The sequence below is a fragment of the Pandoraea commovens genome (assembly GCF_902459615.1).
Taxonomy (GTDB): domain Bacteria; phylum Pseudomonadota; class Gammaproteobacteria; order Burkholderiales; family Burkholderiaceae; genus Pandoraea; species Pandoraea commovens.
Window position 1 is genome coordinate 280,730 of the sequence record NZ_CABPSA010000004.1, and the last position, 57,671, is coordinate 338,400.

46 protein-coding genes and 1 tRNA gene (2 of these 47 running past the window's edge) are annotated in these 57,671 nt (G+C 62.1%); 34 read left to right on the forward strand and 13 right to left on the reverse strand.

What is annotated here, in order from left to right; translation table 11 throughout:
* Window positions 1-1,200, reverse strand: partial view of a RodZ family helix-turn-helix domain-containing protein gene (locus PCO31010_RS14145; RefSeq protein ID WP_150664826.1) — the 5' portion only. It extends 261 nt beyond the left edge of the window; 1,200 of the gene's 1,461 nt are visible here — the first part of the coding sequence; its start codon is at window positions 1,198-1,200; its stop codon lies off the left edge, out of view.
* Window positions 1,201-1,222: 22 nt separating this feature from the next.
* A complete protein-coding gene (gene mutS / locus PCO31010_RS14150; protein WP_246184609.1) occupies window positions 1,223-3,937 on the reverse strand; it encodes a DNA mismatch repair protein MutS in 2,715 nt (904 codons plus the stop codon).
* Window positions 3,938-4,271: 334 nt separating this feature from the next.
* Between mutS and PCO31010_RS14155 the strand changes: the two genes are divergently transcribed.
* The 23 genes from PCO31010_RS14155 (at window position 4,272) to PCO31010_RS14265 (ending at window position 26,572) form a co-directional block, all read left to right on the forward strand.
* Window positions 4,272-6,245, forward strand: a complete 1,974-nt coding sequence (locus tag PCO31010_RS14155) for a sensor domain-containing diguanylate cyclase (protein ID WP_150664827.1) — start codon at window positions 4,272-4,274, stop codon at window positions 6,243-6,245.
* A gap of 299 nt (window positions 6,246-6,544) precedes the next feature.
* Window positions 6,545-6,943 carry a LuxR C-terminal-related transcriptional regulator gene (locus PCO31010_RS14160; protein ID WP_174984739.1) on the forward strand — a complete coding sequence of 133 codons (399 nt, stop codon included), beginning with the start codon at window positions 6,545-6,547 and terminating at the stop codon, window positions 6,941-6,943.
* Between the two features lie 434 nt (window positions 6,944-7,377).
* Complete coding sequence (locus tag PCO31010_RS14165) at window positions 7,378-8,391, forward strand: NAD(P)H-quinone oxidoreductase (protein WP_150664829.1); 1,014 nt, start codon at window positions 7,378-7,380, stop codon at window positions 8,389-8,391.
* 191 nt (window positions 8,392-8,582) lie between these two features.
* The gene (gene tpiA, locus PCO31010_RS14170; protein ID WP_150660734.1) at window positions 8,583-9,350 is read left to right on the forward strand and encodes a triose-phosphate isomerase; all 768 of its coding nucleotides are present in this window, start codon (window positions 8,583-8,585) and stop codon (window positions 9,348-9,350) included.
* 100 nt (window positions 9,351-9,450) lie between these two features.
* The gene (gene secG / locus PCO31010_RS14175) at window positions 9,451-9,819 is read left to right on the forward strand and encodes a preprotein translocase subunit SecG (RefSeq protein ID WP_150664830.1); all 369 of its coding nucleotides are present in this window, start codon (window positions 9,451-9,453) and stop codon (window positions 9,817-9,819) included.
* 142 nt (window positions 9,820-9,961) lie between these two features.
* Window positions 9,962-10,046, forward strand: a tRNA-Leu gene (locus tag PCO31010_RS14180).
* 130 nt (window positions 10,047-10,176) lie between these two features.
* Window positions 10,177-10,536, forward strand: a complete 360-nt coding sequence (locus PCO31010_RS14185) for an NADH-quinone oxidoreductase subunit A (protein ID WP_150576756.1) — start codon at window positions 10,177-10,179, stop codon at window positions 10,534-10,536.
* A 48-nt stretch (window positions 10,537-10,584) separates the two neighbouring features.
* Window positions 10,585-11,064 (forward strand): NuoB/complex I 20 kDa subunit family protein, encoded by a 480-nt coding sequence (locus PCO31010_RS14190; protein WP_010807413.1) that lies wholly within the window; start codon window positions 10,585-10,587, stop codon window positions 11,062-11,064.
* Between the two features lie 12 nt (window positions 11,065-11,076).
* A complete protein-coding gene (locus tag PCO31010_RS14195; RefSeq protein ID WP_150576757.1) occupies window positions 11,077-11,676 on the forward strand; it encodes an NADH-quinone oxidoreductase subunit C in 600 nt (199 codons plus the stop codon).
* A 9-nt stretch (window positions 11,677-11,685) separates the two neighbouring features.
* Window positions 11,686-12,939 (forward strand): NADH-quinone oxidoreductase subunit D, encoded by a 1,254-nt coding sequence (locus PCO31010_RS14200; RefSeq protein WP_150664831.1) that lies wholly within the window; start codon window positions 11,686-11,688, stop codon window positions 12,937-12,939.
* A 171-nt stretch (window positions 12,940-13,110) separates the two neighbouring features.
* Window positions 13,111-13,611 (forward strand): NADH-quinone oxidoreductase subunit NuoE, encoded by a 501-nt coding sequence (gene nuoE / locus PCO31010_RS14205; protein ID WP_150664832.1) that lies wholly within the window; start codon window positions 13,111-13,113, stop codon window positions 13,609-13,611.
* On the forward strand, window positions 13,608-14,900 hold the full coding sequence (gene nuoF / locus PCO31010_RS14210; protein ID WP_150664833.1) for an NADH-quinone oxidoreductase subunit NuoF: 1,293 nt from the start codon (window positions 13,608-13,610) through the stop codon (window positions 14,898-14,900). The genes nuoE and nuoF overlap by 4 nt, the downstream gene beginning before the upstream one ends.
* A 29-nt stretch (window positions 14,901-14,929) precedes the next feature.
* Window positions 14,930-17,242 carry an NADH-quinone oxidoreductase subunit NuoG gene (nuoG, locus tag PCO31010_RS14215; RefSeq protein ID WP_150664834.1) on the forward strand — a complete coding sequence of 771 codons (2,313 nt, stop codon included), beginning with the start codon at window positions 14,930-14,932 and terminating at the stop codon, window positions 17,240-17,242.
* A complete protein-coding gene (nuoH, locus tag PCO31010_RS14220) occupies window positions 17,243-18,307 on the forward strand; it encodes an NADH-quinone oxidoreductase subunit NuoH (RefSeq protein WP_039399237.1) in 1,065 nt (354 codons plus the stop codon).
* 23 nt (window positions 18,308-18,330) lie between these two features.
* Window positions 18,331-18,822 carry an NADH-quinone oxidoreductase subunit NuoI gene (gene nuoI / locus PCO31010_RS14225; protein ID WP_039399235.1) on the forward strand — a complete coding sequence of 164 codons (492 nt, stop codon included), beginning with the start codon at window positions 18,331-18,333 and terminating at the stop codon, window positions 18,820-18,822.
* A gap of 80 nt (window positions 18,823-18,902) precedes the next feature.
* A complete protein-coding gene (locus PCO31010_RS14230; protein ID WP_039399233.1) occupies window positions 18,903-19,538 on the forward strand; it encodes an NADH-quinone oxidoreductase subunit J in 636 nt (211 codons plus the stop codon).
* 9 nt (window positions 19,539-19,547) lie between these two features.
* Window positions 19,548-19,859, forward strand: coding sequence for an NADH-quinone oxidoreductase subunit NuoK (gene nuoK / locus PCO31010_RS14235; RefSeq protein ID WP_023596640.1), 312 nt, complete (start codon window positions 19,548-19,550; stop codon window positions 19,857-19,859).
* Window positions 19,860-19,872: 13 nt separating this feature from the next.
* Window positions 19,873-21,924, forward strand: a complete 2,052-nt coding sequence (nuoL, locus tag PCO31010_RS14240; protein ID WP_150664835.1) for an NADH-quinone oxidoreductase subunit L — start codon at window positions 19,873-19,875, stop codon at window positions 21,922-21,924.
* A gap of 18 nt (window positions 21,925-21,942) precedes the next feature.
* Window positions 21,943-23,424, forward strand: coding sequence for an NADH-quinone oxidoreductase subunit M (locus PCO31010_RS14245; protein WP_150664836.1), 1,482 nt, complete (start codon window positions 21,943-21,945; stop codon window positions 23,422-23,424).
* A 20-nt stretch (window positions 23,425-23,444) separates the two neighbouring features.
* Window positions 23,445-24,914, forward strand: coding sequence for an NADH-quinone oxidoreductase subunit NuoN (gene nuoN, locus PCO31010_RS14250; RefSeq protein ID WP_150664837.1), 1,470 nt, complete (start codon window positions 23,445-23,447; stop codon window positions 24,912-24,914).
* Window positions 24,915-25,024: 110 nt separating this feature from the next.
* Entirely contained in the window at window positions 25,025-25,336 is a 312-nt protein-coding gene (locus PCO31010_RS14255; RefSeq protein WP_039403639.1) for a DUF2818 family protein, read from the forward strand.
* Between the two features lie 79 nt (window positions 25,337-25,415).
* Window positions 25,416-26,006: an NUDIX domain-containing protein gene (locus PCO31010_RS14260; RefSeq protein WP_150664838.1), complete on the forward strand. Its 591-nt coding sequence runs from the start codon at window positions 25,416-25,418 to the stop codon at window positions 26,004-26,006.
* A gap of 80 nt (window positions 26,007-26,086) precedes the next feature.
* Window positions 26,087-26,572 carry a DUF1178 family protein gene (locus PCO31010_RS14265; protein WP_150664839.1) on the forward strand — a complete coding sequence of 162 codons (486 nt, stop codon included), beginning with the start codon at window positions 26,087-26,089 and terminating at the stop codon, window positions 26,570-26,572.
* Between the two features lie 45 nt (window positions 26,573-26,617).
* On the opposite strand, the gene PCO31010_RS14270 is transcribed toward PCO31010_RS14265, so the two are convergent.
* Window positions 26,618-30,454: a dermonecrotic toxin domain-containing protein gene (locus tag PCO31010_RS14270; protein ID WP_150664840.1), complete on the reverse strand. Its 3,837-nt coding sequence runs from the start codon at window positions 30,452-30,454 to the stop codon at window positions 26,618-26,620.
* Between the two features lie 1,155 nt (window positions 30,455-31,609).
* On the opposite strand from PCO31010_RS14270, the gene PCO31010_RS14275 reads away from it, so the two are divergent.
* The 6 genes from PCO31010_RS14275 (at window position 31,610) to PCO31010_RS14300 (ending at window position 41,665) form a co-directional block, all read left to right on the forward strand.
* Entirely contained in the window at window positions 31,610-32,065 is a 456-nt protein-coding gene (locus PCO31010_RS14275; protein ID WP_150664841.1) for a MaoC family dehydratase, read from the forward strand.
* Window positions 32,066-32,254: 189 nt separating this feature from the next.
* Window positions 32,255-33,187: a hypothetical protein gene (locus tag PCO31010_RS14280; RefSeq protein WP_150664842.1), complete on the forward strand. Its 933-nt coding sequence runs from the start codon at window positions 32,255-32,257 to the stop codon at window positions 33,185-33,187.
* Between the two features lie 88 nt (window positions 33,188-33,275).
* Window positions 33,276-38,282: an RHS repeat domain-containing protein gene (locus PCO31010_RS14285; protein WP_150664843.1), complete on the forward strand. Its 5,007-nt coding sequence runs from the start codon at window positions 33,276-33,278 to the stop codon at window positions 38,280-38,282.
* 94 nt (window positions 38,283-38,376) lie between these two features.
* Entirely contained in the window at window positions 38,377-39,483 is a 1,107-nt protein-coding gene (locus PCO31010_RS14290; protein WP_150664844.1) for a hypothetical protein, read from the forward strand.
* Between the two features lie 52 nt (window positions 39,484-39,535).
* Window positions 39,536-40,528, forward strand: a complete 993-nt coding sequence (locus tag PCO31010_RS14295; protein WP_150664845.1) for a hypothetical protein — start codon at window positions 39,536-39,538, stop codon at window positions 40,526-40,528.
* 129 nt (window positions 40,529-40,657) lie between these two features.
* The gene (locus PCO31010_RS14300) at window positions 40,658-41,665 is read left to right on the forward strand and encodes a hypothetical protein (RefSeq protein WP_150664846.1); all 1,008 of its coding nucleotides are present in this window, start codon (window positions 40,658-40,660) and stop codon (window positions 41,663-41,665) included.
* A 166-nt stretch (window positions 41,666-41,831) separates the two neighbouring features.
* On the opposite strand, the gene PCO31010_RS14305 is transcribed toward PCO31010_RS14300, so the two are convergent.
* The 7 genes from PCO31010_RS14305 to PCO31010_RS14335 all read right to left on the reverse strand — a co-directional run bounded on the left by PCO31010_RS14305 (window position 41,832) and on the right by PCO31010_RS14335 (window position 49,081).
* Window positions 41,832-42,167, reverse strand: a complete 336-nt coding sequence (locus PCO31010_RS14305) for a YegP family protein (protein WP_039399211.1) — start codon at window positions 42,165-42,167, stop codon at window positions 41,832-41,834.
* 206 nt (window positions 42,168-42,373) lie between these two features.
* Window positions 42,374-43,066: a glutathione binding-like protein gene (locus tag PCO31010_RS14310; protein WP_150664847.1), complete on the reverse strand. Its 693-nt coding sequence runs from the start codon at window positions 43,064-43,066 to the stop codon at window positions 42,374-42,376.
* A 231-nt stretch (window positions 43,067-43,297) separates the two neighbouring features.
* Window positions 43,298-44,527, reverse strand: a complete 1,230-nt coding sequence (locus tag PCO31010_RS14315; protein ID WP_150664848.1) for an acyl-CoA dehydrogenase family protein — start codon at window positions 44,525-44,527, stop codon at window positions 43,298-43,300.
* 51 nt (window positions 44,528-44,578) lie between these two features.
* Window positions 44,579-45,697 (reverse strand): phosphotransferase, encoded by a 1,119-nt coding sequence (locus PCO31010_RS14320; RefSeq protein WP_150664849.1) that lies wholly within the window; start codon window positions 45,695-45,697, stop codon window positions 44,579-44,581.
* Between the two features lie 136 nt (window positions 45,698-45,833).
* Window positions 45,834-46,550, reverse strand: a complete 717-nt coding sequence (locus tag PCO31010_RS14325) for a histidine phosphatase family protein (RefSeq protein WP_373275398.1) — start codon at window positions 46,548-46,550, stop codon at window positions 45,834-45,836.
* 170 nt (window positions 46,551-46,720) lie between these two features.
* Entirely contained in the window at window positions 46,721-47,500 is a 780-nt protein-coding gene (locus PCO31010_RS14330) for an oxepin-CoA hydrolase, alternative type (protein WP_150664851.1), read from the reverse strand.
* A 15-nt stretch (window positions 47,501-47,515) separates the two neighbouring features.
* Window positions 47,516-49,081: a 3-hydroxyacyl-CoA dehydrogenase gene (locus tag PCO31010_RS14335; RefSeq protein WP_150664852.1), complete on the reverse strand. Its 1,566-nt coding sequence runs from the start codon at window positions 49,079-49,081 to the stop codon at window positions 47,516-47,518.
* Window positions 49,082-49,489: 408 nt separating this feature from the next.
* Here PCO31010_RS14335 and PCO31010_RS14340 point away from each other — a divergent pair, with 408 nt between their 5' ends.
* A complete protein-coding gene (locus tag PCO31010_RS14340; protein WP_039399200.1) occupies window positions 49,490-50,137 on the forward strand; it encodes a glutathione S-transferase family protein in 648 nt (215 codons plus the stop codon).
* A 95-nt stretch (window positions 50,138-50,232) separates the two neighbouring features.
* Here PCO31010_RS14340 and PCO31010_RS14345 read toward each other — a convergent pair whose 3' ends face one another.
* Both PCO31010_RS14345 and PCO31010_RS14350 read right to left on the reverse strand, forming a co-directional pair.
* The gene (locus tag PCO31010_RS14345; RefSeq protein WP_150664853.1) at window positions 50,233-51,420 is read right to left on the reverse strand and encodes a pyridoxal phosphate-dependent aminotransferase; all 1,188 of its coding nucleotides are present in this window, start codon (window positions 51,418-51,420) and stop codon (window positions 50,233-50,235) included.
* Between the two features lie 84 nt (window positions 51,421-51,504).
* A complete protein-coding gene (locus PCO31010_RS14350; protein WP_150664854.1) occupies window positions 51,505-52,017 on the reverse strand; it encodes a putative toxin-antitoxin system toxin component, PIN family in 513 nt (170 codons plus the stop codon).
* 58 nt (window positions 52,018-52,075) lie between these two features.
* Between PCO31010_RS14350 and yaaA the strand changes: the two genes are divergently transcribed.
* The 3 genes from yaaA (at window position 52,076) to PCO31010_RS14365 (ending at window position 55,990) form a co-directional block, all read left to right on the forward strand.
* On the forward strand, window positions 52,076-52,855 hold the full coding sequence (gene yaaA, locus PCO31010_RS14355; protein WP_150664855.1) for a peroxide stress protein YaaA: 780 nt from the start codon (window positions 52,076-52,078) through the stop codon (window positions 52,853-52,855).
* Window positions 52,856-52,920: 65 nt separating this feature from the next.
* Complete coding sequence (locus PCO31010_RS14360; RefSeq protein ID WP_150664856.1) at window positions 52,921-54,069, forward strand: M14 family metallopeptidase; 1,149 nt, start codon at window positions 52,921-52,923, stop codon at window positions 54,067-54,069.
* Window positions 54,070-54,187: 118 nt separating this feature from the next.
* On the forward strand, window positions 54,188-55,990 hold the full coding sequence (locus PCO31010_RS14365) for a hypothetical protein (RefSeq protein WP_150664857.1): 1,803 nt from the start codon (window positions 54,188-54,190) through the stop codon (window positions 55,988-55,990).
* Between the two features lie 133 nt (window positions 55,991-56,123).
* Here the strand turns inward: PCO31010_RS14365 and PCO31010_RS14370 are convergent, their stop codons facing one another.
* Window positions 56,124-56,756 (reverse strand): BspC domain-containing protein, encoded by a 633-nt coding sequence (locus PCO31010_RS14370; RefSeq protein WP_150664858.1) that lies wholly within the window; start codon window positions 56,754-56,756, stop codon window positions 56,124-56,126.
* Window positions 56,757-57,257: 501 nt separating this feature from the next.
* Here PCO31010_RS14370 and trmB point away from each other — a divergent pair.
* On the forward strand, window positions 57,258-57,671 hold the 5' portion of the coding sequence (gene trmB, locus PCO31010_RS14375; protein ID WP_150664859.1) for a tRNA (guanine(46)-N(7))-methyltransferase TrmB. It continues 273 nt past the right edge of the window; the window shows 414 of its 687 coding nt (coding positions 1-414); the start codon lies at window positions 57,258-57,260; its stop codon lies beyond the right edge, outside the window.

The window sequence follows — 57,671 nt, forward strand, 5'->3', positions numbered from 1 at the left end:
CGCCCTTGCCGTGTCCGTCCCCGAGGCGGCACCTTGTGCTGCTGTCGCGCCGCTACTGCGCTGACTGCTGGCCGTTGGTGCGGCCGTGCTGTTCGGCGGCAGGAGTGCGCTCTCGAAGCGGAATAGCTGAGACGTCCGGGGATCGACGTGTACGCGCACCCATCGATTGCTCGTGGGGGACCCGAAGGTGCTGAGCTGCGTGAACGTCTTCACCGGTGCACCATGAGCGTCGTGCAAGGGTTGCGAGTGATGCATGGTTTTGCCGCTATCGATCAGCAGAATCGGCCCTTTGAAGCGCGCTGCCAGGCGTTGCAACTGCGTGCGGAAATCCTTGTAGCCGTCGACGCCGCGACGTCCCGCACGATCCGAGAAGATGCCACCCAGCCCGCCGCGACGCGTGGGCTCGAACTCGGGGTCGGCCTGCGCGATGACGACCATGCCGAGCGCGTCCTTCTGCTGCGCGTAGACGAGCGCGTGTTGCAGCCAGACGCGCGTCGCGATCACCCGATCCTCATACTCGCCATTCCGTCCGCCTGCCGAGCGATAGTTATTGTTGTTGCCCGGAAGATTCACGCCGACAAAAACCACGCCGCGATAAAACCACCGCACGTTCTCGTGATACTGCCGAAAGCGCGCCATGTCGCTCTGACGTGTGAGGTCGAATTGTGCGTAGCCGACAGGGCCGGGACCCAGTAGCGCGTCGTCGTCGAAGGCGTGATCGCGCAGGAAGTCGAGCCGCTCCACCGGGTTGTAGCTGCCGTCCGTTGCACGTTCGCAATCGGCCCAGTCGTTCGCGCCGGGCACGTAGATCATCGGCTTGGGAGAACTGGCCAGCAGGCTCAGACGCTGCGTGACGAGGTCGTCGCGGCACGACTCCGAAACGCTTTTGAGATTGCCTGCGTGTACGACGAACGCGGCCGGGGTGTCGCCGATGCTCGCCAGCACACTGCGCGTGACGGGCACCTCGGTGTTATTAAATGGCGTATTGCCGAGCACCGCGAACTCGAACGGAGGCGGCTTGGCCGGTGCTTTCGGTTGTGTCTTCGCCGCGGTACGGGGCGACGCCTTCGCACTGCCGGACGTCGCTGTCGCCGCCGTCGTCGATATCGGGCCAAGCGCCAGCGCCAACGTCACAAGACACGCGGCCAGCAGGCCGGTGCAGGTGTCATGCGTGACATGTGGGCGACGAAGGCTCGACATATGGGCGGGGGCGGGGGCGGCGTCAGTCGTGCGTGCGGCCGCGCATCAGGCCTCGCAGTTCATACAACAGATCGAGCGCTTCGCGCGGACGCAGATCGTCCGGATCGATTTCCGCCAGACGTGCCAGAGCCGCTTCCGATGCAGGGTCGAGGGCAGGGGCGCTGTGCGCTCCTGCGCCGTTTGCGCCCGGTGCGATGGCATCGTCGTCCGCATCCTCTCCGATAGGCTCGACGGCCGCGCGCGGCGCAAACAGATCGAGTTGCGGCGCGGCGGGGTCGAGTGCCTGCTGCTCGAGCAGCGTGAGATGCTTGCGCGCCGCGCGAATGACCGGCATCGGTACGCCCGCGAGTTGCGCCACCTGCAAGCCGTAGCTCTGGCTTGCGGGGCCGTCCTGCACGGCGTGCAGGAATACGATCCCTTCGCCATGTTCTACCGCCGACAGGTGTACGTTCGCGCATTGCGGGAACTCGTCGGGCAATTGCGTCAGTTCGAAATAGTGCGTGGCGAAGAGGGTGTAGCAACGGTTGTGGCCGAGCAGGTGACGGGCGATGGCCCATGCGAGCGCGAGACCGTCGAAGGTCGACGTGCCGCGTCCGATTTCATCCATCAGCACCAGGCTTTGATCCGTCGCCGTATGCAAGATCGCCGCCGATTCGGTCATCTCGACCATGAACGTCGAGCGGCCGCCCGCAAGATCGTCCGACGCGCCGATACGCGTGAAGATCGCGTCGAGCGGCCCGAGTCGTACGGCTTCGGCAGGCACGTAGCAGCCGACGTACGCCAGCAGCGCGATCAATGCGGTCTGGCGCATGAACGTCGACTTACCGCCCATGTTCGGGCCGGTGATCAGCAGCAACCGACGCGGATCGCCCAGCGAGCAATCGTTCGCGATGAAACGCTCGACTTGCTGCTCGACGACAGGATGACGGCCCTGACGAATGTCGACCACACGGTCCTGTACCAGTTCAGGCTTCACCCAGCCGAGCGTTTCGGCGCGCTCGGCAAGCGACGCCAGCACGTCGAGCTGCGCGAGCGCCTGCGCAATGCGCTTGAACTCAGTGATATGCGGCAGCAGCGATTGCAGCAGCGCGTCGTAGAGCATCTTCTCGCGCGCGAGCGAGCGCTCCTGTGCCGACAGCGCCTTGTCCTCGAACGTCTTCAATTCCGGCGTGATGTAGCGCTCGGCGTTCTTGAGCGTCTGGCGACGGCGATAGTCGTCCGGCACCTTGTCAGTCTGACCGCGCGTGACTTCGATATAGAAGCCGTGCACCTTGTTGAACTCGACGCGCAGATTGTTGATGCCGGTGCGCGCGCGTTCGCGCGTTTCCAGATCGACGAGGAACTGGCCGCAGTTCTCGGAAATGTCGCGCAGCTCATCGAGATCGGCGTCGTGACCGCGCGCGATGACACCGCCGTCGCGCAGCATGGCCGCAGGCTCTTCGGCGACGGCGCTCGTCAGCAGCGCGAGCGCATCGTCCGGAATCGCGAGGTCTTCGTGAAGGATCGCCAGCAGCGGCGAGCGCGCTTCGACCGCGCGCAAGGTGGTGTGCAACTCGGGCAACCTGCGCAGTGCATCGCGCAGGCTCGACAGATCGCGCGGACGCGCCGTCAGCAACGCCAGACGCGCGGTAATTCGCTCGACGTCAGCGACGTGACGCAGTTCGCTGTTGAGGGCGCGCCAGGTGCCGGGGCCTTCGAGCAGCGTTGCAATCGCCAGTTGACGCGACTGCGGCACCTGCTGATCGCGCATCGGGTGGTGCAGCCAGTGGCGCATCAGGCGGCTGCCCATCGTTGTGCCGCAGGTGTCGAGCAGCGAGAGCAGGGTGGGCGATTCGGTGCCGCGCAGCGTCTCCGTGAGCTCCAGATTACGGCGTGTGGCGGCGTCGAGGCCAATATAGGCCGCTTCTCGCTCCACGTTCAGACTTTGCACATGTCGCAGCGATTGACCTTGTGTTGCGGCTGCGTACTGCAACAACGCACCTGCTGCGCCCAGCGCGGGATCGAGACCGTCGCAACCGAACGCCGTCAGGCTCGCAACACCCAGTTGGTCACGCAGTCGTTGCGTGCCTGCTGCGGTGTCGAAATGCCAGTCGGGCACGCGCGTCGTGGTGCCGAGCGAGAAGCTGCCGAAGGCTTCGACGGCGCTGTCGGGCACCAGCGTTTCCGCCGGACGGATGCGTTCGAGTTCGCGCGGCAGTTTGTCGGCGGCCACTTCCATCAGGCGCAATTCGCCGCTGGCCAGCGACAGCCATGCCAGACCGGCCATGCGTTCGCTGGCGCGTCTCGCGGGCGGCATCTGCACGGCGAGCAGGTATTGATCGACCTTGTCGCTGAGCAGGGCGGCATCCGTGAGCGTGCCGGGGGTGACGATGCGTACGACCTTGCGCTCGACCGGCCCCTTGGAGGTGGCCGGATCGCCGATCTGTTCGCAGATGGCGACGGATTCGCCGAGCTTGACCAGCTTGCCGAGGTATTGCTCGACGGCGTGGTGCGGCACGCCAGCCATGCGGATCGGCTGACCGCCGGATTGCCCACGGGCGGTGAGCGTGAGGTCGAGCAGACGCGCGGCCTTGGCGGCGTCGTCGTGGAAGAGTTCGTAGAAATCGCCCATGCGGTAGAACACCAGCATGTTCGGATGCTCGGCCTTGATGCGCGTGTACTGCTGCATCATCGGCGTCATGGCGGGTGTTGCAGTGGCTGCGGCCGGTGCCGCGGGAGTCGCTTGGGTGCTCGTCATGAATGAATTCGGGTCGGGCAAGTCGGGTCACGACGCGCGCCGGCGGGGATTTCCGCCCGGCGCATCTCTCGGTGAGTCGGCAGGACCAATTTCGTTTGTCCTGCCGATTTGCACCATCGTGGCGCGTTGGATGCGCAATTTTACGACGGGTTCGGGTTGCGCCGTTATCCATCCTCTATCGATGTCACGCATCGGCGCCGATGAGGATGTCGCGCGTAGGCGTCAATCCGGCGTCGAATATTTCTCAAGTTTCCCGAAAATGTGCCGTTTCGGGTGGTAATCTCTCGCAAAAATAAGCGAAAGCAAGACAAAAGCTACTCTCGTACGGGCCAGCATGGTGAAGTCGTTGAAGGGACGGGTCGCAGCGGCGACAGCACTCGTCTCGATGATATTGATCGTCGGATTGGCCGTCGGGATCGAGTTTTTCGTCTATGGAGAGTTACGAAGCTCGATGCAGGCGCAGCTCGACACGCACGTCAAGCTCGCGGCCGATCAGCTCGACGACAAGCTGCGCGCCAAGTTCATCGAACTGCACCGCATGGCGCGCAATATCGGCGACCCCGCCACCATGACGCCCGCGCAGTTCGAGACCTTCGTGGGTCTCTCGGTGTCGATGCCTGAGACGTTCAATACGATCTTCGTTGCCGCGCCCGACGGTCATCTGTTCTACGACTCCACCTTCGCCGCGACCCCCATCAATATCGCCGACCGCGACTATTTCCGGCAGCTGCTGGCGGGCGCGCCGCAATCGGCGTCCAGCGTGATTGCGGGCAAGATCACCGCCTCACCGGGTATTGTTCTCGCGGTGCCGGTGACGAACGCACAGGGCAAGGTGATCGCCGTCGTCGGCGGCGCAGTCAATCTGTTGCGCCAGAACTTCATCGTCGATCTCGCCAGCAACCGTGTCGGCGAGACAGGGCGCTATTGCCTGATCACGAACGAGAATCCGCCACGCTACGTCATTCAGGCGGACGTCACGAAGATTCTTACGCCCGTCGGCCCGGTGCAGACGATGTGCGGCGTGCGCGACCCCGGCTCGAACGACATCGTCCACATGCATCCGCTGGTGGCGCGTGCCCCGATGACGACAACCGGCTGGAACGTGGTGGCGGTGCTGCCCGGTGCGGAGGCATTCGATCCGATTTCTCGCGTTCGGCGTCAGGTGGTGTTGCTGGCCATCGCCGCGATCGGCCTCGCGGCGCTCGTGATGTGGTGGGTGGCGCGGCGCTTGCTGCGTCCCCTCGATACGTTGCGCGAGCTGGTCGAGCGTAGCGCCGGCGACATGCGCGCGGTGCAATCGCTGCCTGTGCAGCGTGCCGACGAAATCGGCGCGCTCGCGAACACGTTCCGCACCATGATGGAGCAACTGAGCGAACGCACGGAAGCGCTTGAGATCTCGCGTGAAGCGGCGCGCGCGAACGTGCGCCGGATGCAGGAGGTGGCGGACCGCGTGCCGTATCTCGTCGCGTTTCTGGATGGCGACGAACGGTTTGCCTTCGTGAACCGCGCATGCGAGGTGCGGCTGCGGCGTTCGCGAGACCGCATTCTTGGCGTGACGGCGCGCGAGTTGCTCGGGCCGTCGCTGTATCGCGAGTTCGCGCCACATCTCGCGCGCGCCTTCGCTGGCGAGGTGGCCACGTTTGTCTGGGACTTCGGTGAGGACTCGGCCTATCGATGCTTCGAAGTGAGCTATCAGCCGGAGTGGGCGACGCATAACGTGCTTGCCGGTGTTCATGTGTTCGTGCGTGATATCACCGTCGAGCGCTCGAACGAGCGGCGTTGGCGTCGCGAGTCGCATACGGACCATCTGACGGGCCTGCTCAATCGCAAGGGCTTCGATCAGGCGTTGTCGGGGGCGGTGCGTCGCGCACGCGAAGGGGCGGGCGCACAGGCGCTGCTATTCGTCGATCTGGATCGCTTCAAGCTGGTCAACGATACCTGGGGTCATTCGCTGGGCGACGAGTTGCTTCGGCGTCTCGCCAAGCGATTGCTCGCGAGCGTGCGCGAGGGGGATGTGATTGCCCGCTTCGGGGGCGACGAATTCGCCGTGATCATGCGCGACGTGCAGGACTTGCTCGACGTCGAGCGCGCGGCGATGGCCATTCTCGACGCAGCGTCGCGTCCGATGATGCTCTCGGTCGGCGAGGTGTCAGTGGGCGCTTGCGTCGGCGTGGCGATGGTCGCGCGCAACGAGGACAAGACACCCGTCATGCTGTTCGAAGCGGCCGATCGGGCCCTCTACGAAGCGAAGCACGGCGGTCGGGGGCGGTTCGTCCTCAGCCACGGCAACGCCGAACGCGCGCCATAAGCCGGTGCCATAGGCCGGTGCCATAGGTCGGCGCCTGGGTGGGGGCTGTAAGCGGGCGCTCACTGGGGGTGGCGCGTCGTTGCGTCGACCGTTTCCTTGCGTTAGGCGCAGGCAATCGAAACTGCGTCAGCGATCATCTTCCCTGAAGTTACGAGCGTCGATTGTCTGACGCACAATGAGCGACGCCCGTCGTCGGCGATGTGCTCGGTGGTTGTTCGCGCCGCCGCTGTCGGTCGGGTGTGAGGATGTCTTCAGGAGGTTTCGAAAGTCTTCGAAAATCTTCGTCAAAGGAGGCGAGCATGAAATTGGAAAGCGGACGAGGCCGTGCAGTCACGCGGGCGGCTTCCGACGCAGGGTGGCGCGACGCCGGCCGGACAGGCAAGGCGACTGGTGAGGGTGCGCGCCATGATCCGCCGCGGGCCTTGCATCGTAGACCACGAACGCGTTCGGAGTCCGACGCGCGGGACAACGATGCGAGACATTGCAGTCTGTCGGTTCGTGAAAACGAAGTGTTTCATATGCTGGTCGACGGCCTGGCCGTCAACGAGGTCGCCCACGCGCTGCATCTGAGCGAGCGGACGGTCGCATCACACGTCGCCCATATTCTGGATAAGCTCGCGCTCGGCGACAGCGCGGAATTGATCGGCTACGCCATCCGGCACGGTCTGATCGATGAGGGGGGCGAGGGCGTCGCCTGAGGCGTATTCGGTGCGAAGCAGGTCCTCACACGGCAAGTCAACCCGGCGCGTCGCGAACGGTCGTCATGAGCGTTGCGGCGCGCCCGTCAAATCGATGTCTGCGAAGTACTTCCCTTAGACCTTCCTTACGCTTTCGTTCCGCTTACGTTGGGCTCGCACCGCCTTCCGTTCGTTCGACATTACCTCCCACGTCCCGATTAATTCGGAATCCCTTTGCCGATACGCTGCGCGTGCATTCGCGGCCGACGCGATTGTGCAGTCGGTGATATGGTGCAGGCTCAACAAAATTTTCACGGAGGGTGCGTGTCATGACGGACGAGCCGCGCGCGAAGCGTCGGTCCGAATGTCTGCGCGTCACCGTCGACATCCCAACAAGAAGGGGGCGGCGCTTTGCTTGCGTGGCGAGACCGCTCCAGAAATCGAGGACAGACACGATGAAGGCCATCGAGATCACCCAGTACGGCGCACCGGAAGTGCTCAAGCTCACCGAGCGTGCTCGCCCCGAACTCAAGCCGGGTGAGGTGCTCATCAAGGTGAGCGCCTCGGGCGTAAACCGCCCGGACGTGCTTCAGCGCATCGGTCAGTACCCGGTGCCGCCGGGCGCATCCGACCTGCCGGGGCTGGAAGTGGCGGGCGAAATCGTAGAAGGCGCGCAAGGTGTGCTGGATGGCGCGGACAACCGCTGGGGCCTGAAGATCGGTTCGCGGGTGTGTGCGCTGGTACAGGGCGGTGGTTACGCCGAGTACTGCACCGCGCCGCTGGCGCAGGTGCTGCCGGTGCCCGATGGGTTGTCGGATGTCGAGGCGGCGTCGTTGCCCGAGACGTTCTTCACGGTCTGGAGCAATGTGTTCGATCGTGCGCGTCTTGGCGAGACCGAAGCCGGTGAGAAGGAAACGCTGCTGGTGCAGGGTGGGACGAGCGGGATCGGCGTGACGGCGATTCAACTGGCCGTCGCTCTCGGCCATCGCGTGTTCGCCACCGCAGGCTCCGAAGACAAGGCGCGAGCCTGCGAGACATTGGGTGCCGAGCGCGGCATCAATTACAAGACGGAAGACTTTGTCGCCGTGACGAAGGAGCTCACCAAGGACCGCGGCGTGGACGTCGTCCTCGATATGGTGGGCGGCGATTATCTGCCGCGCGAAGTGCAGGCGCTGGCCTTTGACGGACGTATCGCCATCATCGCGCTGCTGGGCGGCAGCAAGGCGACGCTGGATATGGGTGCGCTGCTGCGTCGCCGTCTCACCGTGACGGGCTCGACGCTGCGTCCGCGCTCGGTGGCCTTCAAGGCGGCCATTGCGAAGAACCTGCACGACAAGGTCTGGCCGCTGCTCGCTGCAGGCAAGATTCGTCCCGTGATTTATCAGACGTTTCCGGCCGATCAGGCGGACAAGGCCCATGCTTTGATGGAAACGAGCACGCACGTCGGCAAGATCGTGCTGACCTGGTAAGCGCGTTCTGCCCGATTCGCCAGGTCCAATGCTGTGAATCCGCGTGAATGTCCCATTTCATGCGGTTTCACACGTTGGAAAACCGGCGAAATTGACCCCTATGCCCCGGACGCACTAGAATGAGAGGTTTTTCGTCTATACGCATTGGGGGATAAGGCGTGACAACTGGTACCGCAGCTTCGGCTCGCACCATCAGCCGTAAGGCTGGCAAGCTCGTCGTGGGCAATTGGAAACTGCACGGCAGTCTGGCCGGCAATGAGGCGCTGTTGGGCGACCTGCTGGCTTCGCCTGTGCTGAGCGCACCGGGCGTGACCGCGGCGGTTTGTGTGCCGTTCCCCTATCTCGCACAATGCCAGACCCGTCTCTCGGGGCAGGTGCTGGGCTTCGGCGCGCAGGACGTATCGGCGCAAGTGAACGGCGCGTTCACCGGCGAAGTCGCCGCGCAGATGATCGCCGAATTCGGCGCGAAGTTCGTGATCGTCGGTCACTCGGAGCGTCGTGCGTATCACGGCGAGACGGATGCGAGCGTGGCGGCCAAGACGCTGCGCGTGCTCGATGCCGGTATGACGCCGATCGTGTGCATTGGCGAAACGCTGGCCGAGCGCGAAGCCGGTGAGACGACGGCAGTCGTCACGCGTCAGCTCGAAACGGTGCTCGCGGCACTGACGGTCGAGCAAGCTACGCAGATCGTCGTTGCCTACGAACCGGTCTGGGCGATCGGCACGGGCAAGACAGCGACGTCGGCGCAAGCGCAGGAAGTGCATGCGCATCTGCGTTCGCTGTTGCGTGCGAAGGGTGAGGCGGTTGTGGATGTGGCGGTGTTGTATGGCGGCAGTGTGAAGCCGGACAACGCGGCCGAACTGTTCTCGATGGCGGACGTCGATGGCGGTCTGATCGGCGGCGCGGCATTGAAGGCAGCAGATTTTCTGGCGATTTGCGAGGCAGGTCTGTCGCGCTGATGCCAATACCGTTTGTTGTAACGGTATGAAATAGTCATGACGCAGTGCACCAATTTCGCTGCGAATCGGATGAATTGGATTCTTCTATACGGGTGTTGAGATGGGGTTGTTGAAAACGTTGTTGATCGTGGTGCAGGTGCTTTCCGCGCTGGGCATCATCGGTCTGGTGTTGTTGCAGCATGGCAAGGGCGCCGACATGGGCGCGGCATTCGGCAGCGGTTCGTCGGGTAGTCTTTTCGGCGCATCGGGCTCGGCCAACTTCCTGTCGCGCACCACGGCTGCACTGGCTGCCGTGTTCTTCGTGACCACGCTGGGCCTGACTTATATGGGTTCGTACAAGCCGGCATCAAACATCGGTGTCCTTGGTAATTTGCCTGCGGCGACTGCGCCGACAACGGCTTCCGCACCCGCTGCAGCAAGTGCTCCGGCACCCGCTTCGGCTGCGAATCCGCAAGACGTGCCGAAGTAATTCGCATTGCGTTTGTGACAAGTAATACGTTGTAAAGAAAGTTGAAAAAAAATCGATTTGTGCATTGAACAAAATGCCGAAGGGCGCTAATATAGCGGTCTTGAAGCGATTCGTAAGTGACAGCGGATTGCAGACTATGAATGCCGACGTGGTGAAATTGGTAGACACGCTATCTTGAGGGGGTAGTGGCGAAAGCTGTGCGAGTTCGAGTCTCGCCGTCGGCACCACAGTTCTACGATGCCAGCCTTGCGTTTATGCTTTGGCTGGCATTTTATTTTGTGCTCACCGTTCATCCGCTTTCCGGTCCCCACACCATCGACGAGAGCGGTTCTTTGAACTAACCGAAAGAGGGTAGAGTTGAACCTCGGAACCTATTATCCCGTCCTGCTGTTTATTCTGGTAGGTGGCGGTCTTGGGGCGGTACTGATTGGCGTCGGTAAATTCCTCGGCCCCAACAATCCCGACAGCGAAAAACTCTCTCCGTACGAGTGCGGCTTCGAGGCATTCGAAGACGCGCGCATGAAGTTCGATGTGCGCTACTATCTCGTCGCCATCCTTTTCATCCTGTTCGATCTCGAAACGGCATTTCTGTTTCCGTGGGGCGTCGCCCTGCGCGATATCGGCTGGGTGGGCTTTATCTCCATGATGGGTTTCCTGCTTGAACTGCTGGTCGGTTTCGTTTTCCTGTGGAAGCGCGGTGCGCTCGACTGGGAATAAGACCGTCAACGTAACTGGCAGCATTGCAGAAGGATTCAGGGTAAGCATATGAGCATCGAAGGGGTTTTGCGCGAAGGGTTCGTCACCACCACGGCTGACAAACTCATCAACTGGACGCGTACAGGTTCGCTTTGGCCGATGACGTTCGGCCTCGCGTGCTGTGCCGTTGAAATGATGCACGCCGGCGCGGCGCGTTACGATCTGGACCGGTTTGGCGTGGTGTTCCGCCCCAGCCCGCGTCAGTCGGACGTGATGATCGTGGCCGGTACGCTGTGCAACAAGATGGCGCCTGCGCTGCGCAAGGTCTACGACCAGATGGCCGAGCCGCGTTGGGTGATCTCGATGGGGTCGTGCGCCAACGGCGGCGGCTACTATCACTATTCCTACTCGGTGGTGCGCGGTTGCGATCGCATCGTGCCGGTCGACGTCTACGTGCCGGGCTGTCCGCCGACGGCCGAGGCGCTGGTCTACGGCATCATCCAGTTGCAGTCGAAGATCAAGCGGACTGCGACGATCGCGCGTAAATAACCGCTACCGCCCATGTCTACACTAGAAAAACTCAAGACCACCCTGCAAAACGTGCTTGGCCCCCGGGCCGAGCAGTTGGTGGAAGCCCTCGACGAGCTCACGCTCACCGTCAAGGCTAGCGACTATCTCGAAGTGGCGCGTACGCTGCGCGATCATCCCGAGCTGAAGTTCGAGCAACTGATGGACGTTGCCGGTCTCGACTATTCGGCTTACGGCGATGGCGCTTATGACGGTCCGCGTTACGCCGCCGTGTCGCATCTGCTCTCGCTCACCCACAACTGGCGTCTGCGTGTGCGCGTGTTCGCACCGGAAGACGATCTGCCGGTCGTGGCATCGCTGATCGATCTGTGGAGCTCGGCCGACTGGTTCGAGCGCGAAGCATTCGATCTGGTCGGTATCGTGTTCGAAGGTCACCCGGACCTGCGCCGTATTCTCACGGATTACGGTTTCATCGGTCACCCGTTCCGCAAGGACTTCCCGACGTCGGGTTATGTCGAGATGCGTTACGACCCGGAGCAGAAGCGAGTGATCTATCAGCCGGTGACGATCGAGCCGCGCGAAATTACGCCGCGCATCATCCGCGAAGAGCATTACGCCGGTCTGAAACATTAAGGTGGCCTTGTGGCAGACATCAAGAACTACACCCTGAACTTCGGTCCGCAGCACCCGGCAGCGCACGGCGTGCTGCGCCTGGTGCTCGAGCTGGACGGCGAAGTCATCCAGCGTGCCGATCCGCACATCGGCCTGTTGCACCGCGCGACCGAAAAACTCGCCGAATCGAAGACGTTCCTGCAATCCGTGCCGTACATGGATCGTCTCGATTATGTGTCGATGATGTGCAATGAGCACGCATACGTCATGGCGATCGAAAAGCTGCTCGGCGTCGACGTGCCGATTCGCGCACAATACATCCGTGTGATGTTCGACGAGATCACGCGCGTGCTGAACCACCTGATGTGGATCGGCTCGCACGCCCTCGACGTGGGCGCGATGGCCGTGTTCCTGTACGCCTTCCGTGAACGCGAAGATCTGTTCGACGTGTACGAAGCCGTCTCGGGTGCACGTATGCACGCGGCCTACTACCGTCCGGGCGGCGTGTATCGCGACCTGCCGGACACGATGCCGAAATATCGTGCGTCGAAGATGCACAACGAGCGCGCGATCAAGAAGATGAACGAAGCACGCGAAGGCTCGCTGCTCGACTTCATCGAAGATTTCGCCATCCGTTTCCCGAAGTGTGTCGACGAGTACGAAACGCTGCTCACCGACAACCGTATCTGGAAGCAGCGTCTGGTGGGTATCGGCGTGGTGTCGCCTGAGCGCGCGATGCAGCTCGGCTTCTCCGGCGCGATGCTGCGCGGTTCGGGCATTGCCTGGGACTTGCGCAAGAAGCAGCCGTACGAAGTGTACGACCGCCTCGATTTCGAAATTCCGGTGGGTAAGGAAGGCGATTGCTACGACCGTTATCTGGTGCGCGTGGAAGAAATGCGCCAGTCGGCCAGCCTGATTCGCCAGTGCGTGAAGTGGCTGCGTGAAAATCCGGGTCCGGTGATCACCGACAACCACAAGGTGGCTCCGCCGTCGCGCGTCGAAATGAAGTCGAACATGGAAGAGCTGATTCACCACTTCAAGCTCTTCACGGAAGGTTTCCACGTGCCCGCTGGCGAGACGTATGCCGCTGTCGAGCACCCGAAGGGCGAGTTCGGTATCTATCTGGTGTCGGACGGTGCCAACAAGCCGTATCGCCTGAAGATTCGTGCGCCGGGCTTTGCCCACCTTTCGGCGCTCAACGAGATGGCGAAGGGTCACATGATTGCCGATGCTGTGGCGATCATCGGTACCCAGGATATCGTGTTCGGCGAGATCGATCGCTAAGTGCGCAGCGGGCGCCTTGTGCGTTTCGCGAGTTTTTTTCGGCGGGGTTTCGCAGGTCGATACCGTTGCCGTTCCAGTAGCCGTGCCAGTAGTGCGTGGGCAGTCGACAAAATCGGCGCGCCCGCGCTGGCACGAGCGGGGATAACGTTTTAGAGAACAGTCGGATCGGAAATGCTTTCTCCCGAAGCCCTGAAGAAAATCGACCGTGCCGTTGCCAAATACCCTGCCGAGCAGAAGCAGTCGGCAGTGATGCACGCCCTTGCCGTAGCGCAGGTCGAAAAAGGCTGGTTGTCGCCCGAAGTGATGCAATTCGTGGCGGAATACCTCGACATGCCCGCAGTCGCGGTGCAAGAGGTTGCAACCTTCTACACCATGTTCAACACGAGCCCGACGGGCAAGTTCAAGTTGACCGTGTGCACGAACCTGCCTTGCCAGCTCACGCGTGGCGAAGAAATGGCCAAGTACCTGAAGGAGAAGTTGGGCGTCGAGTATGGCGACATCACGCCCGACGGCCTCTTCACGGTCAAGGAAGGCGAGTGCATGGGCGCTTGTGGCGACGCTCCCGTCATGCTGGTGAATAACCATCGCATGTGCGGCTTCATGAACGAAGAAAAGGTCGACGCGCTCATCAACGAGCTGACGGCCAAGGGCGCTGCAGGAGAGAAAGCATGACGTCGCTGCACAACCGTCACATCAAGCCGCTGATTCTTGCCGATCTGAACGGCGAGAACTGGCACCTCGAAGATTACGTCAAGCGCGGTGGTTACCAGCAGCTCGCACGTATTCTGAAAGAAGGCATCACGCCGGAGCAGGTGATTGCCGACGTCAAGGCGTCGGGCCTGCGTGGTCGTGGAGGCGCAGGCTTCCCGACCGGTCTGAAGTGGAGCTTCATGCCGCGCGCGTTCCCGGGTCAGAAGTACCTCGTCTGCAATTCGGACGAAGGCGAGCCGGGTACGTTCAAAGACCGCGACATCATGCGCTACAACCCGCATTCGCTGATCGAAGGGATGGCCATCGGTGCTTACGCCATGGGCATTTCGGTCGGCTATAACTACATCCACGGTGAAATCTACGAAGTGTACGAACGCTTCGAGGAAGCCCTGGACGAAGCGCGCGCAGCCGGTTATCTGGGCAAGAACATTCTGGGTACTGACTTCTCGTTCGAGTTGCATGCTCACCACGGTTACGGTGCGTACATCTGCGGCGAAGAGACTGCGTTGCTCGAATCGCTCGAAGGCAAGAAGGGTCAACCGCGTTTCAAGCCGCCTTTCCCGGCAAGCTTCGGTCTGTACGGTAAGCCTACGACCATCAACAACACCGAAACGTTCGCAGCCGTTCCGTTCTTGCTGGCCACGGGCCCGCAGCAGTATCTGGAAATGGGCAAGCCGAACAACGGCGGCACCAAGATCTTCTCGGTGTCGGGCGACGTCGAGCTGCCGGGTAACTACGAAGTGCCGCTGGGCACGCCGTTCGGCGAACTGCTCGAACTGGCCGGTGGTATGCGCGGTGGCAAGAAGTTGAAGGCAGTGATTCCTGGCGGTTCGTCGGCACCTGTCGTGCCGGCCGGGCTGATGATGGAAACCACGATGGACTACGACAGCATCGCCAAGGCTGGCTCGATGCTGGGTTCGGGCGCGGTGATCGTCATGGACGAAACGCGCTGCATGGTGAAGTCGCTGCTGCGTCTGTCGTACTTCTACTACGAAGAATCGTGCGGTCAGTGCACGCCGTGCCGTGAAGGTACTGGCTGGCTGTGGCGCGTGGTCAATCGTATCGAGCATGGTGAAGGCCGCAAGGAAGATCTGGACCTGCTCAACTCGGTGGCCGAGAACATCATGGGCCGTACCATTTGCGCGCTGGGCGATGCCGCAGCGATGCCGGTGCGCGGCATGCTCAAACACTTCTGGGACGAGTTCGCCTACCACGTCGAGCACAAGCATTGCTTGGTCGGCGCTCACTAATCCCTTTTGACGCTTGGCATTGAACCGCTATGGTTGAAATCGAAATTGACGGCCAAAAGGTCGAGGTGCCCGAAGGCAGCATGGTGATCCAGGCTGCCAAAAAGAACGGCACCTATATTCCCCACTTCTGTTACCACAAGAAGCTGTCCATCGCTGCGAACTGCCGCATGTGCCTGGTCGAGGTCGAGAAGGCCCCGAAGGCTGTGCCGGCATGCGCTACGCCGGTGGCCAACGGCATGATCGTGCGCACGAACTCCGAGAAGGCTGTGAAAGCACAGCAATCGGTGATGGAGTTCCTGCTGATCAACCACCCGCTCGACTGCCCGATCTGCGATCAGGGCGGTGAGTGCCAACTGCAAGATCTGGCAGTGGGCTACGGTAAGTCGGCTTCGCGCTATCAGGAAGAGAAGCGCGTGGTGTTCCACAAGAACGTGGGCCCGCTCATCTCGATGGAAGAGATGTCGCGCTGCATTCACTGCACCCGCTGCGTGCGTTTCGGCCAGGAAGTGGCCGGCGTCATGGAATTCGGCATGCTGGGTCGCGGTGAGCACTCGGAAATCACGTCGTTCGTCGGCAAGACGGTCGACTCCGAACTCTCGGGCAACATGATCGACCTGTGCCCGGTCGGAGCACTCACCTCGAAGCCGTTCCGCTACAGCGCCCGTACGTGGGAACTGTCGCGCCGCAAGTCGGTGAGCCCTCACGATGGCGTGGGTGCGAACCTCGTGGTGCAAGTGAAGAACAACAAGGTCATGCGCGTTGTGCCGCTCGAAAACGAAGCGGTCAACGAGTGCTGGATTTCGGACAAGGATCGCTTCTCGTACGAAGGCCTGAACAGCGACGACCGTCTCACCAAGCCGATGCTCAAGCAGGGCGGCGAGTGGCACGAAGTCGACTGGCAGACGGCGCTTGAGTACGTCGGTCACGGTCTGACGGACATCATCCGCGACTTCGGGGCCGACGCGGTTGCCGCGCTGGCTTCGCCGCACGCCACGATCGAAGAACTGCACCTGTTGCAGAAGTTCGTGCGCGCACTGGGTAGCGACAACGTCGACTTCCGTCTGCGTCAGACGGATGTGTCGGGCGGCACTCAGGGTGCCCCGTGGCTCGGCCTGCCGATCGCCGAACTCGATACGCTGCAAAGCGCGCTGGTCATCGGCTCGTTCCTGCGTAAGGATCATCCGCTGTTCGCCTCGCGTCTGCGCTCGGCTGTGAAGGCCGGTGGTCAACTGAATCTGCTGCATGCCTCGGACGACGATCTGCTGGTGAAGCTCGCCAACAAGATCATCGCAGCGCCGAGCGCCTGGGTGAGCGAACTGGCAGGTATCGCCGTCGCCGCTGCGGCTGCCAAGGGCGTTGCCGCTCCGGCAGAACTGGCCGGTGTGAACGCCAGCGACGCCGCCAAGGCGATCGCCGCTTCGCTGATCAACGGCGAGCGTCGTGCGATTCTGCTGGGTAACGCCGTTGTCCAGCATCCGCAATTCGCTCAACTGCACGCCATCGCGCAAGTCATCGCCGACATCACCGGTGCGAAGCTGGGCTTCCTGACGGAAGGCGCGAACACGGTGGGCGGTTATGCGGTGAAGGCCTTGAGCGCGAAGGGCGCTGCGGCACTGTTCGCACAGCCGCGTCAGGCTTACCTGCTGCTCAACGCCGAGCCGGAGTTCGACTCGGCCGACGCGAAGCAAGCACTCACGGCATTGACCGCCGCGAAGATGGTCGTCTCGCTCTCGCCGTTCAAGCACGGCCTCGAATACGCCGACGTGCTGCTGCCGATCGCTCCGTTCACGGAAACGGCCGGTACGTTCGTCAACGCCGAAGGTCTGCCGCAACACTTCAACGGTGTGGTGCGTGCGCTGGGCGACACGCGTCCGGGCTGGAAGGTGCTGCGCGTGCTGGGCAACCTGCTCAAGCTGCAAGGTTTCGAGCAAGACACTGCAGAACAGGTGCGTGACGAAGCGCTGGCCGGTTTCTCGGCTGCGTCGCTCGACAACCGCGCCCGCGCGGCACTGGTGGCACCGAAGGCTGCAGGTCAGGGTCTGGAGCGTCTGGCCGATGTGCCGATCTACGCTGCCGACGCGCTCGTGCGCCGCGCACCGTCGCTGCAACTGACCAACGATGCCAAGGCTGCGCTGCGCGCAACGCTGCCGGCTGCGCTGTTCGACAGCCTGGGTCTCGCCAAGGGCGACGCGGTTCGCGTGCGTCAGGGCGACGCCGTGGTCACGCTGCCGGCCGCTCGCTCGGAAACGCTGCCCGCCAATGTGGTGCGTGTACCGGCAGCCACGCCGGCGTCCGCCGCGCTTGGCGCGATGTTCGGTGAAATCTCGGTGGAGAAGGCGTAAATGAGCCTGAACGAAGTCATCAATCAATACGGCACGCAGCTGCTGGGCGTTGCCTGGCCGACGGTGTGGGCGCTGGTCCGCATTCTCGTCGTCGCCGTGATTCTGCTGCTGTGCGTGGCGTATCTGATTCTGTGGGAGCGTAAGCTCATCGGCTGGATGCACGTGCGTCTCGGTCCGAACCGCGTGGGTCCGGCAGGTTTGCTCCAGCCGATCGCCGACGTGTTGAAGCTGTTGCTCAAGGAAGTGATCACGCCGTCGCAAGTCAGCAAGGGCATTTACGCCATCGCTCCGGTGATGGCCGTGTTGCCGGCGTTTGCGATCTGGGCGGTGATCCCGTTCCAGCCGGGCGCGGTGCTGGCCGACGTGAACGCCGGTCTGCTTTACGCGATGGCCATTTCGTCGATCGGTGTCTACGGCGTGATTCTCGCCGGCTGGGCCTCGAACTCGAAGTACGCCTTCCTCGGTGCCATGCGTGCATCGGCTCAGATGATTTCGTATGAAATCGCCATGGGCTTCGCGCTGGTTACGGTGCTGATGACGGCCGGCTCGCTCAATCTGTCGGACATCGTGCGCTCGCAAGAACACGGCATGTTCGCGGGCATGGGGCTGAACCTGCTGTCGTGGAACTGGATTCCGCTGCTGCCGATGTTCGTCGTCTACTTCATCTCGGGCATTGCGGAAACGAACCGCCACCCGTTCGACGTGGTGGAAGGCGAGTCGGAAATCGTGGCCGGTCACATGATCGAATACTCGGGCATGGGCTTCGCCCTGTTCTTCCTGGCCGAGTACATCAACATGATCATCATCTCGGCGCTGGCCTCGGTGCTGTTCCTGGGTGGCTGGAGTGCGCCGTTCGGCTTCCTGTCGTTCATCCCGGGTGTGTTCTGGCTGGCTTTCAAGGTGTTCCTGCTGCTGTCGGTGTTCATCTGGGTGCGTGCGACGTTCCCGCGCTACCGCTACGACCAGATCATGCGTCTGGGCTGGAAGGTGTTCCTGCCGTTGACGATCCTCTGGGTGATCGTGGTTGGGGGCTGGATCATGTCTCCCTGGAACATCTGGGGCTGAGGCGAACGGAGTAGAGGAATCCCATGGTAAGGGCAATCAAAGACTTTTTCGGCAGTTTCCTGTTGTTGGAACTGCTCAAGGGCATGGCGCTCACAGGGCGCTACACGTTCGCACGCAAGGTGACGGTGCAGTTTCCGGAAGAGAAGACGCCGCTGTCGCCGCGTTTTCGCGGTCTGCACGCACTGCGCCGTTATCCGAACGGTGAAGAACGTTGCATCGCTTGCAAGTTGTGCGAAGCCGTGTGCCCGGCAATGGCAATCACGATCGAATCGGATGTGCGTGAAGACAATACCCGTCGCACCACGCGCTACGACATCGATCTGACCAAGTGCATCTTCTGCGGCTTCTGCGAAGAAAGCTGCCCGGTGGACTCGATCGTCGAAACGCACATTCTCGAGTATCACGGCGAGAAGCGTGGCGATCTGTACTTCACCAAGGAGATGCTGCTCGCGGTGGGCGATCGTTACGAAAACGAAATCGCGGCGGCCAAGGCGGCCGATGCGCCGTACCGTTAAAGCAGGGCAGGGCGCGGTGCTTGGGTAGCGCGCCCGGTACGGCAACAGACGTTGGCTAATTCTCGGCACACCCGGTGATTATGGAATTCACAACTTTTCTTTTTTACGTGTTTGCGCTGATCCTCGTGATCTCCGGCCTGAAGGTCGTGACCTCGCGCAACCCCGTACAGTCCGCACTGTTCCTGGTGCTGGCGTTCTTCAATGCTGCGGCGATCTGGATGCTGCTCGAAGCCGAGTTTCTGGCAATCATGCTGGTGCTCGTCTACGTCGGCGCGGTGATGGTGCTGTTCCTGTTCGTGGTGATGATGATCGACATCAATCTCGACGAACTGCGTCGCGGCTTCGGTAAGTTCATTCCGCTGGCGAGTGCCGTCGGCGCGATCATGATCGTCGAAGCAGCACTCGTGCTGATGCGCGGCTACGGCGCCACGCGTGCCCCGGTCAAGGCCGTGTCGGCACCGGACGTGTCGAACACCAAGGCGCTCGGCGTTGCGCTCTACACCGACTACATCTTCGCCTTCGAAGTGGCAGGTCTGATCCTGCTGGTGGCCGTCGTGGCAGCCGTTGCGCTCACGATGCGTACCCGTAAGGACCACAAACAGACCGACCCGAGCAAGCAGGTGCGCGTGAAGAAACGCGACCGCGTGCGTCTGGTGTCGATGCCCGCCGAAGCCCGGCAGCAATCCACCGGCACTGACAAGCCGGCGGCGGAATAAGGAGACAGCATGATGTCGTTGTCGCTAGCGCATTACCTGGTGTTGGGCGCGATTCTGTTCGCGATCAGCATTACCGGTATCTTCCTCAACCGCAGAAATGTGATTGTGCTGCTCATGGCCATCGAGCTGATGTTGCTCGCGGTCAATCTGAACTTCGTCGCGTTCTCGCATTACCTGGGCGACATTGCCGGCCAGGTATTCGTGTTCTTCATTCTTACGGTGGCCGCCGCAGAAGCTGCGATCGGTCTGGCTATTCTGGTCACGCTGTTCCGTAAGCTCGAAACGGTCAACGTCGAAGATCTCGACCGCCTCAAGGGTTAAAGCGAACGCTGTTATGGCATCCACATTGAATCCCAACCTGCTGCTCGCGATTCCGCTGGCGCCGCTCGTCGGCTCCATGATTGCCGGCCTGTTCGGCAAGCAAGTCGGACGCGCGGGCGCCCACACGGTCACGATCCTCGGCGTGCTGGTCGCGTTTGTCCTGTCGGTCATGACCTTTATCGACGTGTTGAACGGGGCGAGCTTCAACGCCACGGTCTACGAATGGGCTCGCATCGGCGAACTCAAGCTCGAGATCGGTTTCCTCGTCGACACGCTCACCGTCACGATGATGTGCGTGGTCACCTCCGTCTCGCTCATGGTGCACATCTACACCATCGGCTATATGGCGGAAGATCCGGGCTACCAACGCTTCTTCTCGTACATCTCGCTGTTCACGTTCTCGATGTTGATGCTCGTGATGAGCAACAACTTCCTGCAACTGTTCTTCGGCTGGGAAGCGGTGGGGCTGGTCTCGTACCTGCTGATCGGTTTCTGGTACACGCGTCCGACCGCGATCTACGCCAATATGAAAGCGTTCCTGGTCAACCGCGTCGGTGACTTCGGCTTCCTGCTCGGTATCGGCCTGATTCTGGCGTTCACCGGCACGCTGAACTACAGCGAAGTGTTCGCCAAGGCTAACGACGTTGCAGCCCTTTCGTTCCCGGGCACCGACTGGCGTCTGATTACGGTGGCTTGTATCTGCCTGTTCATCGGCGCGATGGGTAAGTCGGCGCAGTTCCCGCTGCACGTCTGGCTGCCGGACTCGATGGAAGGCCCGACCCCGATCTCGGCACTGATTCACGCGGCCACGATGGTGACGGCGGGTATCTTCATGGTGAGCCGTATGTCGCCGCTGTTCGAACTGTCGGACACCGCGCTGTCGTTCATCACGATCATCGGTGCGATCACGGCGTTGTTCATGGGCTTCCTGGGCATGATCCAGAACGACATCAAGCGTGTCGTGGCCTACTCGACGCTCTCGCAGCTCGGTTACATGACGGTCGCGCTTGGCGTGTCGGCCTACCCGGTCGCCATTTTCCACCTGATGACGCACGCGTTCTTCAAGGCGCTGCTGTTCCTCGGTGCCGGTTCGGTGATCATGGGCATGCACCACGATCAGGACATGCGCAACATGGGCGGCCTGTGGAAGTACATGCCGATCACGTGGATCACGTCGCTGCTGGGTTCGCTCGCACTGATCGGCACGCCGTTCTTCGCAGGCTTCTACTCGAAGGACTCGATCATCGAAGCGGTCGCCGCCTCGCATCTGCCGGGTTCGGGCTTCGCCTACTTCGCAGTAGTCGCGAGCGTGTTCGTCACGGCGTTCTACTCGTTCCGTATGTACTTCCTGGTCTTCCACGGCAAGGAGCGTTTCGGTCAGGCGCATGCGCATGATCATCACGACGCGCACCACGAGGAAGAAGAGGATTCGCACGACGAGCACCACGGTCTGGCCCCGGGTCAGAAGCCGCACGAGTCGCCGGCTGTCGTCACGATTCCGCTGATCCTGCTGGCGATCCCGTCGGTCATCATCGGTGCCATTGCGATCGCTCCGATGCTCTTCGGCGAGTTCTTCAAGCAAGGCGTGGCGTTCAAGGACGTGATCTTCGTCGGCGAGAATCACCCGGCGATGGAAGAACTCGGCCACGAGTTCCACGGCTGGGTGGCGATGGCACTGCACTCGTTCGGCACGCTGCCGATCGCACTGTCGGCGCTGGGCATCATTCTGGCGGCGTTCTTCTACCTCAAGCGTCCGGACATTCCGGAAGCGCTGAAGAACCGGTTCTCGGGCGTCTACAACCTGCTCGATAACAAGTACTACATGGACAAGATCAACGAAGTGGTCTTCGCCAAGGGCGCGCTCAAGATTGGTCGCGGCCTGTGGAAGGCGGGCGATCAGGGTCTCATCGACGGCGCCGTCGTGAATGGCAGCGCGCGTCTGGTGGGCTGGTTCGCCGGCGTCATTCGCTTCGCACAATCCGGTTACATCTACCACTACGCGTTCGCCATGATCATCGGCATGCTCGGGCTCCTGACGCTGTTTGTGACGTTGAACGGCAAGTAATAGGGGGAGCCAATAACAATGCAATCGCTACCGCTTCTGAGTCTGGCCATCTGGCTGCCCATCATCTCGGGGATCGTTATCCTCGCGGTGGGTAACGACCGCAATCCGGGTGTCGCACGCGCGCTGTCGCTGATCGGCTCGCTGCTGAGCTTCCTGGTCACGCTGCCGCTGATCTCGAACTTCGACGCCAAGGCCTCTTCGTTCCAGTTCGTCGAGAAATCGAGCTGGATCGAACGCTTCCACATCAACTACTTCCTCGGCATCGACGGCATTTCGCTGTGGCTTGTCGTGCTGACCGCCCTCATCACGGTGATCGTGGTGATCGCAGGCTGGGAAGTGATCACCGAACGCGTGGCGCAGTACATGGCCGCGTTCCTGATCCTCTCCGGTCTGATGATCGGCGTGTTCTCGGCACAAGACGGCTTGCTGTTCTACGTGTTCTTCGAAGCCACGCTGATCCCGATGTATCTGATCATCGGTATCTGGGGTGGTCCGAACCGCGTGTACGCTGCGTTCAAGTTCTTCCTGTACACGCTGCTCGGCTCGCTGCTGATGCTGGTTGCGCTGATCTATCTGTACAACGCGACGGGTTCGTTCACGCTGACCGACTGGTACGCCGCGAAGCTGCCGATGAACGTGCAGATACTGCTGTTCGTGGCCTTCTTCATGGCCTTCGCGGTGAAGGTGCCGATGTGGCCGGTGCACACCTGGCTGCCGGACGCCCACGTGGAAGCGCCGACGGGTGGCTCGGTCGTGCTGGCCGCCATCATGCTGAAGCTCGGCGCGTACGGTTTCCTGCGCTTCTCGCTACCGATCGCACCGGACGCCAGTCACTACCTGTCGGGCTTCATGGTCGCGCTTGCGCTGATCGCCATCGTCTACATCGGCCTCGTGGCTCTGGTGCAGACGGATATGAAGAAACTGGTGGCTTACTCGTCGATCGCTCACATGGGCTTCGCGATCCTCGGCTTCTTCATGTTCAGCGAAATCGGCATGCAGGGCGCGATGGTGCAGATGATCTCGCACGGTTTCGTGTCGGGCGCCATGTTCCTGTGTATCGGTGTGCTGTATGACCGTATGCACTCGCGCAACATCGCCGACTACGGCGGTGTCGTGAACACGATGCCGAAGTTCGCCGCATTCCTGATGCTGTTCGCTATGGCTAACAGCGGTCTGCCGGCAACGTCGGGCTTCGTGGGTGAGTTCCTGGTGATTCTGGGCGCGGTGAAGCTGAACTTCTGGGTGGGCCTGCTGGCTGCCACCTCGCTGATCACCGGTGCGGCCTACTCGCTGTGGATGTACAAGCGCGTGATTTTCGGCGCGATCGCCAACGATCATGTACGCGAGCTGATCGACATCAACAAGCGCGAGTTCTTCATGCTCGCAGTGCTGGCGGCTCTCACGTTGTTCATGGGTATCTATCCGAAGCCTTTTACGGACCTGATGCATACCTCCGTGGTTAACCTCCTCGCCCACGTGGCGCAGACCAAGCTGCCGTAATCGGGGAGGACATCTAGATCATGCAAAACATTAATCTGCTGCCTGCGTTGCCGGAGGCCATCCTGCTGCTCATGATCCTCGTGATCATGATGTGCGACGCGTTCCTCGGCCAGACGCGCAAGCTTAACTACGTGCTGGCGCTCATCACGTCGGCTGTCGTGTCGGTGCTGTGGGCTTGCAATGCCGCCGACCCGGCGTCGCATTACCTGTTCGGCAATGTGTTCGTCGCCGACCCGATGTCGAACCTGCTCAAGGCCTTCGGTGGTCTGGCAACGTTCGTCACGTTCATCTACGGCCAGAAGTATCTGGAAGCACGCGGTCTTGCCCGTGGCGACTTCTACGTCCTCAGCTTGTTCTCGCTGCTGGGCCTGTCGGTGATGATCTCGGGCAACAGCTTCCTGACGCTGTATCTGGGTCTGGAACTGATGTCGCTGTCGCTGTATGCGCTCGCCGCCGTGTGGCGCGATTCGACGAACGCGACCGAGTCGGCCATGAAGTACTACGTGCTGGGTGCGCTGGCTTCGGGCTTCCTGCTGTACGGTATGTCGATGATGTACGGCGCGACGGGCTCGCTCGAACTCGCCAAGGTCTTCGAAGTGATCGCTTCCGGCGCCGTGAACAAGATCGTGCTGGTGTTCGGCGTGGTCTTCGTGGTGGCCGGTCTGGCGTTCAAGCTGGGCGCTGCACCGTTCCACATGTGGGTGCCGGACGTCTATCAGGGCGCACCGACCCCGGTCACGCTGCTCATCGGCGGCGCACCGAAGCTGGGTGCCTTCGCGCTGCTGCTGCGCTTGCTGGTGGAAGGCATGCTCCCGCTGGCGATCGACTGGCAGCAGATGCTGATCATTCTGGCGGTGCTCTCGCTGGTGATCGGTAACCTGACGGCTATCGTGCAGACCAACGTCAAGCGTCTGCTGGCGTACTCGACGATCTCGCACATGGGTTTCGTGCTGCTGGGCATGCTCTCGGGCGTCGTGGGCGGCAAGATCGACGGCATCGCCGACGCGTACGGTTCGTCGCTGTTCTACAGCGTGATCTATCTGCTGACGACGCTGGGTACGTTCGGTATCGTGCTGTTGCTTTCGCGTAAGGGCTTCGAAGCCGAGAACCTCTCGGATCTGAAGGGCTTGAACCAACGCAGCCCGTGGTTTGCCTTCGTCATGCTGATGTTGATGTTCTCGCTGGCCGGTATTCCGCCGCTGGCAGGCTTCTACGCCAAGCTGGCTGTGCTGCAAGCCGTGGTGAACGCCGGTATGGTGTGGCTGGCAGTGGTCGCGGTGATCGCGTCGCTGATCGGTGCGTTCTACTATCTGCGCGTCGTGAAGCTGATGTACTTCGACAAAGCCGACGACACCAATGCGCTGGAAGGCAGCGGTACGATGCGCTTCGTGCTGTCGATCAACGGTCTGGCCATGCTGTATCTCGGCCTGATGCCGGGGTCGCTGATGGACTGGTGCCTGCGCACGATCAAGCTGACGCTGGCGAGCTAACTCGCCGGATGACTTCACGCAGTGATGCAATGCGGACAGGGCAGATCGGAACGATCTGCCCTGCCGTTTGACAGAGATAGCAAGGCAAGCAGGGGAGACGAACGATGGGGATGTCCGCAGGCGGTACGCTAGTCATTTTGCTGGCTGTGCTGGGCGCGAACCTGCCGTTCGTGAACCAGAGGTTGTTCGGTATTCTCGGGCGCAAGTCGGCGGTCAAACCGCTGTGGCTTCGTCTGATCGAGATGGTGGTGGCGTACTTCGTCGTAGGTGCGCTCGGTTACCTGATCGAGTCGGGCATCGGCAATGTGTTCGCACAGGGCTGGGAGTTCTACGCCGTGACGGCGAGCCTGTTTGTCGTGTTCGCGTTTCCGGGCTTCGTCTACCGGTATTTGTGGCGCCATCGACCGGCGGCTGCCGCGTGAGATGGATGCTTCGCAAGACGCCGCCCCCGAGGCGGCGTTTTGTATTCCGGGTTCGCCAATTTTCAGCCGTGGAGGGCTTATGACCCAACAGCAAGACGACCAGCACCTGATTGAGACCGGCATCGAGAGCGATACCGTCTACGAAGGCGCGTTCCTCACCATCAAGCGCGATCGTGTGCGTCTGCCCGACGGCAAGACGGCGATTCGCGAGTACACGACCCATCCGGGGGCGGTGATGGTGATCCCGCTGTTCGAAGACGGTCAGGTGCTCATGGAGCGCCAGTATCGCTATCCGTTGAAGCGGGTGATGACGGAGTTGCCCGCCGGTAAGCTCGACGAGGCCGAGGGTGGCCTCGTGTGCGGTCAGCGCGAGTTGCTGGAAGAGACGGGCTATCGGGCCGAGCGCTGGGATTACCTGACCCGCATTCACCCGGTGATTTCGTACTCGACGGAGTTCATCGACATCTGGCTGGCACGCGATCTGACAAAGGGCGAGCAGAAGCTGGATGAAGGCGAGTTTCTGGACGTCTTCAAGATGCCCGCGACGGAGCTGCTTCAGTGGGTGCGTGAAGGACGCGTCACGGACGTGAAATCGGTTATCGGCGCGTTTTGGCTGGAAAAGATATTATCGGGAGTCTGGCAGCCCGGTGAACGTACGCCGTTGCGCTGATTCGCCGTCTTACGGTCATTTTTCGATCCCGGCCTCGCTGACGTATTCCAACGGCGGGGCGGGGACACATCCGTTGCATCATGAAGGTTTTTGATCTGCGTTGTGCCCATGAGCACACCTTCGAGGGCTGGTTCGGCTCGGAGGACGATTACCTGTCGCAACAGTCTCGCGGGCTGGTCAGTTGCCCGGTCTGTGGCGACACGGCTGTCGTGCGCATGCCGTCCGCACCGCGTCTGAATCTGTCGGGGACGACGTCGCGCGCCGAGACCTCGGCGACGCAGGCGAGCGGCTCGCCCGTGCGTGCCGATGCGCTGCCTCCAGAGGTTGCGCAAGCGCAGCGTCAATTGCAGACGTTGTGGATGAAAGCTGTGCGCCACGTCATTGCGAATACGGAAGACGTCGGTAATCAATTCGCCGAGGAAGCGCGCAAGATTCACTATCAGGAAGCCCCGGAGCGCAATATTCGCGGCACGACGTCGCGAGAGGAAGCCGAGGCGCTGGCCGACGAAGGCATCGACATCATGTCGCTGCCGCTGCCTGACGGTGTCAAGGAAACCCTCCAATAGCGGTTCATCGGGTGCCGTTCCGGCCGCCATCGCTTTGCTCTGATTTCACCCCCACGTCGAAATCGCCATCTCGGCCACCTCCGTTCCCCCGACGTCGACCCGGGCGAGTCGTTCCACGTCCACTCGCTTGAGGATGAACTGCATCTCGCCCAAGCCGTCGAACGCCCCGTAGAGACGCGCCAGATCGCCTCGACGCATCAACGCCCCGAACGCCTTGAGCGCGTCGCCGGTCGAGCGAAATTCGGCAACGCCGAAATTCGGATCGTAGACAACGGTGCCGGCACGCTCGACCAATATGGACATGGAATGACTCCGCGTGGTGACGAGATACGTCGCTCTGGGGGGACCGGCCGCGATCGCTTGTTCAAGCCGGTCGAGGTCGAACAGCCCGAGATGCGTTTCCGTCGCGCTGGCTTCCACGCTGGAGTGCAATCGTACGAGCTGCTCCCGAAGCGAAAGCGCCTGAGGGGATTGAGGCCATTGAACGGCACCTTCTATCGTCCGGATGAATGACGTGATTTCCCCGCGATGTTGGGCGACCGCCATCATGCGCACCAGCGGCAAGCAGAATCCGGTTCGCCCATCGGCGTTGCTTGCCGTATAGGCCATTTGCGGCAGCGGTCGGAATTCTCCGGATGCGGCGTGAATGTCGCCCGCAACGAGCCGGGCGTTGGCCGCGGCGCGCGCCGTGGCTTCGACGCGCATGACTTCTTCGACGCGGCGCGAGAGGATGCCGAGCAGGCGGGGATCGCTCGTCGCCGGATCGATGAAATCCAGCTTGAGCAGCGCCGATGGCCGCGCTTCCGGTGGCAGGTTCAACGGGCTTTTCTCCGCTTCGCTTCGGCCCGCCTGGAAGGCTTCCCGACGCCCGGCCGACGCCGCATGACGCTGCGCCGAAAGCTTCGAGCGGTATTCGACGTCGATGAAATTCAGGCTCACATCGTCATGGAACACCGTTGCTCCGACTGGTCCGTCGAGCGTGGAGTGCGCGCTGATGTCTTCGAGAATCCAATCGTAATTCGCGGTTTGCGAGATCGCGGGACCGGGCGAGCCGGGCCTGGCATGATCGATCACGTTCCAGGTTCCGCGATTGGGAAAATAATCGACATTGAAGTAAAGCTCCCCGGAGCGCACCACCATGCCTTGTTCGCCGCGATAGAGGTTGGGCATCAGTGGATGCAGCCGCTGCGCGGAGGCGGACGCCAGAAAGGGCCGCAATTGCGCGCTTACCGTAGCGGCTGCATTCGTATACCAGCCGATGGGCAGCCCGGTCGCTCCGGAAAGCATGGCATTCCAGCCCGCACGTCGAACCGGTCGGTCGCCGAAGGCAACGGCGGTGGCGCCCATCGCGAAGGTAATCGCGGAGAGCGTGCTGGAAGTCGCACCGATGCCCGGCAACGCGGCCCCGGCGACCGCAGTAAGGCCGAATACAAAGTTGGTGGCGGCAAGCGTGTCGAGCAGCGGCGCGACGAGGCTACCGGTCAAGCTCGACGTCCGGCTATGCGTTTCTTCCTGTACGCGCGCCTTGAACAGATCAAGGTATGCGGTGAAGGGGTCGCCGGAAATGAGTGACGTCGAGAATGCCAAAGCGGGGATGATGCCTCTGCGCGGGGCAGGCATGCCGATGAGACCGGTGCGCATCGCGTTTTCACGATCGGCTTTGGAGAACGCGCTCACCAGCCGTTCGCGGGCACTCGTATCTCCGAGCTGCTCGGTGAGCCAACTGTGCAACGCCGAATGTCGATGAAACGCGATCAGATGATCCGACAGCACGCGAGGCGCATACATGAGCACCCAACCGGTGCCGAGATCCTCGAAGAGTTGAATGTCCGATTTCGCACCACCGACATGTAGCCATGACATGCGAATGTCGGGATCCGGAATCGAAGGTGTGTGCATCGGTTCCAGATTCAGCGAATAGATGCTGGCGCATCCGGCGACGCGCCGCGCGATGTCCGCCGCTGCGGGCGGCAGGCGACCTTCCTGCAGTTGTACGAAGGCCTCGATGATGAAGGCGCCCTTGAGCGACACGTACATGTTCTGCGAGTGGTCTTGCCAGAAGGTATCGAAAACGTCGGTTTGCTGATCGATGAAGGATTCGGTGTCGATGGCGTTAAGCAAAGCCTCCGGTGTCAGGTTCGGAATATTCAGTTCACGCGCATCGACGGGGTCGGCATCGTTCGAGAAGATGGTCCGAGTGCCGGGTGATAGCGCTTCGGTCTGTGCGCCGCTGACTCGGTTCGCGAGGTATTGCGTCAGCGACGACGTTTCGATCGGCGTCTCCGGACCACTCCAGTCGTAGGTCGGAAAATCGAGCGCTGTGCTCACACGCTGCCGGTAGACGTGAAGGTAAATCTGCGACGTCGTCACTACTTGACCGGTCAAGGTCATGATCAGCGCAGTCATGTAATCCTCGGTCGCGCGTGATAAATCGGGCAACGCCTCGGAGACATGGACGCGCAGTCGGCCGACCTGGTGAACCGCTTCGATAGCGCGGTGGTCGATATGCAGACGGCGTTCGCGGGGGAGCGTATCGGGAGGAAACCCAGCGGGAAAGCCTGTGTCGCCGGGCGCGGCTTCCTGCATTCCAGTGTCGAAGTCGGTGGCGTTTGCGCCGGCCAGCCATGTTGTCCAGACGGCGCTTCGCTGCCCGTCGAACAGCGCGCTGCCACCGTAGTCGAAGTCGTGGCGAATGACACTGAAGCTCGCTCTCAGTGCGAGACGGATCACATCGTCCTGCGTGGCCGGGAGCATGACCCGGCACGGGTCGTCGACGAAGCACCTGGGCTGCATATCGAGGGGAAGCCGACCGACCAGTTCCCGATAGATGACGGAGCCTTCCCCTCTGGCCAGATCCCGTTCGAGACTTAGTTCCGATTCGTATTCCCTTAGCGGAAAACCACTTCCCAGCACCGCGACAAGTATTCTCCCCGGATGATGTGTCATCCGGGCGGGATACTCCGAAATGGCAAACGCACCCGCAGGTCGGACGTGGCCTACGCCGGGTACGTCGAGGATGATCTCGTGTCCTTTGATGTTGCCGATGTACATGTCGAGGTTCAATCGACGGTGCGTGGCATCGGGTGCGTACGTTACGATCTGGGCCAAAACGAGACCGTCCCCGGAGATTCGTCCGGCGTTGTACTCGATGGCGGCCTGCTGCTCGAGTGCCGTTCGCGCACGCTCGTAAAGCGCCTCAACGTAATCGGCCTCGGCGCGAGGACCTTCCAGCCGATTCAGATGGCTAAGCCAGCGCTGCCTGCACGCGTCGATGACCTTCTCGAACGCCGGGACCGTTAGCTCCTTGACTTCGTCCTCAGGGACAAAGTGGTTTCTCCGCGTGCGGTCATGCCTGTAGATGCCGTAGGCGAGCGGGGTCTCCTTGATGTGGTTTTGCTTTGTCGCAAACTGTCGTGCAGCCTCGCTAAGCGTCAGCGATTCGATTAGGCCGCTACGCGCCAAGGTGCCCGGCGGTAGCCCCATTTTGGAGGGGCGGCCGAAGTATTTGAATCGATTCAGGTAAAGGAGATCGGGGTTTCGCGTGATGCCGACGTCGGCGAGGGCCGAGATCAGTTCATGATCGATGAATTGCCGTAAATCCAAAACCGGGGAAATCGCGTTGATCGTGGCTTCCCGGGTCAGGGCACGATTTTCCTGAGCGTTCGCGAGTGAGACGACCCGTCGCATCGCGGGCGAATTGTCCAACGGGGACAGTTTCTGCGGCTGTCTCTCACTCGGATGACGTGACGCCCGATGCGCCGCATGGCGCACCGGATGAGGGGGAGGCGCACCCTCCGGCGCTGGATTCGCGGTATCCGGGGGCGCGGGCGACACCGCTGCGCTCGCCGTTGCCGGAAAGCGAAGCGGATCGTAAATCGGCACGGCGTTCGTCAGTCGGTCGGTGCCCTCGGAGATCGCATGCAGACAGGCATCGACGACATCGCCGATGACTTCCCGAAATGAGAGGCTCCCGCTGTCGTCGGGCGGTACGCGGTGAGGTGCGGTCAACGGGCTCGCGATGCCGATGTCGCGCGCGATGCACGAGGCACTCGCGTAGGCGTAAAGCAAACCGGTCAACGTGCCGATGGCACCGCATCTGTCGAAGCGGAAGGTCGGCATCGTGTAACTCACCTCGTGCGCCAGTTCGCGTGCACGCTGTTCGTAATCGGACTCACTGATGTTCGGATCGAATCCGCTGCCAGCCATTCGTAACCATTGGAACGTGTCCGAGACACTCTGCGCCCAGCTTTTACCGCAGACCGCTACATGGCGATTCTCGGACTCGCCATCGCGCGAGGCGGCCCGTGTCATCGACCGCCGGATGTCCCGCAGATTCGACGGCGACGTCACACGCAGGCAGATGGTCTCCAGAGTGTCGGCGGGATGTCGTCGCGCCAAGGCGCTTTCCCATGAGAGCAGAATGCCGTGCGCCAGATCGGGTGAGGCATCGAGCGCGTCGGCCAGCACCTCGATCCCGCTGTCCAGAAACTGCGCGACTTCGGCGAGCGGGACGTTACCGAGAATCCATCGAAGGCTCGTGCTCAGTGCCGGATGGTCCTCGCAGATTTGCGTCATTCTGTCGGCCCAGTACGGCGCGTCGGAAGGCAGCGACGCAGTGAGCAGTGTTTGCAGCGAGGGTGGCCGATCAGGGGGGGACGCCGTCGAGGTGCAGGCAGGATGTGGATGCCCCGTTACGGTGGGGAGTGAGATCGGCGCTAACGGAAACTGAGTCGAGCGGATCATTTTTCGACGGCTCCTGCCTGTGAGAGGGAGATGCCTGCGCTGGAGCAGGGCTGCGAGGGCTGAAGGCAATGGCGTTCATGGTGAGTGCGCCAACAGCGCACGCACTTTCAGATATCGCTTGTCGATTACGGGGAGACATGGGGGGCGGTGCGGCGTACAACGTGTGCGCGGGAGAGGCGCGTGCAGTCATGCATAATGTCCCTCACGCGCGGCGATTTTCAGTGCCTATCGCATCTCAGGAATGGCCGGAATTGCTCGAATCCACTCGGACTATTCGCACAGCGGGAGGTTGGCATGGCAACGCTTGAGTACTACCTTGAGGACTTCGCAGTCGGTGACACCTTCGACCTCGGCGAATACACGTTCACGGCTGACGAGATCGTCCAATTCGCGCGTCAGTTCGATCCTCAGCCGTTTCACGTCGACGAAGCCGCAGGACGCGAATCGCACTTCGGTGGGTTGGTCGCCAGCGGTTGGCATACGTGTAGCATCATGATGCGGATGAATGTCGATAAGTTGCTGTCGCGCTCATCGAGCATGGGTTCGCCAGGCGTGGAGCAGATTGAATGGCTCAAGCCGGTGCGCCCCGGCGACACGGTGACGGTCACGAGCAGCACGCTCGAAGTGCGTGCGTCGAAGAGCCGCCCGGATCGCGGCATCGTGCGTCAGCTGTGGACCGCAACGAATCAGCATGGCGAAGAAGTGTGCCGTTTTCGCGGGACTGGGCTGTATCTCAAACGTCCGGCCTGAGCGACGTACTCAATCGGTGTAGACAGGCGGCGACCCGATGTCGCCGTTTTTTTTTGTCTCTTCGACTTTCCGGCGCTTCGCCATTGTCGACGGTGCTGCAGCGCGGCCGTCGACTGTCAAGGTTGACAGGTGTAGCTGACGAGAATGGCGCCTAACATTCATTTCACACTTCTTGTGTCGGAGGTTGAGATGAATGCAAGCACCCGAGCGTCCGCCATCGAGACCTTCGAGCTGAAAATCACGTCCGGCACGGAGCGTCTCTACAACAATGGGTTGAGTCAGGTACGGATCGAGATCACGATCGAGTCGGATGTCGCGCTGACGCCAGAGGAACGAGACAGTCTGCGATTGGTCGATGCTGGCACACGTCAGTTGATTCCTGTGGTCATTGATTCGAACGTGCCGGTCACCAGCGGCTGGGGCGCATCCACGAAGAAAAACGACTACGACTTTTGCCCGCCAGGGGCGGTGGGGCCAGAGCCGGTGGCGTCCGAGACGCTCCATCGGTACGTGCAGACGGCCGACTTTGCCAATGCCCGCAAGAGCATCGGGGCACGCATTACGGTGTCCGACGTCGACGTGTACTCGATGGACAAGACGGGTGACAAAGGGGAAGTCGACGTCGTGCCGGTGCAGTTTGAACGGCCGGGTTTGGCTGCCTGGAAAGTGGAGTGGGACAACCCGAACAGTTTTGAAGTGGGCCCCAATATCAAGGTGAAAATCTACCATCTCGGCATGGTCGATAACGGTCGGCGTTATGCCATCCACAGCATTGATGTCGCGCCGGATAGCTGGGCAAGCACGTTCCGATGGTTGTCGCCCAACTCAACGACGGGGGCATTCTGCGGTTACGCGCCGCCACCCGACGAGAAAACGCAGCAGCAGCGTTTCATCTACTCCCATACACAGCACATGGGAGATTACCGGCCCGACACCAACAATTACGCCCGCGCCGACTGCGCGTCGGTGGCGTTCGTCTCGCGCGTGGGTGGGCTTCCGTGGGCGGGGGCGGTCAACAATCTGGGCTCCATTTACATCGTGCGCGACAAATACGGAACGACCCATCGTTTGCGCGTCAACATTTCGACGTCGCTCGACCAGATGGATCTGACGCAAGCCTGATGCCGCGGCGATGTCCGGTATTCAGGTGTCAGGGCCGGGTCCTACATTGCGATCCTCACCGCGCACTTGCCATCGCAAGGAGTCCGATATGGACGAGCCAGTTCGTGAACGTTCTCAGGCGGACCACAACGCGCTGTATTCCGGGGCACAAAGTTTTCTGAGCTTCCTCGAAAAGGGTGTGGACCCGCGAACCGGCGTCTACACCGTTCGCGTTGCGTTGCCCCCTATATCCATGAATGCGTTGGCAGGACCGGAGCTGAAACTCTCGCTCGGCTTTGATCCGTTGCAGAACGTCGACGTCGGACTCGGTCGGGGCTGGAGCTGGGGCTTCTCGCAACTGCAACCCGCCGCCAAGCGTTTGCGACTGTCGGACGGTGAGACGCACCTCGCGATCATGACGGATGCGAGCATTACGCTCCCCGACCAGAAGCTGCCCACCGCCATCATAGAGAAGCACGCTACGCGCGTGGTGGTGACTTATCGTTCGGGGCAACGCGAGATTCTGGAACCCTTCCGGCCGTCGGATCCGCTCACCCCGTGGGTGCCGGTGGAGATCGTGTCGCCGCACGGGCGATCGGTGTACCTGACGTGGCAGGCGTTCGAGGGTGAGCCGGCACTGGCTACGATGCGCGATCAGGACCGTGGGGAGTTGCTGCGCGTGACACGCACGGGGCTGGCCGTTTCCATCACGGTCGCCGGGCCGATACCGGTCGTCTATGAGATGACGCTCAGCGGCGACCTCGTGTCTTCGATCCGCCTCCCGCTCCCCGGTCAGCCCAGATGGGTGTTCAACTACGAACGTCTGACCGATGCCGATCTCGCGTTCCTCACCGAGGTGAGGTCGCCGACCGGAAGTGTAGAGAGGATGGCTTACAGAACGGACGGCCATCGCTTTCCGTCGCGCTCGAACGAAGCACCGGGCACGCCACCGTCCCATCTTCCTTACGTGGTGCGCCATGTGATCGACCCGGGTGCCGATCAGCCTTCGCGCGTGACGACGTACACCTTCTCGACGAACAATTTCCTAGGCTATGGCGCGGGTGTCGACTGGGAAGATGCCTCCGACGGGCTTTACAAGGTCAGGACAGATTATCGCTATTGGTCGACCGAATCGCAGATCGACGAATCCGTCGAGCCACCGCGGGTGCTGGGCACGGTGTACCGCGAGTTCAATCGCTTTCACCTGCTCATGGAGGAACGGCGCGAAGAGGACGGTTGCGAACAAACCACGTTGAATATCTATCACGACGTGACGGGCGCGCCCTATGACGAACAGCCTGCCATTGCGCAATTGCCAAAAGTGGAGATCGTGCGCTGGCGTCGCGACGGGGTGGCGCGCGACGAGATCACGACCCACCGGTATGACACGTGGGGTAACCCCATCGAGGTCGTTATGCCGGACCGTGTCACTGAGCTGACCGAGTACTACGATCCTGCTGGCGAGGACGGATGCCCGCCCGACCCCGTGTGGAAGACACCGCGCTCTGTGAAGTCGCGCACGATGGTGCCGGGTGAACCGACGCCTCGCGCCCCCGGCATGAAGCCGACAGCACTGGCGCCGACGCGGGTTCAGCAATTTCGGTACGCGAGCTATCCGTCGCTCGTATCCGGTGCGGCCGATTTTCTGGCCGTGAGTGAGCAACGGCAACTGGCGGATGGAGATGTTTTCGACGAGGTGTCGTTCGCGTACTTCAATAATCCGACGTCGGCGCTGTTGCATGGGCGCGCACGTCAGCGTGCGCAGACCCTCACCGGGCACACGACTACGACCGACTACACCTATGCGAAGGCGAACGACGAACTGGTGACGACGCGCAGGCAGCATACCGATTTCGACGACACCGATAGTACGACCATCACGCATACGTCGATTCACACCGGACTGGACACCCTTGTGCAGGGCAACGATGCAATCGTCGTGACGCAATATGACGTGCTTGGCCGGGTGGTCGAGGAATCGACGACGCCGACATCGGGAGATACCACCTACACCGCCACGTTGCGGCATGTATATACGCTCATGGGCGAAACCGGTGGTGTGGTGTCGCAGCAGACAACCCGCGATTCGGGCATCGTCGATACCGCCTACTTCGATGGCACCGGATTGACCGTGCGTACCACACGAAGCGACCCAGACATCGCCGGAGGTGATGTGCTGGAGGTGATGCGATACGAGTTCGACACGCGTGGCCGCAAGATTCAAAGCACGACGACCGATCGCATTGAGGGTGAGCCGCTGGTTACCACCATGCACTTCGCCTACGACGGATGGGGACGTTGCTGTGCCGTCACGCGACCGGACGGCGTGATCGAACACGACGAGTGGAATGCCGTGACGCAAACGGAGACAAGTTGGCTCGAGGGCGGCGAGGAACGTTCCGGGGTCACAGCGCGTACGTACAACAGATTTGCCGAGATCGAAAAGGAGACACGCACCGATACGTCGCGGAGTCTGGTGAGTCAATGGACCTTCGCCTACGACGGATTGGGCCGTCGCGTCAGCGCGCTCGACTCGTCACGCAGAGAGACGACGTACACCTACGACTTTGCGGATCGTACGAGCCACGTCGATCTCGGCGATGGTGATACGTTCGACTACGCCTACGCACCGCATTCGCTCGACAACAGCGCGACACAAGTGTGTGTGAACGGCACCGAGGTCGGGGCTCGCACGTTCGATGGTCAGATGCGCGTTACCGACCAGACGGTAGGAGGGCGCACTACGAGCTGGTCGTTCCAGCTCGGTCGCAGGCATCCGACAGAACAGACCAACGCCGCGGGACAGAAGCTGACTTTCACGCTCAATCCCTCGCTGACCGAGGTGCCTCGACAGCGTGTGGCGGGAGCTGTGCAAACCGATTACGAGCATGATCCGAACACTGGATTGCTCGTGGGGGCATCGCTTGCAGGAGCCACCTATGGTTGCGAGCGCTACGCAACCGGTTTTCCTCATATCGAAACGTGGACAGACGAGGCGGGCGAACGTCAGTCGACTTACGAATGGACTTCGCTCGGTCTGCCTGCCTCGTGTGAGGATGCTGCGGGCAACATCCATTGCTATCGCTACAACGCGTCCACCGGGCAGTTGATGGAGTACACCTGTGGCGATGTTGTCGTGGAGTATTTATGGAACCCGCTTGGCCGATTGTGCAAACAGACCGTGCGGCAGGCCGGTACGTTGCGTCTGACGACAACGCTCGGATACGACGACTTCGGTCGCGAGACGTCGCGTGAGACGATTGCGCCGGGGCGCACCGCGCTCGTGCTGACTCAGGGGTACAACGATCTCGATTTGCTGGTCAACCGCACGCGTACAGAGGGCGGCACGCTGCGATTGAGGGAGGGGATGGCCTACGACCGGCGCGACCGGCTCGAGGCCTACTACACCGAAGGGCCCGAAAGTGCTCCCGATCCACACGATCCTTCACAACGGATTTCGGTGCAGCAGTGGAAGCACGACGCTTTCGACAATGTGGCCGAAATCCTGACGTGGCACTACGGGGTGAGCACACCCGCCGAGGTGACGTTTCACTTCGATAACGACGACGATCCCACTCAGCTCACGGCGTTCGAGCGGCGTGGTTACGGTGCTGCGGATGGGCGTTTCACGCTTGGCTACGACGCGGCAGGTCGCGTGACCGACGACGGCCTGGGCAACACCTACACGTACAACGAGCAGGATCAGATGATGTCCGCCCAGCGTAGCGGACAGGCACCGACCGAGTATGGCTACAACCCGCTCGACGAACAGTCGGTCGTCGCGCAGGCGGGCCAGCCGACGCGTCGACGGATATTCCGCCGCAACCGGTTGGCCGTGGAAGTGCAGGGCACGCTCACGCGTAGTTATCTCGACGGCACCGGGGGCACGCTGGACTCCGCAGGACAGTTGCTGGCGTACGCCACCGATACCAAGTCGAGCGTGATGGAAGTGCACTCGGGCAGCGACGCGACGCGGGGTATCGTGTACTCCCCAAGCGGGTATCGTCGCGCCGATGTCCCGGACGGCGTTCCCGGTCAGGATGGAGAGATTGTCGATCCGGCGACACAGGGTCTCTGGCTGGGCAATGCACGATTGTATTCCCCGGTGCTGTGTCGCTTTCTGGTGCCCGATACCGATGTCCCGTTCGACGGCGGCGGCGTCAACGCCTACGCGCGCCTTGATCCGCTCAACTCGATCGACCCGTCCGGACACATCCCGTCGTGGCTGGGTGGGATTATCACGGCGTTGACCGCCGTGATAGGCATCGTGGCCACTATCTATTCGGCGGGGCTGCTGACGCCGTTAACCAGTGCAATGGTGACAACGACGGCGGGGGCGACGGCAGGCGCAGGCGCCGTGGCGACGGGAACATCGGCGGCTGTAGGGGTCGGCGTGCCAGCCGCAACTGCCGCGACATCGAGCGCTTCGCTCGCCACCACCATATCCGCGAACTTCGCCGCGCTGGGCACGGTGTCGCAGATGTCGCTTATCAGCACCACGAGCGTCAATGCGGCGATCTTTGGACTCGGCACGGGGAGCGCTGCCGCGGCGGCTGACGGGAGTGACGATCTTTCGGCCCAATTGGGCCTTGCGGCGACCGTACTAGGCGCTTTCGACATTATCGCGGGTTTCGGATTTGCCTTCGCCAACGCACGCGTGGCAGCGCGTGCAGCGAATCTTGCCGAGGACGGCACACGAGGCACTCTGACGGGAAACGATTCGGTGCTGAGTCGACCGGCGAGCAGGTCCAGGTCCAGTACGCCGACAGGCAATGCCGGCGGCAGCGGGGCCAGCGGTTCTCGCAGCACAAGCGGTTCTCCGCCTCCGATTCGCTCGTTATCGAGGTTGAGTAGGATCAGCGAGGAATCTGAGTGGTCGATCAGCTCTTTGTCAAGCGGGCCACGCTCGCCTTCGCCCCCTCCAGTACCAAACGTCAACGCCTTCATGTTGACCCAAATGGCCGGCCACACAGCGGCAGTCGTCGCACGCTCCCAGTCGGGATCCCGTGCGACTTCTCCGACGAGCAACGGAGGTTCGCCCACGAGCTCGGTGCGTTCCCGCGCGTCCGACCTCCCGCGTGTGATTCAAGTGCATTACAAGCGGGACCGGAACTGAACTCAAGCGTGCCGCCAGCGCACAGTCCGGTTCGTGCGCCACACGTACGTCGTGCCATTGCCATTCGCGCAAATCAGGATGGGGAGGTGTTGAAATGACTATCGACCATCGCCGGACGGCGCCCGATGCCGCGATACCGTACTTTGCATTTCGCGTCGATGTGGAGGTCGACGCGAACGGTGTCACCGACGAATATCTGGCAGATCACGGTGACATGTTGCCTGCGGACACGCAGATGTTCCCGCCGTTTTCCGCACCAGGTGACATGTTATTCTGCACGATCAATGGCGTGGACATCGTGGCGATGACACGCCCCCTGAGCGCCGACGATGTCGGGAAAGCGATCGTCGTGAACTTCCCTGGCGAGGTTCTGCGAGCGCTGGCACCGGGCGAGTATGTGTTCACGTATCGATGCGAGCGTCCGAACGGCGAGGTCATCGGTGTGTCGGCGGACAAGTCGATCCTCGTCGATCTGACGCCGACGCTCACGCTATTAGCCCCGCAAGTGGAAAACGGGGACGACGGCTTTCTGAACCCAATGCTCGCGCTGCAAGGCGCCCGCGTCCGGGTGCGCTATCAGGGCATGCAAGCGGGCCACCGGGTACAAGTTCACTGGCATGGCACGGTTGGCGACGGCACGATCGAGACGGCTTTCGAGACGGTCCCCGAGCCTGTGCCCGAATTCCTCTCTTTCGACATTGCCCCGGCGGTCATTGCGGCCAATGTCGGCTTGTCGTCAGACGTGAGCTATGTGGTGTCGCGCGCCGGTGGAGATCAGACGAGTCCGGTGCTGTCGCTGGGCGTGTTGCCGTTCAGGCCGACCGACATGCGGGTGCCGCAATTGCCGGATCTTGCGGGCAGCGATCGCATCGAGCCCGACAAGTTGCCGAACGGTGCCCAGGTGCTGCTTCAGCCCTGGCACCTCGCCTTCGAGCGCCAGCAGTTATGGCTTTGGTGCGAGGGCGAACACGAGGACCGGCCTGGTGAGACATATCAGTTATTTCTCAAGGACGGACATCGGGTCACGGCGACGGAGGCGCGGGAGGGCTTCGATGAACGGATTCCTGCATCGTGGCTTGCACCACTGGCCCACGGCTCGCGCCTGAGCGTCAACTATCAGGTCGGATTCCACGATCAGGGACGACAGGACGGATGGCGTGTGTCGTTCGAGGTGATCAACCCGGCACGCAAGACGTTGTGACGTTGCGGGCACGGAGATCGCGAAGGGACTGGGTCAAAGACGGAGGTGTGTGATGCGAGCAATCCAAAACAAGTGTTGGTCTCGGATTTTGCGGGCCGTTTCGATGTTTGTGGTGGGCGCGTGGCTGTTGACGGCGTACCAGGGCGTGGCGAGTGCGGTCGACTTGGCGCCGGACGGGCCCGTCCAAATCACCGGCGCGGCTGCGATCTCGATGATGCAGGGGGTGCCGCAGCACGACCATGCTTTACCCACGATCACGATGTGGCAGAAGAACGCTGACAAGCCGTGCTCGTTCAGTTTGTATGACGGACAGCAAATCAATTTCAAGGACAATTCGGCGTGTCCGAACGACGAACACTACTACTTCAGCATTTCGGGCGCGCATGAGGGGATGTGGCTGGAGATTCAGAACAACCCGGATTGCGGCAACAATGAGTCGTACGCGTTCTACAAGGTGTCGTTTCAGGACCAGCAGGTCGGCGATATCGGGCAGACCGTCGTTCAGCTCTCGCAGCAAAAGGATGTGGGCACGCGGTTGCTCGACGGCAACGGCAAGCCCTACCTGCTAGCCGATGGATGGCGCGGCAGTAATCCATTGCCAGGAGCGGTGTCGTGCGTGAAGGTGGGGCAATTGTTGCCCGACGGGCCATTACAGTTCCGCTCAAAGAAATTCCCGAATGAATGTCTCGGGTTTCGAGGTTTTGACACGGTACGTGTTGGGACTCGCAACTGCGATGACAGTGACATCCAGCATATGCTGTACTTCTTGTCTCTATCGAGCGGTGGTGGGATTCCCTACGCGACCTGGAGAACTCGGACCAAAGACTTCATCCCCGCTATTTACAAGGACAGCGCGGGGTCGGCATCGATTCTCTACAGTGGCGTGAGTAATCAGATGCCCCGTTACGGTGAGGACGGACGGTTCCGTGTCGGCGATGAATGCCTCTATGTCATCACCTTGGGCTACACGGCATTTCGCAAATGCCAGGGGACGATCGATGAGGTATTCGACAAGGTAAGGTACACCAAAGGCGTGCCGAAATGATGAGCCGGAGCCTTTGTCCGCAGAGGAACAAATGACACGCGACGCTGGCATCTCGTCTGCACGAACGCGACACGCCAGCGTCTCTCACAACCTGATCGCGCAGCGTCGAATTAGAGAGGGAGGTGCGTGATGCGAAAAATCCAGGAAAAGTGTTGGTCTCGGATTTTGCGGGCCGTTTCGATGTTTGTGGTGGGCGCGTGGCTGTTGACGGCGTATCAGGGCGTGGCGGGTGCGGCCGACTCGGCGTCGGGTGCCGCGACCGGAGCAATCACCGGCGCGGCTGCGACGTCGAAGCTGGAGGCGGTGCCGCAGCACGATCACGCCTTACCCACGATCACGATGTGGGAAGCGAACGGTGAAAAGCCGTGCTCGTTCAGCTTATACGACGGAGAGAAGATCAATTTCAAGCAGAACTCGTCGTGTCCGAACGACGAGCACTACTTCTTCAGCATTTCCGGGGCGCATGAAGGGATGTGGCTGGAGATTCAGAACAACCCGGACTGTGGCAACAACGAGTCGTACGCGTTCTACAAGGTGTCGTTTCAGGACCAGCAGACCGGCGAGATCGGCAAGACCGTAGTTCAGCTCTCGCAGCAAAAGGATGTGGGCACGCGGCTGCTCGACGGCAACGGCAAGCCCTACCTGCTAGCCGATGGATGGCGCGGCAGTAGTCCATTGCCGGGAGCGGTGTCATGCGTGAGGGTGGGGCAGTTGCTGCCCGACGGGCCGTTCCGGTATCGCTCGAAGACGATTCCGGACAAATGTGTGCTCAACGGATCCCTCACCAACTTTTTGACGGTGAGGCTGGGCAATTGCGATGACCCGACAGCAGCCTTCTACAGCACGCTTTCCTCAGGCACACCGATAATCTATGCGGCGTGGATTCCGCGTACCAAGACGTTCACTCCGGCACTTGGTCTGGATGCGCAGTTTAGTGGTGTGTTGCGTGTGCGAGTCACGCCGGACAGGCAGGTCAGGCCGCTTGAATTCGGCAGTGATGGGCGCTTCCGATACCAAATCAACTGCGTATTTGCCCACCCCCCGGCTTCGCTTTTCACGCGAGATTGTTCAGGTTCAGTTCCAGACGACGAAGTGTTTATCCGCGAGCGGGTGGTGCCCTTGCGTGGCACCCAATGACAAGGCATCCGATCTTCGATGCATCTGTCAGTGCGCATGACGAGGCGATATTCACCAAGGAGTGACGGGGACGAGGGGCATCATGATGGGACCAACGTGGCGTGACGACGTGACAATGTGATGCGCCCTCGCATTGGCGCGTCACGCAGGTTAGCCGCACAAGTCGTCAATGCGACAGGTCGCTCACCGAAGCCGCTGGTGCATCTCGCTTGACCTGGGTAATGCCGTCCTCCATCTGCTCGGCGGTCGAGAACATCTGGCTCTGGCCGATGATCTCGCCGTTGCGCGCCTTGAGGACGAAGTAGGGGCGCCCGGAAGTCGACGTCTTGCGCTCGAACCGGTGATCTTCAGCGGAATTCTTGCGAACGGACTCGATACCGTTCTGCGCTGACGCGCGCGCCTTGTACGTCTCGGAGGAAAGGATGGTATGCCCGCTGTCGCCCAGCAGGTGAAAGTGGAATTCACCATTGGGGCTGCGCTTGAGTTCGAACTTGCCTGACATTTGTGGATCTCCCGGATCTTCCAATGGCCAGCGGCGAGGGACTGCGAACTGCAAGTGACGCTGGCTGAGCGCCGCGTCGAAGAATGCGCCTAGATTAGCACCGCCAGCGCTTTGGCGAAACCGCACTTTGTTTCGAAGTGTAAACCACTTTGAGTGACAGTCCGCCGAACGGCCCGGGACGCCGCCGTTCGACGGTTTTGCGGCGTTCAGCGGCGCGCGTATTGCGTCGCGCCGAAGAGCATTTCGCGGGCTTTGTCGTCCTGCAACGGCTTGCGGGCGTCGGCGAGCACCTTGATGCCGCGTTGCACCGCCGGGCGTGCCTCAATGGCTTCGAACCACTTCTGCACGTTCGGGAAGTCCGACAACTCCACGCCCTGATTCTTCCACGAGCGCAGCCACGGCCAGATGGCAATGTCCGCCACGGTGTACATGTCGCCCGCGACGTACGGATGATCGCCAAGACGCTTGTCGAGCACGCCGTACAGACGTCGCGCTTCGTTGGTGTAGCGCTTGATCGCATAGTCGATCTTCTCGGGCGCATAAATCCGGAAGTGGTGCGCCTGACCGAGCATCGGCCCCACGCCGCCCATCTGGAACATCAGCCATTCGAGCGTCTCGTACTTGCCGCGCACGTCTTCCGGCAGGAAGCGACCGGTCTTGCCTGCGAGGTAGAGCAGGATTGCGCCGGATTCGAACAGGGAGATCGGTTTGCCGTCCGGGCCGTCTTCGTCGACGATGGCCGGGATCTTGTTATTCGGCGAGATGGCGAGAAATGCGTCCTTGAACTGGTCGCCCGCACCGATATCGACGGCGTGTGCGTGATAAGCCAGCCCGCATTCTTCGAGCATGATGTGGACTTTGTGGCCGTTGGGCGTGGCCCAGGAGTAGACCTGAATCAATTGCGGCTCCTCAGGGAGGCGTCGAGCGACGCCGGCGGATCACGTCGTGCGTGGGTCGCTCAGGCGGCTCCGGAGGCACGGTGATGGCGCAAATGGCAAACGGGCCGGGAGGGCGGCACCGTCCCCCCGGGGAAAACTGCCGGGAAATTACACCACAGAACGTTTTTCCCTGCCGGGCGCCGGTTCGGCGGTGTCCGGCAGACCTCGCCCGGCTCAACCGAGTGATCGCCGTCACTCGGCCGTGATGTTGGGATACTTCGCCAATTCCAGCTTTGCGATGGCGTTGCGATGGACTTCGTCGGGGCCGTCCGCGAAACGCAGGGTGCGGGCGCTGGCGTATGCATAAGCGAGCGGAAAATCGCCGGAAAGACCCGCCGCCCCGTGCGCCTGAATCGCCCAGTCGATGACCTGACACGCCATGTTCGGTGCGACGACCTTGATCATCGCGATTTCCGCGCGCGCGGCCTTGTTGCCGACCGTATCCATCATGTAGGCCGCCTTGAGCGTGAGCAGACGGGCCTGTTCGATCAGGCATCGCGCCTCGCCGATGCGCTCGCGTGTGACGCCCTGCGCCGCAATCGGTTTGCCGAACGCCACGCGCGAAAGCGTGCGCTGGCACATCAGCGACAGGGCGCGCTCCGCCAGCCCGATAAGCCGCATGCAGTGGTGGATACGGCCCGGCCCGAGCCGTCCCTGTGCGATTTCGAAGCCGCGTCCTTCGCCGAGCAGCAGACTGCTTGCGTGCACGCGCACGTCGTCGAGCACGATCTCCATATGACCATGCGGTGCGTCGTCGTAGCCGAAGACCGTAAGCGGACGTACGCGTGAGACGCCCTTCGCGTCGGCCGGAATCAGGATCATCGACTGCTGGGCGTGTTTCGGGGCGTCGGGATCGGTCTTGCCCATCACGATGTAGAGCGCGCAGCGTGGATCGCCAGCCCCCGTCGACCACCACTTGCGGCCATTGACGACATAATCGTCACCGTCGCGACGGATACGGCACTGCACGTTGGTGGCATCGCTCGATGCGACGTCCGGCTCCGTCATCAGAAATGCCGAACGGATCTCGCCGCGCAGCAGCGGTTCCAGCCATTGCGCCTTTTGGGCGTCAGTCGCGTAACGCTCGAGCGTCTCCATGTTGCCGGTGTCGGGCGCATTGCAGTTGAAGACCTCCGGCGCCCAGGGCACCTGTCCCATGATCTCGCACAACGGTGCGTATTCGACGTTGGTCAGGCCTGCACCGCGCCCTGAGTCGGGCAGAAACAGGTTCCACAGTCCGGCTTGCTGCGCGAGTGGTTTGAGACGTTCGATGACTTGCGAGGGCTGCCATGCGTCACCGTTATGACGGGCGATCTCGATCTCTTCGAGATAACGCTGCTCGTTCGGAAAGATGTGCTCGTCGAAGAACGCTGAAAGACGCGAGCGCAACGCGTCGACTTTCGGGCTGTAGCTGAAATTCATGAGATCTCCGTGCGGTGACTGTCTGCTGAATCGGGACGCGTCGGCGCGTGGTCAGGCATCGCGCAAGCGCGTCGCGTTCGTTGCACGCTGCGCATATGTCCAGGCGAGTTCGGCCATCGGGCGAGCCCGCTTGCCAGCGTCCAGCGCCTGTTGGCTTGCGGCCGTGCCGTCGCTCACGCGCTTCATGATGCCTTGCAGAATCGCTGCGATGCGGAACATGTTGTACGCGAGATAGAAGTGCCATTGCGCAGGCGGAACGATGCCCGTGCGCTCGCTGTATCGACGGATGTAGACGTCTTCATCCGGAATGCCGAGGGCTTTCCAGTCGAGCCCGGCGATGCCGCGGAACACCCCGGGGCTGACATGCCACGCCATGCAGTGATAGCTGAAGTCCGCAATCGGGTCCCCCAGCGTCGACAGTTCCCAGTCGAGGACAGCGAGCACGCGCGGCTCGCTCGGATGGAAGATCAGGTTGTCGAGACGGAAGTCGCCGTGGACGATAGTGGTGCGTTCGGGGGTGTCCGGCGTGCTGACCGGCAGATGGGCGGGCAGCCACTCGATGAGCCGGTCCATCGCGTCGATGGGTTCCGTCTCCGACGCGCGGTACTGTTTGCTCCAGCGCGCGATCTGACGCGCGATGTAGTCCCCCGGTTTGCCATACGATTCGAGACCGGCAGCCCGGTAATCGACACGATGCAGCGCTGCGATGACGCGATTCATTTCGTCGTAAATCTCACCGCGCTGCGTCGCCGTCATGCCCGGCAACGACGGATCCCACAGCACCCGCCCATCCACGAAGTCCATGACGTAGAACGCCAGTCCGATGACGCTTTCGTCCTCGCATAGGCCCCGCATGCGGGCCACAGGTACGTCGGTGCTGGCGAGCGCGTCCATCACGCGGTATTCGCGTTCGATGGCGTGCGCTGAGGGGAGAAGCTTCGCCGCCGGGGCCGGTTTGGTGCGCAGCACGTACGCGGCCGAGGGCGTGGTGAGACGGTAGGTCGGATTGGACTGGCCGCCGTTAAACTGCGTGAGCGTCAGCGGCCCGGAGAAGCCCTCGACGTTGGCGCTCAGCCAGCGCTCAAGTGCGGCGGTGTCGAACGGCGCACGACTGCCCAGCGCCCGTTCGCCTGCAAATGCGGAAAAGTCCTGTACAAGCTCCTCGGCCATGCTGTCTCCTGCATTTCCGGTGCTGCGTTGATCGAGACTGATTCGTGGGTTCGGCTTTTGCTGTTGTACGGCGACGTTCGATAAAACGCGATGGGCCGGAGATGTCCCGGCCCGGAATGACGATGACGCGCGTCGTTTAGCCGCGTTGGCGCGTACGGACGAACGACGCGAAAATCTTCTCCATGACCGTGAGCCGGTTATCGCGATGCAGCGGCTGCGGCGGGGCGAAGTTCATGAGGCGCACCACCCAGTCCTGCGGCTTGTCGCCGACGTCGAGCGCGTTGATGCACGCGGGCGTCTGGGCGAGCTGGCCGAGGAAGAGGCGTCCCAGCGGATGCAGGGCATGCGACAGAATCGCGCGATTCACGCCACCGTGCAACACCAGCAGCACGGTGTCCCACGACTTGTCGGCGCGCAGCTCCGCGATCGGCGGCACCACGCGATCGAGCAGTTCGCGCACCGATTCGCCGTTCATGAAGCGTGTGCCTTCCGGCACCAGACCGTCGAACGCGCTGAGAAACGCCTGTGCCAGTTCGGCAGGGGGCAGGTCGGAGATCTTGCCCGCGCGGATTTCCTGCCAGCACGGCCACGTCTCGATTTCGACGTCCTGTCCGGTTTCTGCGAGCACGCGCTCGGCGGTCTCACGCGTGCGCGGCAGGCCGCTCACGATGACCCGGTCAAAGCGGATGTTCTCGGCGGCGAAGGCACGTCCGGCGGCGCTGGCCTGCGAGCGTCCCAGCTCATTGAGCGGGACGGCGTCTGCATCGATCGGGTGGCCGCTGTCGTCGAAATACGTGACGTCGCCGTGACGCATCAGATAGATGCGGCGACGTGCCGAGGGCGTGAAGGTCAGCGGACCGGTCTGGGCACCGAGTTGACCGAGTGAACTCATGCGAGGGTTCTCCTGAACGAATGCGGGCAGCGGACTAGCAGGCTAGCGAGCCTTGAAGGCCAGGGGCTGCCGCAGGGCATAGAGAGAGGGCGTACGCCGGTGGGCGGGTACGCTCTCTGCGGGTACGCGTTTCAGGGGTATTTTGCCGGACGTTTTTCAAGGAAGGCACTGATTCCTTCCAGACCGTCGGCATGGTGCAGCGAAGCGACGAAATTATCGCGCTCGGCACCGAGTTGCGAGGTCAGCGTTTCGCTGGCGCCGCTGTCGATGAGCGATTTGATGCGGCCGACGGCGTTCGGCGACAGTTGCGCCAGATCCGTCGCCCAGTTGAGTGCTTCGGCGCGGGCTTGTCCGGGCGCAACGACCCGGTTGACGAGTCCTGCGGTGGCGAGTCGCGCGGCCGACACTGGCTTACCTTCGAGGAGGATTTCGGTGGCGAGCGGGCGGGGCAGAGCCTGCGAGAGGAACCACGAACCGCCGCCGTCGGGCGTGAGGCCGACTTTGACATACGCCATCACGAACTTGGCATTGTCGGCGGCGACGAGCAGATCGCAGGCAAGCGCGAGCGAGAAGCCCGCCCCGGCGGCCGCGCCTTCGACGGCGGCGATGATCGGCTTCGGACACGCACGCAGCGCCTCGATCCATTCGGCCAGCGCGTCAATACTGGCGGCCTGCACCGACGGATCTTTCTGACGGTTTTCCAGCAGGCGGTTCAGATTCCCGCCCGCGCAGAAGAAGTTGTCGGCCCCGGTGATCACGACGGCGCGCACGGAGGCGTCGCGCTCGGCCGTGGCCAGCGCTTCGACGCCAGCGGCGTACATGTCCGGATGCAGGGCGTTACGCGCGCCGGGATTGGACAGCGTCAGCACCAGCGTCTGGTCGACGCGTTCGGCGAGCAGTTCAGCAGCCATGATTCGGTCTCCGGATTACGCTTCTTCGGTGAGCAGCGACACGCCGAGTTGCGCGCGACGCGTGAGCCACGGCGACGGACGATAACGCTGGTCGCCGTAGAACGATTGCAGATTACGCAGCACCGTGAGCAACTGACGCGCGCCGACGGCGTCGCCCAGTGCAAGCGGTCCCTTGGCGTAACCGAGACCCAGCGTGACGGCGCGGTCGATGTCGCCCGGCGTCGCGATACGTTGCTGCGCGATATCGGCACCGATGTTCACGATGGTAGCGATCACGCGCTGTGCGACGAATCCCGCCGAATCGCGGATCACCGTCACCGGCGTGCCGCCGTGGGCGAACAGCGCGTGGGCGGCGTTGCGCGCGTCGGCTGTCGTCACGGGCGTGGTCATGAGCGTGTGACGCTTGGCGCCCGCCAGCGGCAGCAGCGTGTCGATGGCGACGGTGCGCGTCGCGTCCAGACCCTGTTCGACGGCGCACGTCGTGGCGTCGAAGCCGAGTGGCGTGACGACGATCAGGGCCGTCTCGGACGGCTTCTCACCGCTTTCGATGGTCACCCCCGTCGCACCCAACAGCTCGACGACAGCCGCAAAGCCGCGCGTGTCCGCACGGCTCACCCAGACGCTTGCGGGCAACGCGTCCGGCGCGGGGGCTTCGGGCGGCACCTGCTGCTTGCCGTCGACATAGCGATAGAAGCCTTCGCCGACCTTGCGGCCGAGCAGTCCGCCTGCGAAGCGCACCGCGGTGATCGGCGACGGACGGAAGCGCGCTTCTTCGTAGAACTGGTGATAGATCGACTCCATCACGGGGTGCGAGACATCGAGCGCCGTGAGGTCGAGGAGTTCGAACGTGCCGAGGCGAAAGCCTGCCTGCTCGCGCAGGATGCGGTCGATGTCCGCAAAGCTCGCCACGCCTTCGCTTGCCACGCGCAGGCCCTCGGTGTTCATGCCGCGCCCGGCGTGGTTGACGATGAAGCCCGGCATGTCCTTGCAACGCACGGCCGTGTGGCCCATGCGCTGGCCGAGTGCGAGCAGGGCGTCGCCGACTTCCGGTGCAGTGCGCAGGCCGTCGATGACTTCGACCACCTTCATGAGCGGCACCGGGTTGAAGAAGTGATAGCCCGCCACACGCTCGGGACGCTCGCACGCCGCCGCAATCGCCGTAATCGACAACGACGACGTGTTGGACGCCAGAATCGCGTCGGCGGCAACGATGCCTTCGAGCGCGCGGAACAGGTCGCGCTTGATCTCGATCTTCTCGATGATCGCCTCGACGACGAGATGGCAGTCCGCCAGATCCTCCAGCGCGTTGCACGCGTGCAGGCGTCCCATCGTCGCGTCGACGCTCGCCGCGTCGATCTTGCCCTTGGAGGCGAGCTTGTCCAGCGTGTCGCGCAGGGCACTCAGCGCGGCTTGTACGGCGGCGGCGTTGGTATCGTATAGCTTGACCGTCAGACCGGCTTGCGCGGCGATCTGAGCGATGCCACGCCCCATGGCGCCAGCACCGACGATGCCCAGAACGTCGATGGCCTTGCTGGCAGCGGCCGCCACGTTAGACGAAGAAGACGAGGAGGATGCAGTCATTCGGAGTGTCTCGAAGTTGGTGTCGATGTCGTCGATCGGTATTGTGTGGGCGCTCAGGGGCTGCGCGAGGCGGCTAACCAAGCACTGAGTGCGCATGACTTGCCATTCTATCGTCCGACCGGTCGGTCGGGAAATGAATTTCCGGCCGAATCGCCAGGCAATGCAAACCGATGCCCAAAACGCGTTGCGGCTATTGTCGCTGATCTCGCCGCCGTTGCCAGCGCTTGTTCCGCTGGGCGGTCGTTGACGTGGATGCCTGTCTGACGGGCGGGAGGGGCGTGCGCACTGGCCGAGCGCCGGAATTCGGGACGCCTGCGGTTGAATTCAATTCGCGCATGGCGGGGGCGTGCCGGTACACTTCCGGTACCCGGTGGACGCGTCCACCGGCTCACTCACATGGGAGACATCATGTTGAAGCTGTACGGCTTTCCAGTAAGCAACTATTACAACAAGGTTAAGGTTGTGCTGTACGAGAAGGGCGTGCCCTTCGAAGAGTCCGAATCTATTCCGTGTCAGGACGAGCCGCTGCTGCAATGCTCGCCACTCGGCAAGGTGCCGTATCTGCAAACGGAACAAGGTTTCCTGTCGGAGTCGCAGGTGATCTGCGATTACCTTGAGGTGACGCATCCGACGCCGGCGCTTTTCTCCAGCGATCCGTGGCGACAGGCCAAGGAACGTGAGTTGCTCACGATGCTGGAACTGCATCTGGAGCTGGTGGTGCGTGAAGTGTACGGACAGGCGTTCTTTGGCGGCACGGCGTCGGAAGGCACGCGCAGCCGCACGGAGAAGCTGCTGCGCCGGAACATCGTCGCCTTCAAGCGACTTGCGAAATTCGCACCGTACGTCGCGGGCGACACGTTCACGATGGCCGACATCGCGGCGGGCATCCATCTGCCGATTCTCGGGATGGCCACGCAAGCCGTCTATGGCGAAGACTTCCTGCAAGCCGCCGATATCGACTGGAAGGCATACACGAAGCGACTCGCTGAACGTGAATCGTTCCAGCGTGTGCGCGCCGAACAGAAGGCTTATCAGCAGGCGAAGAAAGCCGGGTAAGTTGTTTGGACCGTAAAACGAAACGGCCGCCATCCGAGGGATGGCGGCCGTTATCGTTTGGGATGGTTTGGGCGACCTGGCGCCCGGCGTCGTGCTTAGATCTTCGCCAGACGCGTGAGTGCTTCACGCAGCGTGTCGTCCTGCTTCGCGAAGCAGAAACGCACCACGCCCGACTCGTGCGGCTCGTGATAGAACGCCGAGACCGGAATCGCGGCAACACCGATTTCGCCCGTCAGCCACAGCGCGAAGTCGGCTTCGCTCATATCGCTGATCGCGCTGTAGTCCACGCACTGGAAGTAGGTGCCTTCGCACGGCAGCAGCTTGAAGCGCGTACCGGCCAGACCTTCGCGGAACAGATCGCGCTTCTTCTGATAAAAGCCCGCCAGTTCGAGATACGGCGACGGATCGCGCATGTAGTCGGCCAGACCGACCTGCATCGGCGTGTTCACGGTGAACACGTTGAACTGATGCACCTTGCGGAATTCTGCGGACAAGGCGGCCGGTGCGGCCACGAAACCGACCTTCCAGCCTGTGACGTGATACGTCTTGCCGAAGCTCGACACGATGAAACTGCGACGTGCAAGCTCGGGGTGGCGTGCCACGCTCTCGTGACGCTTGCCGTCGTACACCATGTGTTCGTAGACCTCGTCCGAGATCAGCAGAATGTCGGTGCCTGCCACGATCTCGGACAACTTCACGAGGTCCTGCTCATGCCACACCGTACCGCTCGGGTTGTGCGGCGTGTTGAACAGGATCAGACGCGTACGCGGCGTAATGGCCGCGGCCAGCTTGTCGAACGGAATACGGAACTCGGGGGCTTCGAGTGTGATGAACACCGGCTTGCCGCCCGCCAGCTCGATCGACGGCACATAGCTGTCGTACGTCGGCTCGAACACGATCACTTCGTCGCCCGGGTGCACGGTGGCGAGAATCGCAGTGAGCAACGCCTGCGTCGCCCCGGCCGTCACCGTGATTTCGGTGTTCCAGTCGTACGGCTGTCCGTAAAGCTTGCCGATCTTGTCGGCGATGGCCTGACGCAGCGCGGGCACGCCAGCCATCGGCGGGTATTGGTTATGGTCTTCGCGCATGGCACGCGCCACGGCGTCCACGATCTTCGGATCGCACGAGAAATCGGGGAAGCCCTGACCCAGATTCACCGCCTGCTTCTCGGCAGCGAGCGCCGACATGACGGTGAAAATGGTGGTGCCGACGTTCGGCAGACGCGACGTGAGCGGCGGGGCAACCAGCGCAGGCGTGGTGGATCCAGTGTGAGGCGCGTTCATGTGAAAGATGGACGAAGCAGTGATCAGGCCGCCATTCTACCGCCGTCGCGCCCGGCCTGCGGGCGGGGGCGCTTAACGGCCAACTTAACCACCAACCACGAGCAATGACGTAAAAGCGCTCGCCGTCACGATGCGAAAGCCGAACTGACGCGCCACCCGGCTACGTAGCTTCAGTACGGCTTTGTCCTTGCTGACGAGCCAGTGCGCGTGTCCGTCGCGTGCCGCTTCGAGGAACTTCTGATCGTCCCGGTCGCGGCAGAGCGGCAGTTGTGCGGGCGGTGCGGCGTCTTCCGGGACGACGATCCGGTGCGTGTGCGCATCGACCCAGGCGAGGGCGGCGTCGTTGTCGATCTCACGCGAGGCAAATTGAGGGTAGGTCAGCACGACAGCCAGTTCGTCGCGACACCGCTGGGCCATGAGGGCCATGAGACGGTGCTCGACAAGCGCGTCGCGCACGGGGCGGGCAATCGGGTCGTCGAACACGAGCAGATCGATCCAGACATTGGTGTCGAGCACCACGCGCGGCGGCGTGGCGAGGGTGTCGAGATGCTCGGCGAAGGCCCGCTCGGCGGGCGTGGCAACAGCGTTTTGAAGCATTGGATAGAATGACGGTTTTACGTTAATTTCCTGCGCAGGCAGGAACGCCTCACCCGATATGATAATTGTTCTCTCGCCGGCCAAATCGCTCGACTACGAAACGCCGCCGCACGTGAGCACGCACACTGTGCCTCAGTTCGTCGATGACGCGGCCGAATTGATCGAAGGCCTGCGCGAACTGAGCCCGGCACAGGTCGGCTCGCTGATGAGCATTTCCGACCCGCTTGCCGCGCTCAACGCGACGCGCTACGCCGAATGGTCGCCGCGCTTCGATACCTCCAACGCCAAGCAAGCCGTGCTCGCCTTTAACGGCGACGTCTACGAAGGGCTCTCCGCTCGCACGCTCGACGCCACGCAGCTCGACTTCGCACAGAAGCATCTGCGTATCCTGTCGGGCCTGTACGGCGTGTTGCGTCCGCTCGATCTGCTTCAGCCGTACCGTCTCGAGATGGGCACGCGCTTCGCAAACAAGCGTGGTCGCGATCTGTATGCCTTCTGGGGCGAGCGTGTCACGCAGACGATCAACGCGTCGCTCGCCGAGCATAGCGAGACGCGCCGCGTGCTCGTGAATCTGGCGTCCGAGGAGTACTTCAAGGTCGTCAAACGCCGTCTGGTCAATGCACCGGTCATCACGCCGGTGTTCGAAGACTGGAAGAGTGGCAAGTACAAGATCATCAGCTTTTACGCCAAGCGCGCGCGCGGGCTGATGGCGCGTTACGCTATCGAGCGCGGTGTGACCGATGTGCAGCAACTCAAGGCGTTCGACACCGAGGGCTACGCGTTCGACGACAGCGTGTCGAACGATTCGCTCTGGGTGTTCCGCCGCCGCGTGGCCTGACGCCAGCCTGACCCGCGCCCCGGGCAAGATCCCGGGGCTTTTCATTTTCGCCAGCGAGATCCGTCATGACCGTCCAAATCAGCAGCCGATTCGACAGCGGCGCCATCCATGTGGTGAGCGCCGAGCGCGCCGACGATATCCATGTGCGCATCGCGCAAGACGGCGCGGCCGAATTCGCACAGTGGTTCCATTTCCGCGTGCAAGGGGTGGGCGGCGTGCCTTGCCGCATCGTCTTCGATAACGCTGGGCAGACGTCCTATCCGCGCGGCTGGGAGAACTATCGCGCGGTGGCGTCGTACGACCGCGTGACGTGGTTCCGCGTGCCGACGTCTTACGACGGGCAAGTGATGACGGTGGCCTTCACGCCGGAACACGATAGCGTCTATCTCGCATATTTCGAGCCGTATGCGGAGGAGCGTCATCTGGCGTTGCTCGGCACGGCGCAGAATTCGTCGCGCGTGAGTTCGCGCTCACTGGGGCAGACCATCGACGGGCGCGACATGACGTTGCTCACGGTGGGCGAGCCGCGCGCGGGCAAGCGCAATATCTGGGTGATTGCGCGTCAGCATCCCGGCGAGACGATGGCGGAGTGGTTTGTGGAAGGCATGCTGCGTCGTTTGCTCGGTGCGGGCGACTGGGCCGGCGATCCGCTCGCGACGGCGTTGCTCGACGAAGCGGTGTTCCACGTCGTGCCGAACATGAATCCCGACGGCTCGGCGCGCGGTAATCTGCGCACCAATGCGACGGGCGCGAACCTCAACCGCGAATGGCTTGAGCCGGACCTCGTGCGCAGTCCCGAAGTGCATCATGTGCGCGCCGCCATCGAGGCGACCGGTTGCGATATGTTCTTCGACATCCACGGCGACGAAGCGCTGCCCTACGTCTTCCTGGCGGGTAACGACGGTGTCGAGTGGGGCACGGAGGCGGTGCTGGCGCGCGAGAAGGCGTTCAGCGAGCGCTTCAAGGCGGCGAGCCTCGACTTCCAGGACAAGTTCGGCTACCCCCCGGGCAAGCACGGCATGGAGTCGCTCAAGCTGGCGTCGAAGTGGGTGGCGCATCGCTTCGGTTGCCTATCGCTCACACTGGAGATGCCATTCAAGGACAACGCCAACCGGCCTGATTCGCAAGTCGGTTGGAGCGGTGCACGAAGTGCGGCTCTCGGGGCGTCGATGCTCGCCGCGATCTGGGCGCAGATGCAAGCCGACCAGGCGTGAAAAGCAGTCGAAACGCCCAAAACGCATGATGTAACGCCAAGGGCGTGTCCTTGGCGTTACAGAATCTGACAGTGACGGGGACGCAGCGCGTCCCCATTTCGTTTTGTCAGGGGACAGCATGCGTATCGGATTCGACGCGGGCAACGGGCATTCCCTCGCCCCCTCCGCTCAATGGGTGCCTGAAGCGCCCGCGACCTTGTTCTCCACGTTCTCATCGGCCTGGCAAGGTTTGCGTCAGGCCGAATCGCACATCGAGAGTCTCGAAGGGGGCGCGTGGGAAGCCCATCACGGGCGCTCTTACGCTCCCGATCCGTCGCACGAACTTCCGTTGAGGCCGCCTCCGGTCGCCACGCCGGTGGAGTTCACGCAAATCATGGCCGAAGTCTGTGCGGCGCATGAGAGGCCGCCGCCGGTCGCCACGCCGGTGGAGTTCACGCGAATCATGGCCGAAGTCTGTGCGGCACATGAGAGGCCGCCTCCGGTCGCCACGCCGGTGGAGTGCACGCAAATCATGGCCGAAGTCTATGCGACGCATGAGAGGCCGCGGCCGGTCGCTACGCCTGCGGAGTTCACACAAATCATGACCAATGTCCGTGCGGCTCACGAGGCCAGAGCGTTGGGTCCCGACGGCGCTTCGTGGCAAAAGACGTCGCCCCACGTCCCGTGTGCAGAACGGAATCTGACGCCCACTGACATTCATGGGATCGTGGCGCGCTTGCGTGAACAGCGAATGGTCTATGCAGGCGGTCGCCCCGTAGGCCTCGCCACGATAATACCTTCGGGGCAACCGCCGATGTCCGGCACGGACGCCGGGCCCGCCGCCTTCTCAGCAGCATTGGTGTTGGTGCAGACGCAGTCCGATCGGGTGACGACGAATGAAGTGCCGCGGGACACATCGCAAAATGCCTCGCGTGGAAGGGGGCGCACCAAAGTGACAGGCGAGCTCTTGCGCCGCATTGAGGCCCTGGGCGCGAGTGGCATAGCGGCCAAGGGCGGAATCGATCGGATAGCGGACGAACATGGCATTGCGCAAAGCACGTTGAGAGCCTACATCTCCAAGTGCGGCAAGCTGTCCCCGGAGGGGAGCGACCGGGCGGCTGAACCCGGCCAGTTCCGCACTGAAAAGGTGACCATCGGCTTGTTGCGGGCCCTCGAAAAGATGGGGACTCATCGTATCAAGTCGAGGGGCGGCCTTCGCGCCATTGCCCGGGACGAGGGTATTCCGTACCGCACCCTGAAGGGTTACGTCGACCGGCACGGCAAGCCAACAGCTTTGGGGCGCGCAAGACTGCTTGACGACGGTGATCCCACTCGCCGTGCCAAAAAGGTGCCGGTGACGCCGGAATTGCTGCATATCATTCTGCGGCTTGGCGCGAACGGTATTCGCGCTGCAGGAGGACTGCGTGTTCTGGCGGACCGACATAACGTCTTCCTGAGCAGCCTGAGAAGTCACGTCAACGGCAAAGGCGTGTTGGGACACCTCGGAATTCGCATGATGAAGGTGGGGTGGCGCCCGCGCCTTTCCAAGATATCCAATGAGCTGTTGCGCGATATCGAGGCGTTGGGGCCGCGAGGCATCAAGGCGGCGGGCGGACTTGCCGTCGTGGCGAAGGAGAACCACGTAGCGTTTGACACGTTAAGAGGCTACATCGACTGCCGTGGCCAGTTGACTCCCCTTGGGCGGGCCAGACTCTACGGCATAGATCCGTCCCACACGAACAAAGTCACGCCGACGCTGCTCAGGGAGATCCAGGCGCTAGGCAAGCAGGGCATCGCGTCCGAGGGCGGGCTGGATGCCCTGGCGAGCAAACGAGGCGTTGCGCCGCACATTCTGAGGCACTACGTCACGTTCGGCGGAAAGTTGAAACATCCGGGACGCGTCATGATGGCGAGATTCGAGTCGAACAACGTCGGCGCATAGTGCACGCGACGCGTCAGTGATGGCCCTGTCGAATGCACGTGAACAGGCGTGACGAAGCGTAGCGCGATCTCTCGCGCTACGCGTTCCGACATTCGCTAAGACCGCTTCGCGCCGATCAATCCACGTGCAGCGATCAGTTCTTCTTTTTCGTCGTGCTCTTCTTCGTGCTGCCCGACTTGGACGACGAGGCTTTTGCGGACGACTTGGCCGTTGTGCCCTTCTTGCCCGACTTCGCGCTCGCGTGAGCGGCCTTGCCGCGCGTGTTGCCACGTGCGGCGCGCTTAGTCGGCTGTTCGACCTGAGAGAGCGGCGACGTGTAGTCGAAGCCCATCATGCGGCCGTCGGCGTATCCGCAGCGAATGTGGATATTGTCGGTCTGGCCGCTAGTGCGCTTGCCGACGCCATCGAGTTCGACCATTTGCGTGACGTCGACCCGTTGCTTGCGATCGTCGAACGGGCCGTTCCAGGGTTCGATTTTCGCGTGTTCGGGATCGAGTGCTGTCTCGCCGTACTCGACACTCTCGTAGCCGGGGAGCGTGGCGACGACGAAACTCGCGTGCGCAGCGCAGTCGGCCACCATCGGATCGGCGTGACGCGTGTTGATGAATTGCTCGACCAGCGCGCGATGCTGTTCGAGGGTGAAGGCCTGTGCCGGGGCCGTGAAGGCCGACAGGCAAAGCGGCGCAGCGATGGATGCGATGCCTGCGACCTGGCGCACGGCTCGCATCACGACGCCTGCGGCGCGTTGGAAAAATCGATTCGACATTGCTTGACGTATTCTCGGGGGCGTGAGGGCCGTGTGTGTGAACCGGCCCTGAGCATTGCAGAGCAATGCGGGCATGCGATGACTCATCTTATGAGTCGCTGGCATGCGCCGCTCGCGAAGAAGCTTGACCGCATTTTGAAAGACAGCGGCGAAGCGGCATCCATCTTAACCGAAAAAGAAGCCGCTCACGCCCGCCGGGTAAGCCCGTAGACCTGATTGCGTCGCGCGTGAAAGTTACAGCGCGCTACAATGCGGGCCATCCACGCTGCGTAGCGACGTTTTTCGACGCGAACATCGGCGCGGAAAACGCTTCTCTTTTTGCAGGTTTCTCGCAGCTTCTACCGCGGTTATGCGGCAATAGGGGGCGCATTGTGTCATCGCAGACGTTGACGCAATCGCTCGAACAGCGGCACTTTTCAGGGCTTTTCACGCGGATCGTGCCGTTCATGCGCTATGCATTCGCGCATCGCCCTCGGTGCATTCGCGATTTTTCTATTCGGCATGTTTGCAAATTCACGCACGGTCGGCAGTGCGCAGACCGGTCCACACGACAAATTGGCGGAACTGGTGAGCCGTCATCGCGACGCCGTCTTTCGCAAGCCACTCGCGGCCTACAGCGCCGCAGCCTTCGACGCGGCGATCGCTGCATGGCGCAGCGCGGGCGCAGCACCGCTGATCATCGACGCCGGATGTGGTGTGGGTGAGAGCACGCTGCGGCTCGCCTCACAATTCCCCGATCACTTTGTTATCGGCATCGATCAGTCGGAGAGCCGTATTGTGCGCGGTAAGGACTGGTGGGACGGTGAGTGGCCCGAGAATTTTGTGTGGGTGCGCGCCGATCTCGTGGACTTCTGGCGGCAACTGCACGACGCGGGCATTCGCCCTGCGCGTCACTACATCCTCTATCCGAATCCG

Bases quoted from the DNA above. Each gene is read 5' to 3' on its own strand.
- yaaA (WP_150664855.1), top strand. From the start codon at position 52,076: ATGATAATTGTTCTCTCGCCGGCCAAATCGCTCGACTACGAAACGCCG.
- PCO31010_RS14255 (WP_039403639.1), top strand. From the start codon at position 25,025: ATGTCCGCAGGCGGTACGCTAGTCATTTTGCTGGCTGTGCTGGGCGCG.
- nuoL (WP_150664835.1), top strand. From the start codon at position 19,873: ATGGCATCCACATTGAATCCCAACCTGCTGCTCGCGATTCCGCTGGCG.
- PCO31010_RS14265 (WP_150664839.1), top strand. From the start codon at position 26,087: ATGAAGGTTTTTGATCTGCGTTGTGCCCATGAGCACACCTTCGAGGGC.
- nuoH (WP_039399237.1), top strand. From the start codon at position 17,243: ATGAGCCTGAACGAAGTCATCAATCAATACGGCACGCAGCTGCTGGGC.
- PCO31010_RS14365 (WP_150664857.1), top strand. From the start codon at position 54,188: ATGCGTATCGGATTCGACGCGGGCAACGGGCATTCCCTCGCCCCCTCC.
- PCO31010_RS14280 (WP_150664842.1), top strand. From the start codon at position 32,255: ATGAATGCAAGCACCCGAGCGTCCGCCATCGAGACCTTCGAGCTGAAA.
- nuoF (WP_150664833.1), top strand. From the start codon at position 13,608: ATGACGTCGCTGCACAACCGTCACATCAAGCCGCTGATTCTTGCCGAT.
- PCO31010_RS14340 (WP_039399200.1), top strand. From the start codon at position 49,490: ATGTTGAAGCTGTACGGCTTTCCAGTAAGCAACTATTACAACAAGGTT.
- PCO31010_RS14300 (WP_150664846.1), top strand. From the start codon at position 40,658: ATGCGAAAAATCCAGGAAAAGTGTTGGTCTCGGATTTTGCGGGCCGTT.
- PCO31010_RS14285 (WP_150664843.1), top strand. From the start codon at position 33,276: ATGGACGAGCCAGTTCGTGAACGTTCTCAGGCGGACCACAACGCGCTG.
- secG (WP_150664830.1), top strand. From the start codon at position 9,451: ATGGGGTTGTTGAAAACGTTGTTGATCGTGGTGCAGGTGCTTTCCGCG.
- PCO31010_RS14165 (WP_150664829.1), top strand. From the start codon at position 7,378: ATGAAGGCCATCGAGATCACCCAGTACGGCGCACCGGAAGTGCTCAAG.
- nuoI (WP_039399235.1), top strand. From the start codon at position 18,331: ATGGTAAGGGCAATCAAAGACTTTTTCGGCAGTTTCCTGTTGTTGGAA.
- PCO31010_RS14155 (WP_150664827.1), top strand. From the start codon at position 4,272: ATGGTGAAGTCGTTGAAGGGACGGGTCGCAGCGGCGACAGCACTCGTC.
- PCO31010_RS14320 (WP_150664849.1), bottom strand. From the start codon at position 45,697: ATGGCCGAGGAGCTTGTACAGGACTTTTCCGCATTTGCAGGCGAACGG.
- nuoE (WP_150664832.1), top strand. From the start codon at position 13,111: ATGCTTTCTCCCGAAGCCCTGAAGAAAATCGACCGTGCCGTTGCCAAA.
- PCO31010_RS14335 (WP_150664852.1), bottom strand. From the start codon at position 49,081: ATGACTGCATCCTCCTCGTCTTCTTCGTCTAACGTGGCGGCCGCTGCC.
- PCO31010_RS14345 (WP_150664853.1), bottom strand. From the start codon at position 51,420: ATGAACGCGCCTCACACTGGATCCACCACGCCTGCGCTGGTTGCCCCG.
- nuoK (WP_023596640.1), top strand. From the start codon at position 19,548: ATGATGTCGTTGTCGCTAGCGCATTACCTGGTGTTGGGCGCGATTCTG.
- PCO31010_RS14305 (WP_039399211.1), bottom strand. From the start codon at position 42,167: ATGTCAGGCAAGTTCGAACTCAAGCGCAGCCCCAATGGTGAATTCCAC.
- PCO31010_RS14195 (WP_150576757.1), top strand. From the start codon at position 11,077: ATGTCTACACTAGAAAAACTCAAGACCACCCTGCAAAACGTGCTTGGC.
- PCO31010_RS14330 (WP_150664851.1), bottom strand. From the start codon at position 47,500: ATGGCTGCTGAACTGCTCGCCGAACGCGTCGACCAGACGCTGGTGCTG.
- PCO31010_RS14190 (WP_010807413.1), top strand. From the start codon at position 10,585: ATGAGCATCGAAGGGGTTTTGCGCGAAGGGTTCGTCACCACCACGGCT.
- PCO31010_RS14275 (WP_150664841.1), top strand. From the start codon at position 31,610: ATGGCAACGCTTGAGTACTACCTTGAGGACTTCGCAGTCGGTGACACC.
- PCO31010_RS14230 (WP_039399233.1), top strand. From the start codon at position 18,903: ATGGAATTCACAACTTTTCTTTTTTACGTGTTTGCGCTGATCCTCGTG.
- PCO31010_RS14260 (WP_150664838.1), top strand. From the start codon at position 25,416: ATGACCCAACAGCAAGACGACCAGCACCTGATTGAGACCGGCATCGAG.
- nuoN (WP_150664837.1), top strand. From the start codon at position 23,445: ATGCAAAACATTAATCTGCTGCCTGCGTTGCCGGAGGCCATCCTGCTG.
- nuoG (WP_150664834.1), top strand. From the start codon at position 14,930: ATGGTTGAAATCGAAATTGACGGCCAAAAGGTCGAGGTGCCCGAAGGC.
- PCO31010_RS14370 (WP_150664858.1), bottom strand. From the start codon at position 56,756: ATGTCGAATCGATTTTTCCAACGCGCCGCAGGCGTCGTGATGCGAGCC.
- mutS (WP_246184609.1), bottom strand. From the start codon at position 3,937: ATGACGAGCACCCAAGCGACTCCCGCGGCACCGGCCGCAGCCACTGCA.
- PCO31010_RS14315 (WP_150664848.1), bottom strand. From the start codon at position 44,527: ATGAATTTCAGCTACAGCCCGAAAGTCGACGCGTTGCGCTCGCGTCTT.
- PCO31010_RS14160 (WP_174984739.1), top strand. From the start codon at position 6,545: ATGAAATTGGAAAGCGGACGAGGCCGTGCAGTCACGCGGGCGGCTTCC.
- PCO31010_RS14360 (WP_150664856.1), top strand. From the start codon at position 52,921: ATGACCGTCCAAATCAGCAGCCGATTCGACAGCGGCGCCATCCATGTG.
- PCO31010_RS14350 (WP_150664854.1), bottom strand. From the start codon at position 52,017: ATGCTTCAAAACGCTGTTGCCACGCCCGCCGAGCGGGCCTTCGCCGAG.
- PCO31010_RS14245 (WP_150664836.1), top strand. From the start codon at position 21,943: ATGCAATCGCTACCGCTTCTGAGTCTGGCCATCTGGCTGCCCATCATC.
- PCO31010_RS14295 (WP_150664845.1), top strand. From the start codon at position 39,536: ATGCGAGCAATCCAAAACAAGTGTTGGTCTCGGATTTTGCGGGCCGTT.
- PCO31010_RS14290 (WP_150664844.1), top strand. From the start codon at position 38,377: ATGACTATCGACCATCGCCGGACGGCGCCCGATGCCGCGATACCGTAC.